Source organism: Pseudomonas oryzihabitans, from assembly GCF_001518815.1.
Lineage (GTDB): Bacteria > Pseudomonadota > Gammaproteobacteria > Pseudomonadales > Pseudomonadaceae > Chryseomonas > Chryseomonas oryzihabitans_E.
In genome coordinates, this window is the sequence record NZ_CP013987.1 from 225906 (window position 1) to 282389 (window position 56484).

At 65.9% G+C, this 56484-nt stretch carries 52 protein-coding genes (2 of these 52 running past the window's edge); 25 read left to right on the forward strand and 27 right to left on the reverse strand.

All coding sequences use genetic code 11. The annotated features are described in order from the left end of the window. A protein-coding gene (phoR, locus tag APT59_RS01030) for a phosphate regulon sensor histidine kinase PhoR (RefSeq protein WP_059313160.1) crosses the window boundary here: on the reverse strand, positions 1–358 show its 5' portion. The gene continues 956 nt to the left of window position 1, outside the view; 358 of the gene's 1314 nt are visible here — the first part of the coding sequence; its start codon is at positions 356–358; its stop codon lies beyond the left edge, outside the window. Positions 359–376: 18 nt separating this feature from the next. Continuing rightward, positions 377–1066 carry a phosphate regulon transcriptional regulator PhoB gene (phoB, locus tag APT59_RS01035; protein ID WP_007159925.1) on the reverse strand — a complete coding sequence of 230 codons (690 nt, stop codon included), beginning with the start codon at positions 1064–1066 and terminating at the stop codon, positions 377–379. A gap of 159 nt (positions 1067–1225) precedes the next feature. On the opposite strand from phoB, the gene APT59_RS01040 reads away from it, so the two are divergent. The 7 genes from APT59_RS01040 (at position 1226) to APT59_RS01070 (ending at position 9229) form a co-directional block, all read left to right on the forward strand. Continuing rightward, positions 1226–2020 (forward strand): IclR family transcriptional regulator, encoded by a 795-nt coding sequence (locus APT59_RS01040; protein ID WP_059313161.1) that lies wholly within the window; start codon positions 1226–1228, stop codon positions 2018–2020. Continuing rightward, a complete protein-coding gene (locus tag APT59_RS01045) occupies positions 2017–2970 on the forward strand; it encodes a 2-dehydro-3-deoxygalactonokinase (protein WP_059313162.1) in 954 nt (317 codons plus the stop codon). The genes APT59_RS01040 and APT59_RS01045 overlap by 4 nt, the downstream gene beginning before the upstream one ends. Continuing rightward, positions 2963–3583: a 2-dehydro-3-deoxy-6-phosphogalactonate aldolase gene (locus APT59_RS01050; protein ID WP_059313163.1), complete on the forward strand. Its 621-nt coding sequence runs from the start codon at positions 2963–2965 to the stop codon at positions 3581–3583. Before APT59_RS01045 ends, APT59_RS01050 begins: the two co-directional genes overlap by 8 nt. A gap of 114 nt (positions 3584–3697) precedes the next feature. Next, complete coding sequence (gene dgoD / locus APT59_RS01055; RefSeq protein ID WP_017642356.1) at positions 3698–4846, forward strand: galactonate dehydratase; 1149 nt, start codon at positions 3698–3700, stop codon at positions 4844–4846. Between the two features lie 401 nt (positions 4847–5247). After that, the gene (locus APT59_RS01060) at positions 5248–6573 is read left to right on the forward strand and encodes an MFS transporter (RefSeq protein WP_059313164.1); all 1326 of its coding nucleotides are present in this window, start codon (positions 5248–5250) and stop codon (positions 6571–6573) included. Positions 6574–6666: 93 nt separating this feature from the next. Beyond that, positions 6667–7719, forward strand: coding sequence for an SMP-30/gluconolactonase/LRE family protein (locus tag APT59_RS01065; protein WP_059313165.1), 1053 nt, complete (start codon positions 6667–6669; stop codon positions 7717–7719). Positions 7720–7828: 109 nt separating this feature from the next. Next, a complete protein-coding gene (locus APT59_RS01070; protein WP_059313166.1) occupies positions 7829–9229 on the forward strand; it encodes a sugar porter family MFS transporter in 1401 nt (466 codons plus the stop codon). Between the two features lie 44 nt (positions 9230–9273). Here the strand turns inward: APT59_RS01070 and APT59_RS01075 are convergent, their stop codons facing one another. Then, entirely contained in the window at positions 9274–9711 is a 438-nt protein-coding gene (locus tag APT59_RS01075) for a hypothetical protein (protein WP_059313167.1), read from the reverse strand. A gap of 232 nt (positions 9712–9943) precedes the next feature. Between APT59_RS01075 and APT59_RS01080 the strand changes: the two genes are divergently transcribed. Next, positions 9944–11152, forward strand: coding sequence for an aldose 1-epimerase family protein (locus APT59_RS01080; protein WP_059313168.1), 1209 nt, complete (start codon positions 9944–9946; stop codon positions 11150–11152). A gap of 18 nt (positions 11153–11170) precedes the next feature. Here APT59_RS01080 and APT59_RS01085 read toward each other — a convergent pair whose 3' ends face one another. Beyond that, on the reverse strand, positions 11171–11572 hold the full coding sequence (locus tag APT59_RS01085) for an acyl-CoA thioesterase (protein ID WP_026083995.1): 402 nt from the start codon (positions 11570–11572) through the stop codon (positions 11171–11173). Between the two features lie 482 nt (positions 11573–12054). Here APT59_RS01085 and APT59_RS01090 point away from each other — a divergent pair, with 482 nt between their 5' ends. The 5 genes from APT59_RS01090 to gltP all read left to right on the forward strand — a co-directional run bounded on the left by APT59_RS01090 (position 12055) and on the right by gltP (position 17799). Next, on the forward strand, positions 12055–13368 hold the full coding sequence (locus APT59_RS01090; RefSeq protein WP_059313169.1) for an MFS transporter: 1314 nt from the start codon (positions 12055–12057) through the stop codon (positions 13366–13368). A gap of 167 nt (positions 13369–13535) precedes the next feature. Next, entirely contained in the window at positions 13536–14735 is a 1200-nt protein-coding gene (gene fdhA, locus APT59_RS01095; protein ID WP_059313170.1) for a formaldehyde dehydrogenase, glutathione-independent, read from the forward strand. A gap of 144 nt (positions 14736–14879) precedes the next feature. Next, positions 14880–15242, forward strand: a complete 363-nt coding sequence (locus tag APT59_RS01100; protein ID WP_059313171.1) for a hypothetical protein — start codon at positions 14880–14882, stop codon at positions 15240–15242. Between the two features lie 65 nt (positions 15243–15307). Continuing rightward, positions 15308–16138, forward strand: a complete 831-nt coding sequence (locus APT59_RS01105; RefSeq protein WP_059313172.1) for an aldo/keto reductase — start codon at positions 15308–15310, stop codon at positions 16136–16138. Positions 16139–16449: 311 nt separating this feature from the next. Next, positions 16450–17799: a glutamate/aspartate:proton symporter GltP gene (gltP, locus tag APT59_RS01110; RefSeq protein WP_059313173.1), complete on the forward strand. Its 1350-nt coding sequence runs from the start codon at positions 16450–16452 to the stop codon at positions 17797–17799. Between the two features lie 51 nt (positions 17800–17850). Here gltP and APT59_RS01115 read toward each other — a convergent pair whose 3' ends face one another. After that, a complete protein-coding gene (locus APT59_RS01115) occupies positions 17851–18696 on the reverse strand; it encodes an NAD-dependent epimerase/dehydratase family protein (protein ID WP_059313174.1) in 846 nt (281 codons plus the stop codon). A 151-nt stretch (positions 18697–18847) separates the two neighbouring features. Between APT59_RS01115 and APT59_RS01120 the strand changes: the two genes are divergently transcribed. From APT59_RS01120 to APT59_RS01130, 3 genes are all read left to right on the forward strand, one after another. After that, on the forward strand, positions 18848–19780 hold the full coding sequence (locus tag APT59_RS01120; RefSeq protein WP_059313175.1) for a hydrogen peroxide-inducible genes activator: 933 nt from the start codon (positions 18848–18850) through the stop codon (positions 19778–19780). Continuing rightward, the gene (gene recG, locus APT59_RS01125) at positions 19777–21852 is read left to right on the forward strand and encodes an ATP-dependent DNA helicase RecG (RefSeq protein ID WP_059313176.1); all 2076 of its coding nucleotides are present in this window, start codon (positions 19777–19779) and stop codon (positions 21850–21852) included. The genes APT59_RS01120 and recG overlap by 4 nt, the downstream gene beginning before the upstream one ends. A 75-nt stretch (positions 21853–21927) precedes the next feature. Further along, complete coding sequence (locus APT59_RS01130; RefSeq protein WP_059313177.1) at positions 21928–23322, forward strand: aminoacyl-tRNA deacylase and HDOD domain-containing protein; 1395 nt, start codon at positions 21928–21930, stop codon at positions 23320–23322. 98 nt (positions 23323–23420) lie between these two features. Here APT59_RS01130 and rpmG read toward each other — a convergent pair whose 3' ends face one another. Further along, entirely contained in the window at positions 23421–23576 is a 156-nt protein-coding gene (rpmG, locus tag APT59_RS01135) for a 50S ribosomal protein L33 (protein WP_007159904.1), read from the reverse strand. An 11-nt stretch (positions 23577–23587) separates the two neighbouring features. Then, positions 23588–23824: a 50S ribosomal protein L28 gene (gene rpmB, locus APT59_RS01140; protein ID WP_007159903.1), complete on the reverse strand. Its 237-nt coding sequence runs from the start codon at positions 23822–23824 to the stop codon at positions 23588–23590. A 391-nt stretch (positions 23825–24215) separates the two neighbouring features. Between rpmB and APT59_RS01145 the strand changes: the two genes are divergently transcribed. Then, complete coding sequence (locus APT59_RS01145; protein WP_059313178.1) at positions 24216–25793, forward strand: ABC transporter substrate-binding protein; 1578 nt, start codon at positions 24216–24218, stop codon at positions 25791–25793. Between the two features lie 50 nt (positions 25794–25843). Here the strand turns inward: APT59_RS01145 and APT59_RS01150 are convergent, their stop codons facing one another. From APT59_RS01150 to APT59_RS01200, 10 genes are all read right to left on the reverse strand, one after another. Further along, entirely contained in the window at positions 25844–26173 is a 330-nt protein-coding gene (locus APT59_RS01150; RefSeq protein ID WP_017642340.1) for a Na+/H+ antiporter subunit G, read from the reverse strand. A gap of 15 nt (positions 26174–26188) precedes the next feature. Further along, the gene (locus tag APT59_RS01155; protein ID WP_059313179.1) at positions 26189–26458 is read right to left on the reverse strand and encodes a K+/H+ antiporter subunit F; all 270 of its coding nucleotides are present in this window, start codon (positions 26456–26458) and stop codon (positions 26189–26191) included. Further along, positions 26443–26940: a Na+/H+ antiporter subunit E gene (locus tag APT59_RS01160; protein WP_059313180.1), complete on the reverse strand. Its 498-nt coding sequence runs from the start codon at positions 26938–26940 to the stop codon at positions 26443–26445. The genes APT59_RS01155 and APT59_RS01160 overlap by 16 nt, the downstream gene beginning before the upstream one ends. Beyond that, on the reverse strand, positions 26937–28436 hold the full coding sequence (locus APT59_RS01165) for a monovalent cation/H+ antiporter subunit D (RefSeq protein ID WP_059313181.1): 1500 nt from the start codon (positions 28434–28436) through the stop codon (positions 26937–26939). Before APT59_RS01165 ends, APT59_RS01160 begins: the two co-directional genes overlap by 4 nt. Next, positions 28433–28762 (reverse strand): Na+/H+ antiporter subunit C, encoded by a 330-nt coding sequence (locus APT59_RS01170; RefSeq protein ID WP_058791729.1) that lies wholly within the window; start codon positions 28760–28762, stop codon positions 28433–28435. The genes APT59_RS01165 and APT59_RS01170 overlap by 4 nt, the downstream gene beginning before the upstream one ends. Before the next feature lies 1 nt (position 28763). After that, positions 28764–31571 carry a monovalent cation/H+ antiporter subunit A gene (locus APT59_RS01175; protein WP_059313182.1) on the reverse strand — a complete coding sequence of 936 codons (2808 nt, stop codon included), beginning with the start codon at positions 31569–31571 and terminating at the stop codon, positions 28764–28766. Positions 31572–32002: 431 nt separating this feature from the next. Beyond that, a complete protein-coding gene (locus tag APT59_RS01180) occupies positions 32003–33436 on the reverse strand; it encodes an efflux transporter outer membrane subunit (protein ID WP_059313183.1) in 1434 nt (477 codons plus the stop codon). Then, complete coding sequence (locus APT59_RS01185; protein ID WP_059313184.1) at positions 33433–36609, reverse strand: efflux RND transporter permease subunit; 3177 nt, start codon at positions 36607–36609, stop codon at positions 33433–33435. Before APT59_RS01185 ends, APT59_RS01180 begins: the two co-directional genes overlap by 4 nt. Positions 36610–36768: 159 nt before the next feature. Then, positions 36769–37986: an efflux RND transporter periplasmic adaptor subunit gene (locus tag APT59_RS01190; RefSeq protein WP_059313185.1), complete on the reverse strand. Its 1218-nt coding sequence runs from the start codon at positions 37984–37986 to the stop codon at positions 36769–36771. 597 nt (positions 37987–38583) lie between these two features. Beyond that, the gene (locus APT59_RS01200; protein WP_059313187.1) at positions 38584–39504 is read right to left on the reverse strand and encodes a LysR family transcriptional regulator; all 921 of its coding nucleotides are present in this window, start codon (positions 39502–39504) and stop codon (positions 38584–38586) included. Between the two features lie 149 nt (positions 39505–39653). On the opposite strand from APT59_RS01200, the gene APT59_RS01205 reads away from it, so the two are divergent. After that, positions 39654–40673 (forward strand): zinc-dependent alcohol dehydrogenase family protein, encoded by a 1020-nt coding sequence (locus APT59_RS01205; RefSeq protein ID WP_059313188.1) that lies wholly within the window; start codon positions 39654–39656, stop codon positions 40671–40673. A gap of 57 nt (positions 40674–40730) precedes the next feature. On the opposite strand, the gene APT59_RS01210 is transcribed toward APT59_RS01205, so the two are convergent. Next, the gene (locus tag APT59_RS01210; protein WP_059313189.1) at positions 40731–41792 is read right to left on the reverse strand and encodes an acyltransferase family protein; all 1062 of its coding nucleotides are present in this window, start codon (positions 41790–41792) and stop codon (positions 40731–40733) included. Between the two features lie 300 nt (positions 41793–42092). Beyond that, positions 42093–42389 carry a YciI family protein gene (locus tag APT59_RS01215; protein WP_027600646.1) on the reverse strand — a complete coding sequence of 99 codons (297 nt, stop codon included), beginning with the start codon at positions 42387–42389 and terminating at the stop codon, positions 42093–42095. Between the two features lie 198 nt (positions 42390–42587). Here APT59_RS01215 and APT59_RS01220 point away from each other — a divergent pair, with 198 nt between their 5' ends. Further along, the gene (locus APT59_RS01220; RefSeq protein WP_059313190.1) at positions 42588–43541 is read left to right on the forward strand and encodes an aliphatic sulfonate ABC transporter substrate-binding protein; all 954 of its coding nucleotides are present in this window, start codon (positions 42588–42590) and stop codon (positions 43539–43541) included. A gap of 17 nt (positions 43542–43558) precedes the next feature. On the opposite strand, the gene znuB is transcribed toward APT59_RS01220, so the two are convergent. The 3 genes from znuB to APT59_RS01235 are packed head-to-tail and all read right to left on the reverse strand — an operon-like array spanning position 43559 to position 45589. Next, on the reverse strand, positions 43559–44344 hold the full coding sequence (znuB, locus tag APT59_RS01225; RefSeq protein ID WP_059313191.1) for a zinc ABC transporter permease subunit ZnuB: 786 nt from the start codon (positions 44342–44344) through the stop codon (positions 43559–43561). Beyond that, positions 44337–45107, reverse strand: a complete 771-nt coding sequence (gene znuC, locus APT59_RS01230; protein WP_059316798.1) for a zinc ABC transporter ATP-binding protein ZnuC — start codon at positions 45105–45107, stop codon at positions 44337–44339. The genes znuB and znuC overlap by 8 nt, the downstream gene beginning before the upstream one ends. After that, a complete protein-coding gene (locus APT59_RS01235) occupies positions 45104–45589 on the reverse strand; it encodes a Fur family transcriptional regulator (protein ID WP_059313192.1) in 486 nt (161 codons plus the stop codon). Before APT59_RS01235 ends, znuC begins: the two co-directional genes overlap by 4 nt. Before the next feature lie 65 nt (positions 45590–45654). Here APT59_RS01235 and znuA point away from each other — a divergent pair, with 65 nt between their 5' ends. The 4 genes from znuA to APT59_RS01255 all read left to right on the forward strand — a co-directional run bounded on the left by znuA (position 45655) and on the right by APT59_RS01255 (position 49756). Continuing rightward, positions 45655–46656, forward strand: coding sequence for a zinc ABC transporter substrate-binding protein ZnuA (znuA, locus tag APT59_RS01240; RefSeq protein ID WP_059313193.1), 1002 nt, complete (start codon positions 45655–45657; stop codon positions 46654–46656). 517 nt (positions 46657–47173) lie between these two features. After that, positions 47174–47851 carry a response regulator transcription factor gene (locus APT59_RS01245; protein ID WP_007159882.1) on the forward strand — a complete coding sequence of 226 codons (678 nt, stop codon included), beginning with the start codon at positions 47174–47176 and terminating at the stop codon, positions 47849–47851. Next, on the forward strand, positions 47848–49242 hold the full coding sequence (locus APT59_RS01250; protein WP_059313194.1) for an ATP-binding protein: 1395 nt from the start codon (positions 47848–47850) through the stop codon (positions 49240–49242). Before APT59_RS01245 ends, APT59_RS01250 begins: the two co-directional genes overlap by 4 nt. Positions 49243–49303: 61 nt before the next feature. Further along, entirely contained in the window at positions 49304–49756 is a 453-nt protein-coding gene (locus tag APT59_RS01255) for a thioesterase domain-containing protein (RefSeq protein ID WP_017642321.1), read from the forward strand. Between the two features lie 252 nt (positions 49757–50008). On the opposite strand, the gene APT59_RS01260 is transcribed toward APT59_RS01255, so the two are convergent. Next, positions 50009–51712 carry a peptidoglycan D,D-transpeptidase FtsI family protein gene (locus APT59_RS01260; RefSeq protein WP_059313195.1) on the reverse strand — a complete coding sequence of 568 codons (1704 nt, stop codon included), beginning with the start codon at positions 51710–51712 and terminating at the stop codon, positions 50009–50011. Positions 51713–51841: 129 nt separating this feature from the next. Between APT59_RS01260 and APT59_RS01265 the strand changes: the two genes are divergently transcribed. Next, entirely contained in the window at positions 51842–52156 is a 315-nt protein-coding gene (locus APT59_RS01265; RefSeq protein WP_059313196.1) for a YkgJ family cysteine cluster protein, read from the forward strand. 337 nt (positions 52157–52493) lie between these two features. Here APT59_RS01265 and APT59_RS01270 read toward each other — a convergent pair whose 3' ends face one another. Together APT59_RS01270 and APT59_RS01275 are read right to left on the reverse strand one after the other, a co-directional pair. Further along, a complete protein-coding gene (locus APT59_RS01270; RefSeq protein WP_059313197.1) occupies positions 52494–52898 on the reverse strand; it encodes a YkgJ family cysteine cluster protein in 405 nt (134 codons plus the stop codon). A 3-nt stretch (positions 52899–52901) separates the two neighbouring features. Further along, positions 52902–53474 carry a xanthine phosphoribosyltransferase gene (locus APT59_RS01275; protein ID WP_059313198.1) on the reverse strand — a complete coding sequence of 191 codons (573 nt, stop codon included), beginning with the start codon at positions 53472–53474 and terminating at the stop codon, positions 52902–52904. A 180-nt stretch (positions 53475–53654) separates the two neighbouring features. Between APT59_RS01275 and APT59_RS01280 the strand changes: the two genes are divergently transcribed. Beyond that, the gene (locus APT59_RS01280) at positions 53655–55712 is read left to right on the forward strand and encodes a methyl-accepting chemotaxis protein (RefSeq protein WP_059313199.1); all 2058 of its coding nucleotides are present in this window, start codon (positions 53655–53657) and stop codon (positions 55710–55712) included. 52 nt (positions 55713–55764) lie between these two features. On the opposite strand, the gene APT59_RS01285 is transcribed toward APT59_RS01280, so the two are convergent. After that, complete coding sequence (locus tag APT59_RS01285) at positions 55765–56031, reverse strand: hypothetical protein (protein ID WP_059313200.1); 267 nt, start codon at positions 56029–56031, stop codon at positions 55765–55767. Between the two features lie 89 nt (positions 56032–56120). Next, on the reverse strand, positions 56121–56484 hold the 3' portion of the coding sequence (locus tag APT59_RS01290; RefSeq protein ID WP_059313201.1) for a curlin. It continues 749 nt past the right edge of the window; 364 of the gene's 1113 nt are visible here — the last part of the coding sequence; its start codon lies off the right edge, out of view; it ends in the stop codon at positions 56121–56123.

A 56484-nucleotide genomic window follows, 5' to 3' on the forward strand; every position in this document is an offset into this window, starting at 1 on the left:
CCAGGTTGCCATAGCGGTCCACCAGGATGATGGCGTCGCGCAGGGCCTCGGTGGAGGCCTGGGCGCGGCCGATGACGGCGAGCAGTTCTTCACGCTGGCGCTGCTCGTGGCGCTGGCGGCGATAGAGCCGGTCCAGCACATCGCCCCACAGCCCTTCGGCCTCGGGCGGTGCGCCTGGGGCATCGCTCAGCAGCCAGGCATGCAGCCGCAGCAGGTGTTTCAGGGTGACCGCCAGATAGACCGCCAGTCCCAGAGCCACCGCCAGCCCGACATGGCCGAAGGGCCAGCCGGCCAGGGCGCAGCCGCCGACCACGGTCGACAGCTGGGTGGCCAGACGGGAGCGCCAGTTGATGTTCACGGCGGCGGTGATCCCGCGTCAGAGTTTGGTGGAAAAGCGATACCCGGTGCCGCGCACCGTCTGTACCAGGTTCTCGTAGGTCTCGCCGAGGGCCTTGCGCAGGCGACGGATGTGCACGTCCACGGTGCGCTCCTCGACATAGACGTTGCCGCCCCAGACCTGGTCGAGCAACTGGCCGCGGGTGTAGGCGCGCTCCTGGTGGGTCATGAAGAACTGCAGCAGGCGGTACTCGGTGGGCCCCATCTCGGCGGGAGCACCATCGATGGTCACCCGGTGGCTGATCGGATCCAGGATCAGGCCGTTGACCTCCAGCGGACCGTCGTTCTCCAGGTGGCCGGTACGGCGCAGCACGGCTTTCAGGCGCGCCACCAGCTCGCGGGGCGAGAAGGGCTTGGTGATGTAGTCGTCGGCACCGGTTTCCAGGCCCTGGACCTTGTTGTCCTCGTCACCCTTGGCGGTGAGCATGATGATGGGAATGGCGTCGGTCAGCTCGTCGCGCTTGAGGCGCCGAGCCAGCTCCAGGCCGGAGGTGCCGGGCAGCATCCAGTCGAGCAGGATGAGATCGGGCTTGCGATCGACGATCAGGGCGTGGGCGTCCTTGCTGTTGTCCGCCTCCAGGCATTCATAGCCCGCCATTTCCAGGGCCACGGCGATCATTTCGCGAATGGGGGCCTCATCGTCGACGATCAGGATGGATTTACCCGTCATGGAGCGCTCTGCCTCTCGAGTCCTTGCAATGTGCCGTGCATTAGATAGCGCCAATATTGCAGCTATGTGACAAGGCTGTCATATCTAACTTCAATCCCACAATATGGGATGACGTATCACATATTGAGATTTGCCGGCGAGGCTTCTAGAGTGAAGGCCATGAACGACAACAATTCCAACAAGGGCGAAGCGCCCAGTGGGGCCCAGGCGCTGTTTCGCGGCCTGGCCGTGCTCGAAGCCGTGGCCGCCGGGGCCGACAACCTGGCCCAGGTAGGCGCTGCCATCGGCTGCACCCGCAGCACCACCCACCGCCTGGTCGCCGCCCTGACCCAGGCCGGCTACCTGCGCAGCGACGGGGGGCGGTTGATCCTGGGCAGCCACCTCATCGCCCTCGGCTACCAGGCTCGTGAACAGCTGCCGCTGACCGGCGTGGCCCGGCCCCATCTGCAACGCCTGTCCCAGCACTGCGGCGACACCGTGCACCTCGGTGTGCGCGAGGGTGGCGATGTCCTCTATCTGGACAAGCTGCCCGGCAGCCGGGGCCTGGAGATGAGATCCCGAGTCGGCCTGCGCATGCCGCTGGCGCTGACCGGCGTCGGCAAGGCGCTGATGCTGGATCTCCCTGAAGAGGAATGGGAATCCCTCTATGGCGAAGGCGTGGCCCGGCGTACCGGGCAGCCCGGCCTGCGCGAGGACTTCCTGCCCTGGGCCGACTATCGCGCGCGGCTGCGCCGCCATGCCGCCGAAGGCTATGCCCTGGATCTGGAAGAGAACGAACTGGGCATCCGCTGCGTGGCCGCGCCCATCCGCGGCGCCGACGGCGTCATCGTCGCGGCCCTGAGTGTCGCCAGTGCTATCCCCTACATGCCCGAGGCGCGGCTGCACGAATTGCAGCCCGAGGTCACTGCCTGCGCCCGGGCCATTTCCCGCGAACTTGGCTGGAGCCCCGCATGACCGCCACCCCGCACCTTATCGGCCTCGACTGGGGCACCTCGTCCCTGCGGGCCCAGCTGTTCGACGCCCAGGGCGCCGTGCTGGAAACCCGCAGCCGCCCCTGGGGCATCATGCATGTGCCGGATGGCGACTTCGCCGCGGCCTATCGCACCCTGGTGGGCGACTGGCGCGAGGCCCAGCCGGACCTGCCCGCCATCGCCTGTGGCATGGTCGGCAGCCGCGGCGCCTGGCGCGAGGTGCCCTATGCCGACTGCCCGGCAGACGTCCACAGCCTGGCCGCCGGCCTGCTGCGCCTGGACACGGGTTGCGGCGAGCTTCATCTGGTCCCCGGGGTGATGCAGCGCGGCGCCTTGCCCAACGTCCTGCGCGGCGAGGAAACCCAGGTGTTCGGCGCCCTCGAACTGGAGCCGGACCTGGCCGCCGAAGCGCTGCTGGTATTGCCCGGTACCCACAGCAAGTGGGTGCGGGTGCGTGACGGTCGCCTGACCGACTTCGCCACCTACATGACCGGCGAGCTGTTCGCCGTCCTGCGCGAGCATTCCATCCTCGGGCGTCCGGCTGCCGAAGCCGGTCCCGAGGCCAGCGCCGAAGCCTTCCGCCTGGGCCTGGTCACCGCCCGTGATGCCGGGGCCGAGGGCCTGTTCGGCCGCCTCTTCACCGCTCGCAGCCGGGTGCTGGCCGGCGAACTGGGCGCGGCGCACAGCCTCGACTACCTCTCCGGCCTGCTGATCGGCGAAGAATTGCGCAGCCAGATCGCCGCCCTCGCGGGCTCGGCCTGCCCGCCCCTGGTGCTGATCGGCGACGCCGCGCTCTGCCAGCGCTATCGCGACGCCCTGGCCCTGTTCGATATCCACCAGGTTCGCCTGCTGGAGCAGGCCACCCGGGCCGGGCTCTGGCGCCTGGCCCAGGCCGCCGGCCTGCTCCCCACCTCTGGAGGCTCCCATGCTTGATACCTACCTCAAGGACCTGCCGCTGATCGCCATCCTGCGAGGCGTCACCCCGGACGAGATCGTCCCGGTCGGTCGTGCCCTGTACGACGCCGGCTTTCGCGTCATCGAGATCCCGCTCAACTCGCCGCAGCCCTTCGAGAGCATCCGCCGGCTGACCGCTGAGTTGGGTGAAAGCTGCCTGATCGGCGCTGGCACCGTGCTCACCGAGGCCCAGGTGGCCGAAGTGGACGCCGCGGGCGGCCGGCTGATCGTCTCGCCCAATGCCAACCTGGCGGTGATCCGTGCCAGCAAGGCCGCCGGCCTGGTCAGCGCCCCAGGCGTCGCCACCCCGTCGGAAGGCTTCGCCGCCCTCGACGCCGGGGCCGACAGCCTCAAGCTGTTTCCGGCCGAGCAACTCGGCCCGGCCGTGGTCAAGGCCTGGCGCGCGGTCTTCCCCAGGGAGCTGGCGCTCCTGCCGGTGGGTGGCATCACCCCGGACAACATGGGCCCCTACGTCGCGGCCGGCGCCAACGGTTTCGGCCTCGGCTCGGCGCTGTACAAACCGGGCCTCACGGCGGCCCAGGTGAGTGCCAACGCCCAGGCCTTCGCGGCCGGATGGCGAGCTATTTCCTGATCTGATCGCGGTCATGGCGGTTCCCCGCTGCGACTGCTCCTACGGTGCTTCTGTAGGAGCGGTCCATGACCGCGATCCCCTCGATCCAACAATTAAAATCGAGATGTGCACACCATGAAAATCACCAAACTCACCACCTACGTCGTCCCGCCGCGCTGGTGCTTTCTCAAGATCGAGACCGACGAGGGCATCCACGGCTGGGGCGAACCCGTGCTGGAAGGGCGCGCCCACAGCGTGGCGGCTGCGGTCGAGGAACTGGCCGACTACCTGATCGGCAAGGACCCGCGCAACATCGAGGACCACTGGACGGTGCTCTATCGTGGCGGCTTCTATCGCGGCGGCGGCATCCACATGAGCGCCCTGGCCGGCATCGACCAGGCCCTATGGGACATCAAGGGCAAGGCCCTGGGCGTACCGGTGCACGAGCTGCTGGGCGGCCAGGTACGCGACAGCATTCGCGTCTATTCCTGGATCGGCGGCGATCGCCCGGCGGAGACCGCGGCCCAGGCCCTGGAGCGCCAGGCCAAGGGCTTCACCGCGATCAAGATGAACGCCAGCGAAGAGATGCAGTTCGTCGACACCTACGACAAGGTCGACCAGGTGATCGCCAACGTCGCCGCCATCCGTGACGCCTGTGGTCCGCACTTCGGCATCGGCGTGGACTTCCACGGCCGGGTACACAAGCCCATGGCCAAGGTGCTGGTCAAGGAACTGGAGCAGTTCCGCCTGATGTTCATCGAGGAGCCGGTGCTCAGCGAGCACCATGAAGCGCTCAAGGAAATCGCCCTGATGAGCAACACGCCCATCGCCCTGGGCGAGCGGCTCTACTCGCGCTGGGACTTCAAGCGCATCCTCCAGGAAGGCTACGTTGACATCCTGCAGCCCGATCCGTCCCACGCTGGCGGCATCACCGAAACACGCAAGATCGCCAACATGGCCGAGGCCTATGACGTGGCGATCGCCCTGCATTGCCCCCTCGGCCCGATCGCCCTGGCGGTCAACCTGCAGCTGGACGCCAACTGCTACAACGCCTTCATCCAGGAGCAGAGCCTGGGCATCCACTACAACCAGGGCAACGACCTGCTGGACTACATCAAGAATCCCGAGGTGTTCGACTACGCGGATGGCCACGTGAAGATTCCTCAGGGGCCGGGGCTTGGCGTCGAGGTCAACGAGGAATTCGTCAAGGAACAAGCCGCCATTGGCCATCGCTGGCGCAACCCGATCTGGCGGCACAAGGACGGCAGTTTCGCGGAATGGTGAGAGACGCCCTCACCCCAGCCCTCTCCCCAAGGGAGAGGGGGCAAGAGCGGGAGCTCCGGCCCCGACGCTCACACTGACCGTGCCCTCTCCCTCTGGGAGAGGGCCAGGGTGAGGGAAAAGCGGCGTCACCGTTAATGGCCAGGCACACCGCTGACCCCTCACCCCAACCCTCTCCCCAGGGGAGAGGGGGCAAGGGCAGGGGAGCGGGGCTCGACTACCGCACCGACCATCTCCTCTTCCTTTGGGAGAGGGGGCAAAAGCAGCAACCGGAGCGCTGATCTCGACCTCCGCACCGACCATCCCTCTCCCTCTGGGAGAGGGCCAGGGTGAGGGCCGCCGCGGCGCCCTGACCCTTAGACATCGACAACGCTCGCCACAACGTCAATTACAGGACCCGAGCCATGCCCACTCCCACCCAGGCCTCTCCGGCGACGGCTGCGGCCGCCCCGACTCTGGCCAAGCCCAGCCGGGCGCGCTTCTTCATCATGACGCTGCTGTTCGTTACCGTGGTGATCAACTACCTCGACCGCAGCAACCTCTCCATCGCCGCCCCGCATCTGGCCCAGGACCTGGGCATCGAACCGGTGCACATGGGGCTGATCCTCTCGGCCTTCGGCTGGACCTACGCCGCCATGCAGATCCCCGGCGGCTGGCTGGTGGACAAGGTCGCCCCGCGCATCCTCTATCCCGTGGCCATCGCGCTCTGGTCGCTGGCCACCATCGGCCTGGGTTTCGTCGGCAGCTTCATCGGCCTGATCATCCTGCGGCTCGCCGTGGGCGCCCTGGAGGCACCGGCCTATCCGATCAACAACCGGGTGGTCACCACCTGGTTTCCCGAGCGTGAGCGGGCCACCGCCATTGGCTTCTACACCTCCGGCCAGTTCGTCGGCCTGGCCTTTCTCACCCCGGTGCTGATCTACCTGCAGCAGACCTTTGGCTGGCACATGGTCTTTGTCGTCACTGGCGGTGTCGGAATCCTCTGGGCGGCCGTCTGGTACCTCGTCTATCGCGAGCCCAAGGATTTCCGCGGCGCCAACGCCGCCGAGGTCGCGCTGATCCAGGAAGGTGGCGGTCTGGTCGATCTGGAGCAGAAGAATCGCAGCCGCGCCGCCTTCCAGTGGCGTGACCTCTGGAGCGTGCTCAACAAGCGCAAGCTCTGGGGCATCTACATCGGGCAGTTCTGCCTTAACTCCACCCTCTGGTTCTTCCTTACCTGGTTCCCCACCTACCTGGTGAAATACCGCGGCATGGACTTCATCAAGGCCGGCTTCCTTGCCTCGCTGCCGTTCCTGGCCGCCTTCCTCGGCGTGATCTGCTCGGGCCTGCTGTCGGACTGGCTGGTCCGCCGCGGCGCCTCCGTGGGTCTGGCGCGCAAGCTGCCGATCATTGGCGGCCTGCTGATCTCCACCAGCATCGTCGGCGCCAACTTCGTCGACTCCCCGGCGCTGATCATCGCCTGCCTGGCACTGGCCTTCTTTGGTAACGGCCTGGCTTCCATCACCTGGTCGATGGTCTCGGCCATGGCGCCGGAGCGGCTGATCGGCCTCACCGGCGGGATGTTCAACTTCATCGGCAACCTCTCGGCCATCTGCGTGCCCATCGTCATCGGCTTCCTGGTCAAGGACGGCAGCTTCGCCCCGGCTATTGCCTTCATCGGCGTGACCGCGCTGGTCGGTGCGCTCTGCTATGGCCTGGTGGTGGGCAAGGTGGAACGTCTGCCCGAATAAGGGCGACTAAGGAAGCGCTGCGTGCCTGTCCTGGCACGCGGTGCTCTGCCACCGGCCTTGCCGGACCTATAACGACAACAAAGGAGTTTCCTCATGCCTCTCGCCCGTCGCACCTTTCTTGGCGTGTCCCTGGCCGCTTCGGCCGGTCTGGTCGCCAGTCGCGCCCTCGCCGACGACAAGTTCGGCCTTACCCGCAACTGGGAGGGCAAGCCGCCCATCGTCATGCCCGATCCGGCCTGGGAGATCCACGACCAGGCCTTCAAGGGCCGCCTGGGCAACGCCTTCGTCGAGCGCCTCTGGTCCGGTGGTCTCTGGACCGAAGGGCCGGTGTGGATGGCCGACTGGCGCTGCCTGCTGTTCAGTGATATCCCCAATGCCCGGGTGATGCGCTGGAGCGCCGATGACGGCCACATCAGCGTCTATGACGACCAGTCCCACAACGCCAATGGCCACACCCGTGACCGCGAGGGTCGGCTGATCAGCTGCGAGCACGACAGCCGCCGCGTCACCCGGCGCGAGTTGAACGGCAGCGTCACGGTGCTGCTCGACCGCTTCGACGGCAAGCCGCTGAACGCCCCCAACGACGTGGTGGTCGGGGCCGATGGTGCCATCTGGTTCACCGATCCCGGCTACGGCATCCTCGGCGCCTACGAGGGCCACAAGGCCGAATTCGAGCTGCCCACCAACGTCTATCGCATCGACCCCCAGGGCAAGGCCACGGTGGCGGCGGGCGACTTCGGCCGGCCCAACGGCCTGGCCTTCGCCCCCGATGGCAAGCGGCTCTACATCAGCGACACCGCTGGCGGCGGCAATCCCGGCAAGCCCAACCACCTGCGTGCCTTCACCCTTAAGGACGACGGCACCCTGGGCGGCGGCGAGGTGCTGATCGATGCCAAGGACCAGGGCGTGATCGACGGCTTCCGCGTCGACAGCGACGGCAACCTCTGGTGCAGCTGGGCCGGTTCCGCCGAGCAGAACAGCGTGCGCGTGTTCAATCCGAGCGGCCAGCCGCTGGCCACCCTACATTTGCCGGAAACCGTCTCCAATGTCGAATTCGGCGGTCTCAAGGGTAATCGCCTGTTCATCACTGGCGGTGGTTCGCTCTATGCCACCTATGTGAACGCCCAGCCCGCGCGGCTCTGGTAAGGGCCTCTTACCGGCCGAACCAAGGGTCGTTAGACAGGTCTGTAACAAGCGGATACGGAACGACCCGCGACAACAAGATCGCCCACAAGGCGAGCGAGGAGCCTCAGTCATGAGCAACACCACAACCAACGCCGACGGTCACGTCACCGAAAAGGCCCAGCCCAAGGCGATCTTCGCCTGCCTGATGGCCGCCCTGGCCGGTCTGATGTTCGGCCTCGACATCGGCGTCATTTCCGGCGCCACCAAATTCATCCAGCAGGAATTCCAGATCTCCGATCAGATGATCGAGTGGATCGTCTCCAGCATGATGGCCGGCGCTGCCCTGGGTGCCCTGGGCGCAGGCTCGCTGTCGGCCAAGCTGGGCCGCAAGAAGTCGCTGATGCTGGGCGCCGTGCTGTTCGTCGTGGGCTCGGTGCTCTGTGGCCTGGCCACCTCGCCGACCATGCTGATCTTTGCCCGCTTCCTGCTCGGCCTGGCCATCGGTATCGCCTCCTTTACCGCGCCGCTATACCTGGCCGAAGTCGCTCCGGAAAACATCCGCGGCTCGATGATCTCGCTGTACCAGCTGATGATCACCGCCGGCATCCTGCTCGCCTTCCTGTCCAACACCGCCTTCAGCTACTACGAGGCCTGGCGCTGGATGCTCGGCATCATCGCCATTCCCGGCGTACTGTTCCTGATCGGCGTCTTCGCGCTGCCCGACAGTCCGCGCTGGCTGATCATGGCGGGTCGCCGGGAGGAGGCCATCAAGGTCCTGCACAAGCTGCGCGGTGACGAAAAGGTCATCCAGCAGGAAGTCGCTGAAATCGAAGAGCAGCTCAAGGTGCCGCAGAAGGGCTGGTCGCTGTTCAAGGAAAACGCCAACTTCCGCCGCTCGGTGGGCCTGGGCGTGCTCCTGCAGGTGGTGCAGCAGTTCACCGGCATGAACGTGGTGATGTACTACGCGCCGCGCATCTTCGAAGGCATGGGCTACGATACCGCCGCCCAGATGTGGTTTACCGCCGCGGTCGGCTTGACCAACGTGCTGGCCACCTTCATCGCCATCTTCCTGGTCGACAAGTGGGGCCGCAAACCCATCCTCTACACCGGTTTCGTGGTCATGGCCGTGGGCCTGGGCGTGGTCGGCAGCATGCTGGGCGCTGGCAATCTGAGCCATGGCCAGCAGACCTTCACCGTGGTCATGCTGCTGATCTTCATTGTCGGCTTCGCCATGTCGGCCGGTCCGCTGATCTGGACCCTGTGCTCGGAAGTGCAGCCGCTCAAGGGCCGCGACTTCGGCATCGGCTGCTCCACCTTCACCAACTGGATCGCCAACATGATCGTCGGCGCCACCTTCCTGACCATGCTGGGCACCCTGGGGCAGGGCACCACCTTCTGGATCTATGCTGGTCTGAACGTGGTGTTCATCTTCCTGGTGTTCCTGCTGGTGCCGGAAACCAAGGGCGTTACCCTGGAGCGCATCGAGCGTAACCTGATGCAGGGCAAGCGCCTGCGCGACCTCGGCCAGTAGCCTCTAGCGCAAAAGAAAACGCCCGGCACTGCCGGGCGTTTTCATTAGCGGTGCCAATGCTTGTGTCTGTGCTTGGCGTGCTTCCAGCCCTTGCCGGGATGGTCGCGATAGCGACGGTCGTCGCGATCGCTGTCACCCAGGTTATTACCCAGGGCACTGCCGGCACCGCCACCCAGGGCCGCGCCGACCAGGCCCCCGGTGCTGCCACCGACCCGATTGCCGATCACGTTGCCGCCGGCAGCGCCCAGGCCACCGCCGATGGCGGCCTCGGTACGATTGCGACGGTCCGCGCCCAGTACACCACCTGCTGCACCACCCACGCCGGCACCGATGGCCGCACCGGTACTGCCGCCGACCTGCTGGCCGACCAGGGTACCAAGCACACCACCCACGGCGCCGCCGAGTCCGGCTTCGGTATTGCCCGCATAGACCGGGGCAACGCCCGCCAGGGCAAGCAACAAGAACAGGGCTGAAGGTTTCATGGAGTCCACTCCGTGGTAGAGACGAGTCGATCCTCGGTAAAAATCGCTGCCCTGGCAAGTACCGAACAGATGTTTGAATGGTAAAGGTTGTCTTTACCCATTCCTTTGATTTCGCTGAACAAACCTATACAGGGCAAGCCGGTCTCAGCCTCTTGGCCGGCGCGGAAGCAGGGTCTGCAACCCGGCGCACGGTGGTCTAGACTCAAGTAGACCGCGATGCCTAGGGCACTCCATGATCCACGCTCGTCTGTTGTCTGGCTGTCTCCTGTTCCTTGCAAGTGCCAGTGCCTCGGCCTGGGAATACACCCTTATCGCCCCCGACAAGCCGGTGCAGAACTGGAGCATCAGCAGTGATCGCCTGGGCCTGCGCGATGGACTGGCCTTCGCGGTCGGCGTGCATCACCTGAGTGGCGGTCGCCAGGAGGGCTCGGTGCTGATCGAGATCGATACCGGCGCCCTGCAGCTCACCGTGGTGGCTACCCGCGGTATGAATGTCCTGCGCGCCCAGGCCGGCACCCTGCGGCTGGGCTGGGATTCACCGGTGCGCGAGGTGGTCAATCCGGCTTTCGTCAACCTGGAGAGCCGCAATGGACTCGGCTGGCTGGAGGGCTTCAACGAACTGGTGGCCCGCGCCGGCTTCGAGTGGGTCGGCCATCCGGGGATGGACAAGGGGCAACTCCTGACCTTGCACGGGCGGGCCAGCTACTTGCCGGCCAGCCAGGTGGTACTGACCATCGACGAACAGCCGCCGCACCGCATCAGCCTCAAGGGCGTGCTGCACGAAGAGGCCTTCAAGCAGGCCAACTTTCGCATCGACACCGAGCTGGTCACCCATGCCGGGGCTACCGGCTTCACCCTGCATGACCGCCTGACCAATCAGGGGGCGCACGCCGCCGAGTACCAGGCGCTCTATCACAGCAATTTCGGTCCGCCGCTGCTCGGCGAGGGCACAGGATTCGCCGCTCCAGTGCGCGAAGTGTCACCCTTCGATGCGCGTGCACGGCAGGAACTGGGCGAGTGGCAGACCTATCGCGCGCCCACGCCAGGCTATGGCGAGACGGTCTACAACCTCTATCCCTGGGGCGACGATCAGGGGCGTAGCTTGGCGGTGCTGCACGATCGCAGTGCTCATCAGGGGGTGGCGCTGGCATTCAACGTGCGGGAACTGCCGGTCTTTACCCTGTGGAAGAACACCGATGCCAAGGCCCAGGGCTATGTCACCGGGCTGGAGCCGGGTACCAGCTTTTCCTACAACCGCGGCCAGCAGCGAGCGCTGGGGCTGGTGCCGCGCATCGAGGCGGGCGGCACACGCGATTTCACCCTCGAATACCGCTTGCTGGCCACCGCTGCCGAGGTCCGGCAGGCACTGGAGCAGGTCGAGGGTATCCGGCACGGGCGGCCGACCCAGGTGCGCGAGACGCCGCTCGCCCAGGATCCGTAGCGGTCCGGCAAGCGGCCTCTAGCGCCGCGCCGGCAACGGGCGGGTGCGGCCGCTGCCGTCGATGGCGACAAAGACGAACACCGCCTCGGTCACCTTGCTCCACTCGCTGGACAGCGGATCGTCGCTCCAGACCTCGATGAGGATCTGGATGGAGCTGCGGCCGACTTCCAGGGTGTTGGTATAGAAGGAGAGCTGTGCGCCCACGGGCACCGGGGTCATGAAGGCCATGCGGTCGATGGCCACCGTGGCGACGCGTCCGGCGGCCAGGCGACTGGCCATGGCGCTGCCGGCCAGGTCCATCTGGGCCACCAGCCAGCCGCCGTAGATGTCGCCAAACCCGTTGGTTTCACGGGGCAGGGCAGTGATCTGCATGGCCAGGTCGCCCTGGGGGATGGGATCTTCTTGTTCGAGCTCTTCGATCATGACAGGGCCCTCGGGAGCCCGGATAGGTAGGTAACGTTCAGCATCCGCATGCAAGAATGCTGCCAATCTCTTTGAGGAGATCGTTAGGGGGCTACAGTATAACGCTTGGGGCAGAGCGCCTCGACCGCTTTCGCACCAGAAAGGCATAGCCATGGCTCGTCAGATAGCCGCTGAATACAGCCTGAATGAATAGCGGAAATTCCTTGCAGATTTGCTATCGTGGGCACCGTGCGTGGCCAGGCAATCCAGAGGGTCGCGTACGTCCGATGATCAGGTAATGATCGGTAGACCTGCTGCCGCCGTGCTCCACAAGAGCGCAGGTGGCGCGGTGCAGGTCCGGCGCCCATCCGGCGATCCGCCCGATCCCTGCCAGCCGCCCCAAGGCGGAGGGTCACTCGGGGCCGCGTCTTGTCCGCTACACCCGGAAGGATGCCAGAGGCCGAATTTCCTTTGCGCTCCTCTCTTGTCCGGGATCATCGATGAAACTGCAATCCGCCTCCGCGCCGCTCACGTCGCGCCCTCTGGGCCGCAACGACTACAAGACCCTCTCGCTGTCCGCCCTGGGTGGCGCGCTGGAGTTCTACGACTTCGTCATCTTCGTCTTCTTCGCCGCGGTGGTGGGGAAGCTGTTCTTTCCCGTCGACATGCCCGACTGGCTGCGGCAGATGCAGACCTTCGGCATCTTCGCCGCGGGCTACCTGGCGCGACCGCTGGGCGGCATCATCATGGCCCACTTCGGCGACCTGCTCGGGCGCAAGAAGATGTTCACCCTGAGCATCTTCATGATGGCGCTGCCCACCCTGGGCATGGGCCTGATGCCCACCTACGCCCAGATCGGCGTGGCCGCGCCCATCCTGCTGCTGGTGCTGCGCATCATCCAGGGGGCGGCCATCGGTGGCGAGGTGCCCGGCGCCTGGGTGTTCGTCTCCGAGCATGTCCCCGGCAAGCACGTCGGCTATGCCTGCGGCACCCTGACCGCCGGCCTCACCTTCGGCATCCTGCTCGGGTCGCTGATGGCGACCTTGATCAATACCGTCTTCACCCCGGTGGAAGTGGCCGACTACGCCTGGCGTTTCCCCTTCATCATCGGCGGTGTCTTCGGCCTGTTCTCGGTCTACCTGCGCCGTTGGCTGCACGAGACGCCGGTGTTCGCCGAACTGGCGATCCACAAGTCGCTGGCCGAGGAAGTACCGCTCAAGGCGGTGCTGCGCGACCATCGCAGCAGTGTGATCCTGTCCATGTTGCTGACCTGGATGCTCACCGCCGGCATCGTGGTGGTCATCCTCATGACCCCGACCCTGCTGCAGACCCAGTACGGTTTCTCCGCCGCCCTGGCGCTCAAGGCCAACAGCCTGGCCATCGTCTTCCTGACCCTGGGCTGCATCCTCTCCGGCGCCCTGTCCGATCGCTTCGGCAGCGGCCCGGTGTTCATCGTCGGCGGCCTGATCCTGGCGGTGGCCAGCTGGGCGCTCTATGCCGGTCTGAAGGTCCATCCGGAGTGGCTGTTCCCTCTCTATGCGCTGGCCGGCGCAGCGGTCGGTGTCATCGGCGGCGTGCCGCGGGTGATGGTGCTGGCCTTCCCGCCCAAGGTGCGCTTCTCGGGCCTGTCCTTCTCCTACAACGTCGCCTACGCCATCTTTGGCGGCCTGACGCCCATGGTAGTCACCCTGATGCTCAAGGAGCATCCGCTGGGTCCGGCCTGGTACGTCATGGGGCTGGCACTGCTGGGGGTAGGCATCGGTTTCTACCTGCTCAGCCGCGAGCGCCGCGCCGCCGCACTCGCGCCCGCCTGACCCCGGCCGTTCACGCCGTCCGCTCCGGCGGCGTGAACGGGTTCGCCAAGACGACCTGTCAGGGCGACCTCGGCATGGTCAAAAACGCCATCCCCACAGACGCCGCGCTTCGCGAGGACTAGGCTCGAACCCCTAGAGCCAGTCCAACAACAACAGCGAGGTGCAACATGTCCGGTAATCGTGGCGTCGTCTATCTGGGCGCGGGCAAGGTCGAGGTGCAGACCATCCCCTATCCGAAGATGGAAACCCCGCAGGGCAAGCGTATCGACCACGGCGTGATCCTGCGCGTGGTATCCACCAACATCTGTGGTTCCGACCAGCACATGGTGCGCGGCCGGACCACCGCACCTGAAGGCCTGGTGCTCGGCCACGAGATCACCGGCGAAGTCATCGAAGCGGGCCGTGACGTCGAAACCCTCAAGGTCGGCGACCTGGTCTCGGTGCCCTTCAACGTCGCGTGCGGCCGCTGCCGCACCTGTAAGGAGCAGGACACCGGGGTCTGCCTGACCGTCAACCCGTCGCGCGCCGGTGGCGCCTATGGCTACGTCGACATGGGCGGCTGGGTCGGTGGCCAGGCCGAATACGTGCTGGTCCCCTACGCCGACTTCAACCTGCTCAGATTGCCGAATCGCGATGCGGCCATGGAAAAGATCCGTGACCTCACCTGCCTGTCCGACATCCTGCCTACCGGCTACCACGGCGCCGTCACCGCCGGCGTCGGCCCGGGCACCAGCGTCTATGTTGCTGGTGCCGGCCCCGTGGGTCTGGCGGCTGCCGCCTCGGCCCGCTTGCTGGGCGCCGCGGTGGTCATCGTCGGCGACGTCAACCCGGTGCGCCTGGCCCATGCCAAGGCCCAGGGCTTCGAGATCGCCGACCTGTCCCAGGACACCCCGCTGCACGAGCAGATCGCTGCGTTGCTGGGTACGCCGGAAGTGGATTGCGCCGTCGATGCCGTAGGCTTCGAGGCCCGTGGCCATGGTCACGAAGGCGCCAAGAGCGAGGCCCCGGCCACGGTGCTGAACTCGCTGATGGGCGTCGTGCGCGTAGCCGGCAAGATCGGCATCCCCGGCCTGTACGTGACCGACGACCCGGGTGCGGTGGATTCCGCGGCCAAGGAGGGTGCCCTGAGCATCCGCTTCGGTCTGGGCTGGGCCAAGTCCCACAGCTTCCATACCGGCCAGACCCCGGTGATGAAGTACAACCGCCAGCTGATGCAGGCGATCATGTGGGATCGCATCAAGATCGCCGACATCGTCGGCGTGCAGGTGATCACCCTGGACGAGGCACCCCGCGGCTACAGCGAATTCGATTCGGGCGTACCGAAGAAATTCGTCATCGATCCGCACAAGCTGTTCAGCGCGGCCTGAGCATCGCGCTAAGGGTTTTGTCCGGGAATGCTGGCCATTTGGCATTCCTGGGCAAACCCTGCAGTCGTTTGCCACACCAAGGGGTCTACCCTCGCAGCGTCCGGTTCGGGCGCTGTTTTTTTTGGTGCTACAGACGAGGCCAGCATGACCCCGAATGTCCTTTCGACCCTTCGCCGTATCGTTCCCGCGCTGCTCGTGGCGTCCTTGCTGCTGCTCGGCAGTACCGCCGCTCGCGCCGAGGGCGGCGTGTCCTTTCGCTTCGCCGAAGAGGGACAGGGCTGGCTGCTGCGCGGCCCGGTCGATGTCCTCAAGTGGCCCTTCGTTTACGACCGCAGTCGTGAGCGCGCGCGCAACACCCTCGTCCGTCTCTCCGGTGATACCCAAGTGCGGGTGATCGAGACCCGTTCCTTCCAGCGCTGGAAGCGCATCGAGCTGCAGCAGGATGGCCATACCGTGCTGGGCTGGGTGGAAAGCTACAGCGTGCCCGAGGCCATGCGCCTCGACTGATCGGGAGCAAAAGGCCACCGCCACCAGTCACACCTCTGACACCATCCATTCCAGAGGAGCGACGCATGTCCGCGATCACCCGTCTTCAGCTCAACGACGGTCACCATATCCCGCAGTTCGGCCTGGGAGTCTGGCAGACCCCGGCCGACGAGACCGCCCAGGTGGTCAAGACGGCCCTCGACCTGGGCTATCGCCACATCGATACCGCCGCCATCTACGGCAACGAGGAGGGCGTCGGCCAAGCCATCGCCCAGGCTGGTCTGCCGCGCGATGAGCTGTTCATCACCACCAAGCTGTGGAATGCCGACCAGGGCTACGACAGCGCTCTGCGTGCTTTCGACACAAGCCTCGCCAAGCTGGGGCTGGAGCATGTCGACCTCTACCTGATCCACTGGCCGCTGCCGGAAAAGGGCCTGTTCCTCGACAGCTGGAAGGCCTTGATCGAATTGCGCAACCAGGGCCGGGTGAAGTCCATTGGCGTCTCCAACTTCCGCCAGGCCGACATCGAGACCCTGCTGACCGAGACCGGCGTGGTGCCGGTGGTCAACCAGATCGAGTGCCATCCGCTGCTGCAACAGCAGGAGCTGCGCGACTTCAACACCTACAAGGGCATCGCCACCGAAGCCTGGAGTCCGCTGGCCCAGGGCGGCGAGCTGCTGGGCAGCCCGATCCTGCAACAGCTGGCGGCCAAGCACGGCAAGACGCCAGCCCAGGTGGTGCTGCGTTGGCACATCCAGCTCGGCAATATCATCTTCCCCAAATCCAAGACGCCCAAGCGCATCGAAGAAAACATGCAGATCTTCGACTTCGCCCTGGACGACGAGGACCTGCGGCAGATCGCCGGGCTGAATCAGGACAAGCGTCTGGGTCCGGATCCTTCCACCTTCAACGGCTGATCCCCAGGAGGCGCCGCGATGAGCGGCGCCTCCGTATGCCTGGCGTGCAAGGCGCCAGTGCCTGTATGCTGCGCGGCCCTTTCGGGACGCCTCATGCCGGAACGGCATAGGGCAGGCGACAGCGGCATTAGACATACCCCGTTACCCTCTGGCAAAAGTGTGACGCCTTGGTGCTCCTCGTCCTTTTCGAGCACCGTTTCCGCAGCCTGAACGCACCCTCCACGTTGGCGTTGCATGCGCATTGCGCATCACGACCCGGCACGGTGACGTTCGTCCCGAACTCCATCCAAATAGAACAAAGGTGTCGGTACATGACCAAGCCCAAGCTCAGCCTCGCGTGGCAGATCCTCATCGGCCTCGTGCTGGGGATCGCCGTCGGCGCACTGCTCAACCACTTCAGCGCCGAGAAGGCCTGGTGGATCTCGAACGTCCTCAAGCCGGCCGGCGACATCTTCATCCGGCTGATCAAGATGATCGTGGTGCCCATCGTCATCGCCACCCTGGTGGTTGGCATCGCCGGCGTCGGCGACTCCAAGAAGCTCGGTCGTATCGGCCTCAAGACCATCCTCTATTTCGAGATCGTCACCACCCTGGCCATCGTCGTCGGCCTGTTTTTCGCCGACAGTGTGCAGCCTGGCGCCGGCATCGACATGAGCACCCTGGGCACCACCGACATCTCCCAGTACCAGAAGACCACCGCGGAAGTGCAGCATGACCACGCCTTCATCGCGACCATCCTCAACCTGATCCCGTCCAACGTCTTCGCCGCCGTCGCCCGCGGCGAGATGCTGCCGATCATCTTCTTCGCCGTGATGTTCGGTCTGGGCCTGGGCGCTCTGCCGGAAGCCACCCGCGAGCCGGTGGTACGCGTCTTCCAGGGCATTTCCGAGGCCATGTTCAAGGTCACCCACATGATCATGAACTACGCCCCCATCGGCGTCTTCGCCCTGATCGCGGTGACCGTGGCCAACTTCGGCTTCGCTTCCCTGCTGCCGCTGGCCAAGCTGGTGGTGCTGGTCTACGTGGCCATCGGCTTCTTCGCCCTTGGCGTGCTGGGCCTGGTGGCCAAGCTGTTCGGCTTCTCGATCTTCCGCATCATCCGCATCCTCAAGGACGAGCTGATCCTGGCCTATTCCACCGCCAGCTCGGAAACCGTGCTGCCGCGCATCATCGAGAAGATGGAGGCCTATGGCGCGCCCAAGGCCATCACCAGCTTCGTGGTACCCACCGGCTACTCCTTCAACCTCGACGGCTCCACCCTCTACCAGAGCATCGCGGCGCTGTTCATCGCCCAGCTCTATGGCATCGACCTGTCGCTGAGCCAGCAGCTGCTGCTGGTGCTGACCCTGATGGTCACCTCCAAGGGTATCGCTGGCGTGCCGGGGGTCTCCTTCGTGGTGCTGCTGGCCACCCTGGGCAGCGTCGGCATTCCGCTGGAAGGGCTGGCCTTCATCGCCGGCGTGGACCGCATCATGGACATGGCGCGCACCGCCCTGAACGTGATCGGCAACGCCCTGGCCGCCCTGGTCATCGCCAAGTGGGAAGGCCTCTACGATGCCGAGAAGGGCGCCGCCTACTGGGCCGCCCTGCCGCACCTGAAGAGCACCGCCAAGGTCGAGGAGCGTCCTCAGGCCACGCGTGGTCAAGCCCTGCGTGACTGAGTGGCTAGCTAGCTGAGAACGGAGCCCGGCCTTGTGTCGGGCTCTGTCGTTTCAGCGGTCGAGAATGGCCGCATAGCCTTCGCGATAGCTGGGGTAGCGGGGCGTCCAGCCCAGCGCCCTGGCGCGGGCATTGCTGCATCTCTTGCTGCCGGCGCGGCGCAGCTGAGCGTCGTCCGACCAGGTGGTGATGCCCAGGCGGGCGCGTAGCCAGTCGACCACCTCGTCCAGCGGCGCCGGATCGTCGTCCACGCCCAGGTAGAGATCATCCAGGGCGACCCCTTCACGATCACGCTGCAACAGCAACGCCAGCAGGCCGGCGGCGTCCTCGACATGGATGCGATTGCCATACAGCGGCGGCTCGCGGGTCACCCGGGAGCCCTCGCGGACCTGCCGCAGCAGCGCTTCGCGTCCCGGGCCATAGATGCCCGTCAAGCGCACCACGCTGGCAGGGATGCCACTGCCGAGCGCCACCTCTTCCGCCTCGCGCAGGAGGCGTCCGGAAAAACGCTCGGGTTCGGCGGGGGCGGTCTCGTCGACCCAGGCGCCGTCCTGCTGGGCGTAGACCCCGCTGCTGGAGACGAACAACAGGCGCCGTGGGCGTTGGCCGCAGGCGGCCAGCCAGCCCAGCAGGTGGCGCAGGCCATCGACATAGGCGGCGCGGTAGCCGGCTTCGTCATGGTGGGTCGCGGCGGTGGCATAGACCACCTGATCCAGGGGCTCGCGGGGCCAGTCCGCGGGTGGCTGGACCTCGGCCAGGTCGCCCGCCACGGGCAGCAGGGTGGCGGGCAGGGCGGCGACATTGCGCCTGAGACCGAAGACGCGGTGACCCTGGGCCACCAGTTGCAGGCCAAGGCGGCTGCCGACATCGCCACAACCGGCGATCAGGATGGTGCTCATCGGTGTTTCCTTCTGCAAAGGCCTGGACAGACGGCCAGGGTAGCCTGAGCCTGGGCGAGGTCCAACCGGATAGGCCGGGCACCTGCCCGTCTTGGGTGGCCGTTGATAGAGACAGCCGCTAAGATTGACCGGCAACCCATGGAATTTGACTATGACCCTGACTGAACTGCGCTATATCGTCACGCTCGCCCAGGAACAGCACTTTGGCCGAGCCGCCGAGCGTTGCCACGTCAGCCAGCCGACGCTGTCGGTCGGCGTCAAGAAGCTCGAGGACGAGCTGGGCATTCTGATCTTCGAGCGCAGCAAGAGTGCCGTGCGCCTCACCCCCACCGGCGAGGGCATCGTCGCCCAGGCGCAAAAGGTGCTGGAGCAGGCGCAGGGTATCCGCGAGCTGGCCCAGGCCGGCAAGAACCAGCTCACGGCGCCGCTGAAGATCGGCGCCATCTATACCATCGGGCCCTATCTCTTTCCGCATCTCATTCCGCAACTCAACCGGGTGGCGCCGGAGATGCCGTTGTACATCGAAGAAAACTTCACTCATATACTGCGCGACAAGCTGCGCACCGGTGAACTGGACGCCATCATCCTCGCCCTGCCGTTCAACGAGCCGGACGTCCTGACCCTGCCGCTGTATGACGAGCCCTTCTACGTGATGATGCCGGCGCGTCACCCCTGGACCAAGCTCAAGACCATCCCGCAGAACCAGCTCAGCGACAAGAGCCTGCTGCTGCTGGGTGAAGGTCACTGCTTCCGCGACCAGGTTCTCGAAGCCTGTCCGACGGTGCGCAAGCACGAGGAAAACAAGAATTCCACGGTGGAGTCCTCGTCCCTGGAAACCATCCGCCACATGGTGGCCTCGGGCCTGGGCGTCTCGGTACTGCCGTTCTCGGCGGTGGAAAGTCACCACTATGCGCCTGGGATCATCGAGGTGCGGCCCTTCGAGCGGCCGGTGCCCTATCGCACCGTGGCCATCGCCTGGCGTGCCAGTTTCCCACGGCCCAAGGCCATCGAGGTGCTGGCCGATTCGGTGCGGCTGTGTTCCGTGGCCCGGCCCGAAGCCAAGGGCATCGTGCAGCCCGCATGAGCGAACTGGCCGCGACGCCGGTCACCGCGCTCAAGGGGGTAGGCGCGGCCCTGCAGGAAAAGCTCGCACGGGTGGGCCTGGAAACCCTGCAGGACGTGCTCTTCCACCTGCCGCTGCGCTATCAGGACCGTACCCGCATCGTACCCATCGGCGCCCTGCGGCCTGGCCAGGACGCCGTGGTGGAAGGCATGGTCGCCTCCGCTGAAGTGCTCATGGGGCGGCGGCGCAGCCTGCTGGTGCGGCTGCAGGACGGCAGCGGTACGCTCTCGCTGAGATTCTTCCACTTCAGCCAGGCGCAAAAGGATGGCATGGCCCGCGGCACCCTGCTGCGCTGCTATGGCGAGGTGCGTCCCGGTGCCTCCGGCCTGGAGATCTACCACCCCGAATACCGCGCCCAGGACGAAAGCGCGCCCGCCCCGGTCGAGCAGACGCTGACACCCATCTACCCGACCACCGAAGGCCTCACCCAGCTGCGCCTGCGCCAGCTCAGCGCCCAGGCTCTGGAGCGGCTGGGGCCCGAGTCCCTGCCGGACTGGCTGCCGCCGGAGATGGCCGAGCACTATCGCCTGGGGCCGCTGGCCGATGCCTTGCGCTATCTGCACCGGCCGCCGCCGGATGCGGATCTGGAAGAGCTGGCCGAGGGCCGTCACTGGGCCCAGGAGCGGCTGGTCTTCGAGGAATTGCTGACCCATCAGCTGTCGTTGCAGCGACTGCGCGAAACCCTGCGAGCCCAGCGCGCGGTGCCCTTGCCAGCCGCCCGCCGGCTACCGCAGCTGTATCTGGATAACCTTGGTTTCACACCTACCGGTGCCCAGCAGCGCGTCGGGCGCGAGATCGCCTACGACCTGGCCCAGGCCGAACCCATGCTGCGGCTGGTGCAGGGCGATGTGGGCGCGGGCAAGACGGTAGTGGCGGCCCTGGCCGCCTTGCAGGCCATCGAGGCCGGCTATCAGGTGGCCCTGATGGCGCCCACCGAGATCCTCGCCGAGCAGCACTTCCTCAACTTCCAGCGCTGGTTCGCCGCCCTGGACATCGAGGTGGCCTGGCTGGCCGGCAAGCTCAAGGGCAAGGCCCGCGTCAGCTCGCTGGAACGCATCGCCGCCGGTGCGCCCATGGTAGTGGGCACCCATGCGCTGTTCCAGGAGGAGGTGCGCTTCGCTCGGCTGGCGCTGGTGGTGATCGACGAACAGCACCGCTTCGGCGTGCAGCAGCGTCTGGCGCTGCGCCAGAAGGGTGTCGATGGCCGCCTGGCGCCGCACCAGCTGATCATGACCGCCACGCCCATCCCGCGGACCCTGGCCATGAGCGCCTATGCCGATCTGGATACCTCGGTGCTCGACGAATTGCCACCCGGGCGGACGCCGGTCAACACCGTGAGCGTGACCGACAGCCGTCGCGAGGAAGTGGTGGAGCGGGTCCGCGCCGCCTGCCATGAGGGGCGCCAGGCCTACTGGGTCTGCACCCTGATCGAGGAATCCGAGGAGCTCACCTGCCAGGCGGCCGAGACCACCTACGAGGAATTGCAGCTGGCCCTGGCCGAACTGCACGTGGGGTTGATCCACGGGCGCATGAAGCCGGCGGAAAAGGCCGCGGTGATGGCCGAGTTCAAGGCCGGCAATCTGCAGCTGCTGGTGGCTACCACGGTGATCGAGGTGGGCGTGGACGTGCCCAACGCCAGCCTGATGATCATCGAGAATCCCGAGCGCCTAGGCCTGGCCCAGCTGCACCAGTTGCGTGGCCGGGTCGGGCGGGGCAGTGCGGTCAGCCATTGCGTGCTGCTGTTCCATCCCCCGCTGTCGCAAATCGGTCGCGAACGCCTGGCCATCATGCGCGAGACCAACGACGGCTTCATCATTGCCGAGAAGGACCTGGAATTGCGTGGCCCTGGCGAGATGCTCGGCACCCGCCAGACCGGCCTGTTGCAATTCAAGGTGGCCGATCTGATGCGCGATGCCCACTGGCTGCCGGCGGTGCGCGATGCGGCTCAGGAACTGCTCGCGCGCTGGCCGAGTCATGCCGGTCCACTACTAGAGCGCTGGTTGCGCCACGGACAGCAATACGGGCAGGTTTGACAAAGCCTATACAGACGACGCTACCTACGGAGCCGAATGGTTATACTCCAGGGCGTACGTGAGGATGAATATGCCATGACCGATGTAGCGCTCGCTTCGCCCCTTCCCGAAGTCCCCTCTTCGATCCAGCAACTGCTCGCCCAATTGAGCCTGGCCTATCGGCCGGTGTCGGCGACGGCGCGTCAGCCGCAGGCGAACCGGGTGCACACGGTGCTGCTCAGCGACAGCGTCGGCATGTTGCTGGTGCTCCTGCCCGAGGATCAGCTGCTGGATCTGCGCCGGCTGGTGGAGTTCACCGGTCGCCAGCTGACGGTGGTGGCACCGGATCGTCTGGCGCGCACCCTGGAGCGTTATGAGCTGGATGTCCTGCCAGGGCTGCCGTCTCTGACCAATTCCCCCTGCCTGTATGACGAGCGTCTGCTGGAGGCGCCGCGTCTGCTGCTGGAGTCCGGTGAGCACTCGTTGCTGCTCGAAGTGGAAACGTCTGACTATCGCCGTCTGCTGAGCCAGGCGACCGCGGGCAGCTTCGGTATTCCGGCCGCCGGCATCCAGCCGAACCTGCGCCAGCCGGAACGCGACCAGGCGGAAATCCTCCATGCGGCCACCGCCTTTACCGCGCGGCGTATCCGCCAGCGCCTGGACGAGACCCTGGAAATCCCGCCGCTGTCCAAGACCGCGGAAAAGGTCATCAAGCTGCGGGTCGATCCCGATGCCACGGTGGACGACCTGGCCAACGTGGTGGAGACCGATCCGGCCCTGGCCGCCCAGGTGATCAGCTGGGCGGCATCGCCCTACTATGCCGCGCCCGGCAAGATCCGCTCGGTGGAGGACGCCATCGTACGGGTGCTGGGCTTCGATCTGGTGATCAACCTGGCTCTCGGCCTGGCCCTGGGCAAGACCCTGAGCCTGCCCAGCGATCAGGCCGAGCAGGAAACCCCTTACTGGAAGCAGGCCATCTACACCGCCGCCCTGATCGAGGGCCTGGCGCGCGCCATGCCGCGAGCGGAGCGGCCGGAAATGGGCCTGGCCTATCTGGGCGGGCTGCTGCACAACTTCGGCTACCTGGTGTTGGCCCACGTCTTTCCGCCGCACTTCACGCTGATCTGCCGCCATCTGGAGGCCAACCGCCAGCTGGATCACCAGGTGATCGAGCATCACCTGCTGGGCATCACCCGTGAGCAGATCGGCGCCGCCCTGATGCGCTGCTGGGAGATGCCCGAAGAGGTGGTCACTGCGCTGCGCTTCCAGGGTGATCCCGAGTATCGCGGCGAGCAGGCGGTCTATCCCAACCTGATCTTTCTCGCGGTGCAGCTGCTGCGTGGCGAAGGCATCGGCAACGGCCCGGCCCAGGCCATTCCCGACGATCTCTATACGCGGCTGAACATAGATCCGACCAAGGCGCGGGAGTGCATGCAGAAGATCCTCGGTGCCGAAGCCGCCCTGCGCGAGCTGACCGGTCAGTTCAAGTGACCGTCTGACTGGCCTCTGGCGCTCCCGGCGCCGGAGCCGCCAAACGCCAGGCAACAAAAAACCCGCCGAGGCGGGTTTCTTGTTCAAGGGGCGATCAATTACTTGATCTTGCCTTCCTTGTACATGACATGCTTGCGCACGACCGGATCGAATTTCTTGATTTCGATCTTTTCGGGCTTGGTGCGCTTGTTCTTGTCAGTGGTGTAGAAGTGACCGGTACCGGCACTGGAAATCAAACGGATCAATTCACGCATGACGAATCCCCTTAGAATTTTTCGCCGCGGCTACGCAGCTCGGACAGGACGGTTTCGATACCGCGCTTGTCGATGATACGCATGCCCTTGGCAGAAACGCGCAGACGCACGAAGCGCTTCTCGGATTCTACCCAGAAACGGTGATGCTGCAGGTTCGGCAGGAAACGACGACGGGTTTTGTTGTTAGCGTGGGAAACGTTGTTCCCAGTAATCGGACCCTTACCGGTTACTTGGCAAACTCTCGACATGGCTCAGCCCTCATAAACCTCATGCCAAACCCGGCATGGGTTGGCCGCTTGTAACTGTATTGATTCCTGTTTTGACGGGGAGAGCCGGCAAATGCCGGGGACCTGAAGCGGCCATACCCCGAAAAAAGAGCGCTGTTTTATACCAGAAGCACCCTGGGATAACAAGGTGGGACGACGGATGAAATGCCTGCGAACCCCGCACCGTGTGGGCCTGGCCGGAATGTCAACCGTTCGTCGGTCAGAAGCATTGTGACGGACGGACGGGTGGTCTAGTTTAGAACGAACGACACAAGCCATCCACGTCCGCCAGACGACCGCCCGCAGCGCTCCTTTGGCCGCTGTCAGCCAGGCGCTTACCGTCTGCCCACCTCGGATCTACAAGGAATCGTCCATGCGTTTCGCCGCCTTGCCTCTGCTCTTCGCGCCCCTGCTGGCTCAGGCCGCCACGCTCAGCGTCTGCACCGAAGCCAGTCCGGATGGATTCGACGTGGTGCAATACAACTCCCTGACCACCACCAACGCCTCGGCCGATGTGCTGATGAATCGGCTGGTGGAGTACGACGCTGGCGAAGGCAAGCTGGTACCGAGCCTGGCGCAAAGCTGGACGGTGTCCAACGACGGCCTGACCTACGACTTCGCCCTACGCCCGGACGTGAAGTTTCACCACACCGACTACTTCACCCCCAGCCGCGACCTGACGGCCGATGACGTGGTGTTCAGCTTCCAGCGCATGCTGGACAAGGATCATCCCTGGCATGCGGTGGCCAAGAGCGGTTACCCCCATGCTCAGTCGATGCAGTGGCCAAAGCTGATCAAGAGCGTGGAAAAGACCAGCGATCTCGGCGTGCGCATCGTGCTCAACAGCCCGGACGCCACCTTCCTGCCGACCTTGAGCATGGGCTTCGCCTCCATCTACTCCGCCGAATACGCCGACCAGTTGCTCAAGGCCGGCAAGACCGCTCAGCTCAACGACGAGCCCATCGGTACCGGGCCCTTCGTCTTCAAGCGCTACCAGAAGGACGCCGTGGTGCGCTATGCCGCCAATCCGGACTATTTCGCCGGCAAGCCCAAGCTGGATGGCCTGATCTACGCCATCACTCCGGACTCGGCGGTACGGCTGCAGCGGCTCAAGCGTGGCGAGTGCCAGGTCGCCCTGTCGCCCAAGCCCCAGGATCTGCAGAGCGCCCGGGAAGACAAGAGCCTGCAGGTGCTGCAGACGCCGGCCTTCATGACCGCCTTCGTCGGCATCAACACCACCCATCCGCCGCTGGACAACATAAAGGTGCGCCAGGCCATCAACCTGGCCTTCGACAAGCAGAGCTATCTCAAGGCGGTGTTCCAGGACACCGCGGTGGCCGCCGACAACATCTATCCGCCCACCACCTGGGGCTACGCCAAGGATGTGCCGGCCTATCCCTATGATCCGGCCAAGGCCAAGGCCCTGCTGGCCCAGGCGGGTGTCAAGGATGGCTTCAAGACCACCATCTGGACGCGACCCAGCGGCAGCCTGCTCAATCCCAATCCGCAACTGGGCGCCCAGATGCTGCAGGCCGACCTGAAGAAGATTGGTGTCGATGCACAGATCCAGGTGATCGAGTGGGGCGAGCTAATCCGCCGCGCCAAGACCGGCGAGCACGATCTGCTGTTCATGGGCTGGGCCGGGGACAACGGTGATCCGGACAACTACCTGACGCCGCAATTCTCCTGCGCCTCGGTGCAATCGGGGCTGAATTTCGCGCGCTATTGCGACAAGACCCTGGATGGTGCCATCAGCAAGGGCAAGACCCTGGCCGACCAGATGGCCCGGGCCACGGTGTACCACCAGGCGCAGCGCATCATCCACGATCAGGCGCTGTGGCTGCCGTTGGCCCATCCGACGGTGACGGTACTGGCCAAGACCACTGTCGAGGGCTATCAGCCCAATCCCTTCGGTCGCCAGGACTTCAGCAAGGTCAGCGGCGGTCGCTAGGACCGCCAAGCGGCTCGCCAGCACCACGCTGGCGAGTTGTCGAGCCTAGCTTAGCGCCACGGCTGGCCGTCGGTGCGCTCTACCTGCTTGACCTTCTGCTGGATGGCGGCGCGTGCGAGCATGTGGGCGCTCACCGGTGCGGTGATGAAGATGAACAGGGCGATCAGCAGTTCGTGCAGGCTCAGGCCCTCGCCCTGGACGCTGAAGAACAGCATGGAGGCGATGATGGTGCTGCCCACGCCCAGGGTGGTGGCCTTGGTCGGGCCATGCAGGCGCATGAAGAAGTCCGGCAGCCGGTAAAGGCCGATGGCGCCGATGAGGGCGAAGCTGCTGCCGATGAGCAGCAGGGCGCAGATCAGGAGTTCGAGCCAGAAGGGCATGGGGTAGCTCCTACGTCAGTCGATGATTTCGCCATGGAGCATATGCTTGCCCAGCGCCACGGTGCCGACGAAGCCGGTCACGGCGATGAGCAGCGCCGCTTCGAAGAAGACGTCGGTGGCCAGCCAGATCCCGAACAGGATGATGATCGCCAGGACGTTGATATAGAGCGTATCCAGCGCCAGCACCCGATCAGGCATGTCGGGTCCCTTGACCAGCCGATAGACGTTGAGCACGGCGGCTATGCCCATCATCCCCAGGCACAGCAGGGTCACGTAGGTGAGCATTCGAAGATCTCCTTGAGCGGGGCTTCATAGCGGGTCTTGACCTGGAGGATCATCGCCTCCTTGTCCTCGACGTCCAGCCCGTGCAGCAGCAGGGTCTTGCGATCGCCGCTGAGGCCTGAGGACACGGTGCCGGGGGTAAGGGAAACCACGCAGGCCAGCAAGGTGAGGAGGAACTCGTCCTCGATGTCGATGGGTACCTCGATGAAGGCCGGCCGGAGCGCCTCGGGGCGGCCCAGCACCAGGCGGGCGACGTGCAGGTTGGCGACGACGATGTCGTATACCACCATCAGCATGTAGCGCAGCAGCAGACCAGGACGCCGCAGGCGCGGGGCGCTGAGCAGGAAGTCCCGGCAGAGCAGCGGGATCCCCCAGCCTAACAGCAGGCCCAGCAGCAACTGGCCCAGGCTCAGGCTGTTGTTGAGCAGCAGCCAGGTCAGGGTCAGCAGCCCGGTGAGCAGTGGGTGCGGTAGCCAGCGTTTCATGGGCCAACCTCCCGGACGATGTCGAAGTAGGCGGAGACATCCAGCAGTTGCCGGGCGGTTTCCAGGGCGTAGCCATGCAGCGGAGCCGCCGCAGCCATCAGCAGGGGGCTGCCCAGCAGCAGGCCGAGGGTCGCGGCGAGCTGGATGCGATCGAGGCGCACCTCCAGGGCCACGTTGTTGGCGCGCCAGAACAGCGTCGTGCCGGCGCGGGACAGGGCGATGATCATGCCCAGCCCACCCAGCAGCACCACCGGCCAGATGATCAGCGCCGGCCAGGCGGTACCGGTGGCCTGCAGGAGCATCACCTTGCCGAGAAAGCCGGGGAAGGGCGGCAGCCCGGCGACGGAGACCGCGCCGAGAAAGAACAACCCGCCCAATAGACGCGGATGACGCAGCTCGGGTCCGCTTTTGAGGATGTCGCCCTGGAGGCCGCGCTGCTGAGCGATGAGGTCGGCCAGCAGGAACAGGGCGCCGGCGATCCAGGTGCTGTGCACCAGGTAGAAGAAGGCAGCGGCCAGGCCCGCGACGCTGCCCAGGGCGACGCCGGTAAGTAGCATGCCGACCGAGATGACCACCAGATAGCCAAGCAGCGCCTTGAGGTGATGGGCGGCCAGGGCGCCGAACACCCCGGCGGCCAGGGTGACCGCCGCCAGCGGCCAGAGCCAGGGCAGCACATAGTGCGCAAGCGGCCCAGCCGCGGCGCCGAACACCAGTAGGAAGACGCGGACGATGGCGTAGAGTCCGACCTTGGTCATGATGGCGAACAGCGCGGCGACTGGCGCGCTGGCCGTGGAATAGGCGCTGGGCAGCCAGAAGTACAGCGGCAGGATGGCGCCCTTGAGGCCAAAGACCACCAGCAGCAGGAAGCCCGCAGCGGCCAACAGGGGCGCGCGCTCGGGGTCGGCGCTAGCTACCTTCAGGCCCAGGTCGGCCATGTTCAGGGTGCCGAGCAGGCCGTAGAGCAGGCCGATGCCGATCAGGAACAGCGCCGAGCCCACCAGGTTGAGCACCACGTAGTGCAGGCCGGCGCGTATCCGGTCCGGTCCGGCGCCGTGCACCAGCAGGGCATAGGAGGCGATCAGCAGGATCTCGAAGAAGACGAAGAGATTGAACAGGTCGCCGGTGAGGAAGGCGCCGTTGATGCCCAGCAGCTGAAACTGGAACAGCGCATGGAAGTCCGGGCCGCGAGCATCGTCGCCGCGGCAGGCGTAGAGCACCGCGCCAGCGGCCAGCACCGCCACGGTGAGCAGCATCAGCGCGGCCAGGCGATCCAGCAGCAGGACGATGCCGAAGGGCGCCGCCCAGTCGCCCAGGGCGTAGACCTCCAGCTGACCGCTACTGGCCCGCTGCAGGAGCAGCACCGCCAGCGGCAGCAGGGCCCAGGTGGCGAGCAGCGACAGCCCGCGCGAGGCCCTGGCGGATAGCCGTGGGCGCATCAGCAGGAAGCCGCCGGTAAACAAGGGGACGAGGATGGGCAGGATGATCAGGTGGTTCATCGGCGTGGCTCCTCGCCATCCACGTGGTCGGTGCGCAATTCGCCCAGGGCGCGCAGCGACAGGGCCACCACGAAGGCGGTCATGGCAAAGCCGATGACGATGGCGGTCAGCACCAGCGCCTGGGGCACCGGATCGGCATGCTCGGCGGCCTTGCCGATCACCGCCGGCACGCCGGTGCGCAACCGACCCATGGCGAACAGGAAGAGATTGACCGCATAGGAGAGCAGGGTGAGGCCCAGCACCACCGGATAGAGGCGTGCTCTGAGCAGCAGGTAGACGCCGGTGGCGACGAGGACCCCGAGGGTCGTGCAGAACAGGATCTCCATGTCAGAGCACCTCCTGGCTGGATCCGTCGGTGTCCGTCTCGTCGCGGCTGACGTGGCCCAGGTTGGAAAGGATCAGCAGCGTGGCGCCGACTACCGCCAGATAGACGCCAAGGTCGAAGATCAGGGCGGTGGCCAGTTCGGTCTTGCCGATCAGCGGAATGGCGAAGTAGTCGAAGGCGGTGGTGAGGAAGGGTCGACCAAAGACCAGCGAACCCAGGCCGGTGAGGGCGGCGATCAATACCCCGACACCGCAGATGGTGTGGTAGCTGATCGGCAGGCGGCGCTGGGTCCAGGCCACGCCATGGGCCACGTACTGCAGGATCAGGGCGATGGCGGTGACCAGGCCGGCGATGAAACCGCCACCGGGCAGGTTGTGCCCGCGTACGAAGATGAAGGCCGACACCAGCAGGGCCAGGGGCAGCAGCACCCGCGCCACGTTGTTGAGGATCATCGGGTGACTGTCGCGCGACCAGGGGGTGCCCTTGGGGTCGACCAGCGGATGCGGCAGGTGCAGGTGCTTGAGCAGACCGTAGATCCCGGCGGCGGCGATGGCCAGCACGGTCACCTCGCCGAGGGTATCGAAGCCGCGGAAGTCCACCAGGATGACGTTGACCACGTTGTAGCCACCGCCGCCGGACACCGAGTTGGCCAGGAAGAAGTCGCCGATGTGCTCATAGGGGCGGGTCAGCACGGCATAGGCCAGCAGCGCCACCATCAGCCCCAGGCCACTGGCCAGCAGCACGTCGCGCAGGCCGCGCAGGCTGCTGGACTCGATGGGCGTGCGATCCGGCATGAAGAACAGCGCCAGCACCAGCAGGATGACGGTCACCACTTCCACCGACAGCTGCGTCAGTGCCAGGTCCGGTGCCGAATAGCGGGCGAACAGCAGGGCGACGATCAGGCCCACGGTGCTCAGGGCCATGAGTGCCTTGAGCCGGTTGCGGTGGAAATACACCGTCAGCACCGCGGTCAGCATCAGGATGCCCAGGCCCAGGGCGGTGAGCGGATCGAAGGGCGCCAGGGCCACGGGGCCGGTGAGGCTGTCCAGGCCCGACAGCGCCGCCACCAGCAGCACGAGCGTCGCCAGCAGCATCAGGGTGATGTAGCGCTGCAGCGACCCGCTTTCCAGGCAGAGGGTCAGGCGCTGGGCGAAGCCGACCAGACGATTCATGGCGTGCTCGAAGACCTGGCGGGCGTCGATGTCGGGCAGGCCCTCTTGCCAGCGGAACAGCGGCTGGCGGAAGGCGTAGACCAGCACCCCGCCGATCATCGCCAGGATGCTCATCTTCAGGGCGGTATTGAAGCCGTGCCAGATGGCCAGGCTGTACTCTGGCAGGCTGCCGCCCAGGGCGGCGCTGGCGCTGGCGGCCAGCAGCGGCGCCACGGTATAGCCCGGCACCACGCCTACCAGCAGGCACAGCAACACCAGGATCTCCACCGGGATCTTCATGTAGCGCGGTGGCTCATGGGGCGGATAGTGGGGCAGGTCGCGCGGCTCGCCATTGAAGAAGACGTCGTGGATGAAGCGCAGTGAGTAGGCGACCGAGAAGACGCCATAGAGCACCGCCACCGCCGGCACGATCCAGCTGAAGCTGCCGAACAGGCCGTGATGAAGGGTCTCGTTGAAGAACATCTCCTTGCTCAGGAAGCCGTTGAGCAGCGGCACGCCGCCCATGGCGGCGGCGGCGACCATGGCCAGCGCCGCCGTATGCGGCATGTAGCGACCGAGCCCGGCGAGGCGGCGCATGTCGCGGCTGCCGGTTTCGTGGTCGATGATGCCGGCAGCCATGAACAGCGAGGCCTTGAAGGTCGCGTGGTTGAGGATGTGGAACACCGCCGCCACGGTGGACAGCTGGGTGTCGAGGCCGAACAGCAGGGTGATCAGGCCCAGGTGACTGATCGTGGAATAGGCCAGCAGGCCTTTGAGGTCATGCTGGAACAGCGCCAGGATGGCGCCCACCACCAGGGTGGTGAGCCCGGTGAGGGTGACGATGTAGAACCACCACTCCGAATCGGCCAGCGCCGGATAGAGGCGCGCCAGGAGAAAGACCCCGGCCTTGACCATGGTCGCCGAGTGCAGATAGGCCGAGACCGGCGTCGGCGCGGCCATGGCCTGGGGTAGCCAGAAGTGGAAGGGAAATTGGGCGGACTTGGTGAAGACACCCAGCAGCACCAGGATCAGCGCCAGTGGATAGAGGGCATGGCCGGTGATCAGCGGGCCGGCGGCGAGCACGTCGGTCAACTCGAAGCTGCCGACGATATGGCCGATCAGCAGGACGCCGGCGAGCAGCGCGAGACCGCCGCCGCCTGTGACGGTCAGGGCCATGCGCGCGCCCTGGCGGGCTTCCTTGCTGTGGCTCCAGAAGCCGATCAGCAGAAAGGACGACAGGCTGGTCAGCTCCCAGAACACCATCAGTAGCAGCAGGTTTTCCGCCAGTACCACGCCCAGCATGGCGCCCATGAACAGCAGCAGGTAGGCGAAGAAGCGGCCGACCGACTCGTCCTTGCCCAGGTAATAGGTGGCATAGAGGATCACCAGCAGGCCCATGACCAGGATCATCAGGGCGAACATCAGGCCCAGGCCGTCCAGGCGCAGGCTGAGGTTCAGGCCCAGGGCCGGCAGCCAGTCCAGTCGCTGCAGCAGCACGGCGCCGTCGAGCACGGCCGGCAATTGCGTGGCCAGCAGGGCCAGGGCCACGGCAGGCGCTATGGCGGTACCCAGGGCACAGGCACGCCGCCCGAAGCGATCAGTCGCCAGCGACAGCAGTGTTCCTAGAAAGGGCAACGCGATGATCAGCGCCAATACCATGCCTGCATCCTTTAGCTGAGCGCCTCACGGCGGTGGATAGATGGGGCTCCCTCGAGACCTCGAGCGGCATTCGATCCGTCCACGCAGAGATCGCCAAGACGGCGAGAGGTGGAGGAATCGATCTTCGAGTTTCGTACAAGAACCGAAGGTTTAATAACCTAAGGTGATAATAAAAGAGAGACCACAAAATCCTAGCCCTGTCTCCCTTACAAAATATTAGGAAACAGGCCGGCAGCGTCCAGCAGAGGATTCAACCACCTGGCAACCGCCGTTCGGGTCTCACTGAGACCTCTGGAACGGGCTTTTGCTCAGGTTGGCAAGGAGAGGACGTACCCGGCGCTTCGGTGGGACAAAGCGCCGGAACAGGGAAGAAAAAACCCGACACGCCAAAGGAGCAAGAGAACACGCGTGCCGGGGGTAAGCGCCAGCGGTCAGAGCGCCGGCGCGGGGGAAGCTTGGCCTTGGGCGAGGCGGGCCGGTTGGACCTCCCAGCCACCCCCCAGGGCCTTGTAGAGGGCGACGATGCCGCGATAGAGCTCGATCTCGCCTTGAGCCTGCTGGTCCTCGGCGGCCAGGCGTTCGCGCTGGGCATCGAGCAGCACCAGGAAGTCGGTGCCGCCTTCGCGGTAGCGGATCTCGGCCTGGTCGGCGGCGGCGCGACTGGCCACCGACTGGCGGATCAGCGCCTGCAGGCGCTCCTGGCGTCGCCCGTAGTCGCTGAAGGCATTGGCGCTCTCTTCCAGGGCGGTCAGCACCTGCTGCTCGTAGTTGGCCAGGGCCTCGTCGGAGCCGGCACGGGCGCCGCGCAAGCGGGCGCGCACGCTGCCCAGGTCGAAGGCCGCCCAGCTGATGCTCGGTCCCAGACCCCAGGCGCGGGCGGCACTGCTGCCGATCTGCGAGCCACGCCCGGCGGTGAAGCCGAGAAAGCCGGAGAGACTGACCCGCGGGAAGAGGTCGGCGGTGGCCACCCCGACGTCGGCGGTGGCGGCAGCCAGGCGGCGTTCGGCGGCGGCCACGTCCGGGCGCCGGCGTAGCAGGGCACCGGGATCGCCGATGGGCAGACGCTTGGCGATGGCCGGCAGGGCCTTGGGTGAGAGGTCCACGCTCAGGGCATCCGGGCGTTGGCCGAGCAGGGTGGCGATGCGGTTGCGCGCACGGCTGGCCTGGGCCTGGAATTCCGGCAGGCTGGCTTCGGTGGCGGCCAGGCGCGCTTCGCTGCGCTGCACGTCCAGGTCGCTGCCCATGCCCTCGTCTCTGAGGGTCACGGTCAGGCGGCGCGCCTCGCGCTGGTTGCCCAGGTTGTCGCGGGCGATGCGTTCGCGCAGCTGGGCGCCGCGCAGGTCGCCATAGGCGTCCACCAGTTCGGCGATCAGGCTGACCTGCAGTCCGGCAAGATCCGAGGCTGCGGCTTCCGCGCGGGCATCGCTGGCTTCCAGGGTATGGCGGACGCGACCGAACAGGTCCAGCTCCCAGGCCATGTCCAGGCCCAGGTCATAGCGCTCGCTGTTGACTCGCTGCTCGGTCAGCCCGGGCTGCTGGGCCTTGCCCAGCTGGCTGCTGGCGCGACTGGTGACCGTCGGATAGAGGTCGTTGGCATCGTCGTCCCGCAAGGCGCGGGCCGCGCGTAGCCGGGCGAAGGCGGCGCGCAACTGGCGGTTGCCGTCCAGGCTGCTGGCGACCAGAGCGTTGAGGGTCGGGTCCTCGAACTGGCGCCACCAGAGCCCCTCGAAACGACCCTGGTCGTAGACGCTGGGCTGCTGGCTCGCCTTGAGTTGCGCAGGTGCGGGTGCGGGCGCCTGGTAGTGCGGGCCGACGGCGCAGGCGGAAACCGCCAGCGCCAGCAGCAGGGGAGCGAAGACCTTCATGCCTGGGCCTCCTGAGCAAGGGCGGATCGGGCCTGGCGACGCTCCACGAAGGCGCGTACCAGGACATAGAAGAGCGGCGTGAGCAGCAGCCCGAAGAAGGTCACCCCGAGCATCCCGGAGAACACCGCGACACCCATGGCATGGCGCATCTCGGCACCGGCGCCGGTGGAGGTCACCAGGGGCACCACGCCCATGATGAAGGCGAAGCTGGTCATCAGGATGGGTCTCAGGCGCAGGCGGCAGGCCTCCAGCACCGCGGCGACGCGGTCCTTGCCGGTGGCCTGCTGGTCCTTGGCGAACTCGACGATGAGGATGGCGTTCTTGCACGCCAGGCCCACCAGCACGATCAGCCCGATCTGGGTGAAGATGTTGTTGTCGCTACCGGCCAGGAGCACCCCGGTAATGGCCGAAAGCAGGGTCATGGGCACGATCAGGATCACTGCCAGCGGCAGGCTCCAGCTCTCGTACTGGGCGGCCAGCACTAGGAAGGCCAAGAGCACGCAGAGCGGGAACACCAGCAGGGCGGTATTGCCGGAAAGGATCTGCTGGTAGGTCAGCTCGGTCCACTCGAAGGTCATGCCATTGGGCAGCTCCTGCTTGAGCAGCCGCTCGATGGCCGCCTGGGCCTGGCCGGAGCTGTAGCCCGGGGCCGGCGCGCCGTTGATCTCGGCGGTGAGGAAGCCGTTGTAGTGCATCACCCGGTCGGGGCCGGCGGTATCGCTGATCTTGACGAAGGTGGACAGGGGCACCATCTCGCCGCGGTCGTTGCGCACCTTGAGCTGGCCGATCTGCTCGGGTTCCAGGCGGAAGCGCTGGTCAGCCTGGACGTTGACCTGGAAGGTACGACCGAAACGGTTGAAGTCGTTGGCGTAGACCGAGCCCAGGTAGGCCTGCAGGGTGTCGAAGATGGCGTCGATGGGCACCCCGAGGGTCTTGGCCTTCTCGCGATCGATGTGGGCATCGATCTGCGGCACGTTGACCTGGTAGCTGGTGAACAGCGACTCCGGGGCCAGTTCCGGCAGCTGCCGGGCTTTGGCCAGCACGCTCTGGGTCTGGGCGTAGAGCTCCTCGTAACCCAGGTTGCCGCGGTCTTCCACCTGCAGGCGGAAGCCGCCGATGCTGCCCAGTCCCTGCACTGGCGGTGGCGGGAAGATGGCGATGATGGATTCCTGGATGGCGGCGAATTCGCCGTTCAGCTGGGCGGCGATGGCGCCGGCCGACAGCGAGGGATCACGGCGCTCCTCGAAGGGCTTCAGGGTCACGAAGACGATGCCGCTGTTGGGGCTGTTGGTGAAGCCGTTAATGGACAGGCCCGGGAACGCCACGGTGCTTTCCACGCCGGGGTGCTTGAGGGCGATGGCCGACATGCGGCGGATGACCTCTTCGCTGCGATCCAGGGTGGCGGCGTCGGGCAACTGGGCGAAGGCCACCAGGTACTGCTTGTCCTGGGGTGGCACGAAGCCGGTCGGCGTCTTCACCAGGCCCAGACCGGTCAGGCCCAGCAGCACCACATAGAGCACCAGCACGATGGAGCTACCGCGCAGCACCCGGCGCACGGCGCCGACGTAGCCGTGGCTGGCCTTTTCGAAGAAGCGGTTGAAGGGGGCGAACAGCCAGCCGCCGAACAACCGGTCGAGCAGCCGCGAGAAACGGTCCTTGGGCGCGTCGTGGGCCTTAAGCAGCACCGCGGCCAAGGCCGGCGACAGGGTCAGGGAGTTGAAGGCCGAGATCACCGTGGAAATGGCGATGGTCAGGGCGAATTGCCGATAGAACTGCCCGGTGAGGCCCGAGATGAAGGCGGTCGGCACGAACACCGCGCAGAGCACCAGGGCGGTGGCGATGATGGGCCCGGTCACTTCACTCATGGCGCGCCGGGTGGCCGCCACCGGTTCCAGACCCAGGCCGATGTTTCGCTCGACGTTTTCCACCACCACGATGGCGTCATCCACCACGATGCCGATGGCCAGCACCAGCCCGAACAGCGACAGCGCATTGAGCGAGAAGCCAAAGGCGTGCATCACCGCGAAGGTGCCGATCAGTGACACCGGCACTGCCACCAGGGGAATGATGGAGGCGCGCCAGGTCTGCAGGAACAGGATCACCACCAGCACCACCAGGATGATGGCTTCGAACAGGGTGTGCACCACGGCCTCGATGGAGCCGCGCACGAAGATGGTCGGGTCGTAGACGATCTCGTAGTCCATGCCCTGGGGGAAGCTCTGCTTGAGCTCGGCCATCTTGGCGCGTACCTGGTTGGACAGGTCGATGGCGTTGCTGCCGGGGCGCTGGAAGATCGGGATGGCCACCGCCGGCTGATTGTTCAGCAAGGATCTCAGGGCGTACTGGTTGGAGCCCAGTTCGATGCGGGCGATGTCGCGCAGCCGGGTGATCTGGCCGTCGCTGCCGGCGCGCACGATGATGTTGGCGAATTCTTCCTCATCCACCAGGCGACCCTGGGTGTTGATGGCCAGCTGGAAACTGGTGCTGCCCGGCGCGGGTGGCGCGCCGAGGGCGCCCGCCGCCACCTGACGGTTCTGCTCGCGAATGGCGGCGACCACGTCGCTGGCGGTCAGGCCGCGCGAGGCGACCTTGTCCGGATCGAGCCAGACGCGCAGGGAATAGTCGCCCATGCCGAACAGCTGGACGTCGCCCACGCCGTCCAGCCGCGCCAGCTCGTCCTTGACGTTGATCAGGGCGTAGTTGGACAGATAGAGCATGTCGTAGCGCTGGTCCGGCGAGGTCAGGTGCACCACCATCGCCAGATCCGGCGAGGCCTTGTCAGCGGTCACGCCGAGACGCTGCACCTCTTCCGGCAGCTTGGGCAGGGTACGGGTGACACGGTTCTGCACCTGCACCTGGGCGGTATCCAGGTTGGTGCCCAGGGCAAAGGTGATGGTCAGGGTCAGCTTGCCGTCGGCGGTGGACTGGGACGACAGGTAGAGCATGTGCTCCACGCCGTTCATGGCCTGCTCCAGGGGCGCGGCCACGGTCTCGCCGATCACCTTGGGGTTGGCGCCGGGGAAGGTGGCGCGCACCACCACGGTGGGCGGCACCACCTCGGGGTATTCGCTGATCGGCAGCTGGAACAGCGAGATGGCCCCGCCGATCAGGATGATCAGCGAGAGCACGGCGGCGAAGATCGGCCGGCGGATGAAGAACTGGGAGAAGTTCATCGGAGCAGTCCTTGAGCGAAAGGCGTGCAGAGGCGCAGCCATCGCGGCCATGGGCCGCTCCTACCGGCGCGGAAGCCACCGTAGGAGCGGTCCATGACCGCGATACCGCGATGCCTGGACGGGAGAAAGTCTGAAACGGGACGGGGTGGAGCCTGGGGTCTAGCGACTACCCACCTTGAGTGGCTGGGTGGGCGCCGGCAGGCTGGCCAAAACCGCATCGCGCTGGCGCTTGAGGGCGGCCAGGGTGGTGGCATCGGCCATGGGTACCGACTGGACGTCGACGGTCATGCCCGGACGCACCCGTTGCAGGCCGTTGACCACGATGCGATCGCCGGCTTCCAGCCCCTTGCGCACGATGCGCAGGCCTTCCAGGCGCGGACCCAGTTCGATGGTGCGATAGGCGGCCTTGTTCTGGCCGTCCACCACCAGCACGAATTTCTTGCCCAGGTCGGTGCCCACGGCGGCGTCCTGGATCAGGGTGCCTTCGTAGGTACCGCTGCCCACCAGGCGCAGCCGGGCATAGAGCCCCGGGGTGAAGCGGCCGTCGGCGTTGTCGAACACGGCGCGGCCGTGGATGGTGCCGGTGCGCGGATCGAGCTGGTTGTCCATGAAGTCCATGTGGCCTTCGTGGGAGAAGTCGTTCTCGTCGGACAGCGCCATGTAGACCGGGCTGGCGGCACCGCGCTGACCCTGGCGGGCGAGGGTCTGCTGCTTGAGGAAGACGCGCTCGTCGGCGTCGAAGTAGGCATAGACCTTGTCGGTGGAGACCAGGGTGGTGAGGCGGGTATCACCGGCGTTGACCAGGTTGCCGGCCGTCACCTCGGCACGTCCGACGCGACCGTCGATGGCAGCGCGTACCTCGGTGAAGCCCAGATTCAGGCGCGCGGCGTCCAGTTGCGCCTGGGCAGCGGCGACGCTGGCCTTGGCTTCCTGGGCAGCGCTGCGACGGGCCTCGACGATTTCCGCGGAGATGGCGTTGCTGCTGCGCAGGCGCTCGCCCCGGGCGGCTTCGTCGGCGGTGCGGCTGGCGCTGGCACGGGCCTGTTGCAGTTCGGCTTCGAGGCGCTTGACCTCGGCCTGGAAGGGCCGCGGGTCGATCTGCAGCAAGAGATCGCCGCGCTTGACCCGGGTCCCCTCGTGGAAGAAGACGCGGTCGACATAGCCCGACACGCGGGGGCGGACCACCACGGATTCCGGGGCTTCCAGCCGGCCAGTCACCTCGTCCCACTCCACCACCGGCTGGCGTAGCACCTCGGCGGCGCTCACCTTGGGCGCGGGCGGCGCGGCGCTGGCCTGGGGATGGGAATCGCCACAGGCGGCGAGCAGTAGCGTGGAGGTCAGGGCCAGGGGGCCGAGGGTTTTCGCGAAGAGGTCCATGTTCGAGTCCGCCCGAGGTGGAAAGAGGTCAGGGAGGCGAGTCTGCCGCCGGGCAAGGTCGGCGACGAATCGAAGGGCTCGAACTTATTTATCGATGGCGGTGATGGTTTTGCCGTAGGTATCGCTGGCGGTGATGGCGGTCGGCGCAAAGCCGCGTTCTTGAGCGCTTCAATTTGGCATTCGTCCTGAGCTAGATTGGCAAGACTCCAGGTCCTGTCTTTTCCATGCGAACAGCGGCGGTCTCGATGCTCCAGCCGAGATCTGCTGCAGGAGGATGAAGATGTCTCGATCCATCCATGGGCTGGTGGTGGCCGCTGCTCTGCTGGCCAGCGCTGCGGTCGCCGCCCAGCCGGTTATGCCCGAATTCTCGCTCCCGCGATCTGAACACCTGTTAGTGGCCGGTAACGGCGGTGCTGGCGGCGCGGGTGGAGCAGGCGGTAGCGGCGTGATACCGGGCAAGGGTGGTAGCGGTGGTCAGGGCGGTGCCGCCGGGCCCGGCGGCGTTCAGGGCGCCAGGGGTAGGGACGGTGCCGAGGGAACTATCATTCCCAGTCGCCCGGCTAACCAGGGTAGCCAGAGACGCGGTGCTGACCAGACCTAGAGACTGTCCGGGTCGCCAATGAACATCTGGATGCGTGACCTCAGCCAGCGTTCGCCGAGGTCGTGATCCTGGGCGCCGCTCCAGGCCATGGGCAGTTCATGGCCGCCGTCGCGCAGCTCCTCGGGTGGGTCCTCGTAGCGGAGGCCGCCGGTGCTGGCCAGCAGGCGCGCGGTGTAGTCCGGCACCATCACCAGCAGGTCGGTTTCCGCCAGCAGCGATCCCAGGCCGTTGAACTGGGGTACCGCCAGCACCACCCGGCGCTGGCGGCCAAGTTTGTCCAGCAACTCGTCGACATAGCCGGTGAGGTCGCCCGCGTAGGACACCAGGGCATGGGGGCGGGCGCAGTATTCGTCCAGGGTCAGGCGGCCGGGCTTGCTGTCGGCGCGCAGGACCTTGAAGCCGAAGCGACGCACCGGGCGGCGTTTGGCATTGGCCGGCAGTTCCTCGGTGTAGCCCACCGCCACGGTGATCTCGCCGGAGGCCAGCATGCCAGCCGCGGTCAGGTAGTTCATGCGCCGCACCACCAGGGTCGTCCCCGGCGCTTCGATGCGGATTCTTCTGAGCAGCGGTGGGAGCAGGGCGAATTCGACATCGTCGGACAGGCCGACGCGAAACACCCGGTCGGCGCTGGCCGGCTCGAAACTCTGGGTCCGGCTCACCGCGCTGGAGATCTGGTCCAGGGCCGGCGACAGCAGGGCGGCGATCTCCTGCGCGCGCGGCGTGGGTTCCATGCTGCGCCCGGTACGCACGAACAGCGGATCGTCGAACAGCGTACGTAGCCGCGCCAGGGCGGCGCTGATGGCCGGCTGGCCGAGAAACAGCTTTTCCGCGGCACGAGTGACGCTGCGTTCGAGCATCAGGGTCTCGAACACGATGAGCAGGTTGAGGTCGACGCGGCGCAGATCGGTACGGTTCATTCGGGCCCCGATAGGGAGTGGATCGATACCCCCGATGTCCATTATCGATGGGGATGCATAGAATCCTAAGGTAAGGCTGGTTAGAGTCCTAGTCATAGCAGTCCGCCTCGGCAACCGTTCCGGGGTCGGCATCAACGCGAGGTAGTGCCATGTCCCGCCTGATCCAGTTCACCGAATTCGGCCCGCCGGAGGTGCTCACCTGCATCGACCGGCCCAGGCCTGTGGCCGGGCCTGGCGAGGTGCTGGTGCGGGTCCAGGCCATCGGTGTGAGCTGGTACGACGTGCTCTGGCGGCAGAATCTAGCTCCCGAGCAGGCGATACCGCCGGCGGGTCTTGGCTGCGAACTGGCCGGGGTAGTGACCGCCCTGGGCGAGGGTGTCGCCGATCTGGCGATAGGTGATCCGGTGGCCAGCTTTCTCGGCCACGACATCAATCGCTATCCGGCCTATGGCGACGAGCTGGTCTATCCGGCCACCTCCCTGGTGCGCTATCCGGACAATGTGCTTTCGCCCGCGGAGGCCGCGGTGCACTACAACCCGCTGCTCACCATCTATACCGGTCTGGTGCACCAAGCGCGTCTGCAAGCCGGCGAATGGGTACTGATTACCGATGCCAGCCGCTGCTGCGGACCGGCGTCCATCCAGCTGGCCAAGGCCCTGGGCGGCCGCGTCATCGCCAGTACCCATGACGCGGCGGACCGTGACTATCTGCGTGAGTTGGGCGCGGAACGGGTCATCGCTGCCGAGGAAGAGGATCTGGTCAGCCGCATCGCCAGCATCACCGATAGCGTTGGCGTGCATGTGGCCCTGGATGCCCTGGGCGGTCCGCAATTGGCGCTGCTTGGCGAAGCCATGGCGCCCCGCGGTCGGCTGCTGCTCTACGGCCTCAACGGTGGCAACCAGACCCCGCTGCCGGCCTGCGCGGCTTTCAAGAAGAAATTCAAGCTCTACATCCACTGCGTGCAGGACTTCACCGGCCAGCCGGAGATGGGCCTGGAGGCCGATTGCGCCGCGGTGCGCGAAGCCCTGCAGCACATCGACCAGCTGACCCGCGATCGGCTGCTCAAGGCGCAGATCAAGCAGGTCTTTCCCTTCGAGCAGTTCGTCGAGGCCCACCGCTGCATGGAGCAGTGCCCTACCAGGGGCCGCGTCGTCCTCAGCGTCGACTGATGTGCCAGGAAATAAAAAACCCACGCCAAGGCGTGGGTTTTTTCATGGCCGGTCGCCTCAGGCGGTGGCTTTCTTCTGCAGCGGCGGGGTGGCGCGATTGACGCGTGTCTTGGCGCCAAAGAAGGCGACACTGAGGAAGTGCAGCGGGCTGATCCGCTCCAGCACTACCTTGAGCGCCACCGGCAGGAACAGCCCCAGGATCATGCTGACGGTAAAGACCACCCAGATGTCATGTACCTGCAGCTTGTTCAGCACGATGCGGGCACCCGCGGTGCCGAACACGTGGAACAGGTAGATCTCGAAGGAGAAGTAGCCCAGCCAGGCCAGCGGCTTGAAGTAGAAGCGGCGGGCGATCAGCAGGCTGATGGCGGCAAGGCCCAGGGCAGTGCCCACCACGGCCATGTCGCCTTCGTCGAGGTCGACCAGTTCGAACAGATAGGCCTGGTCGATCGCCACCAGGATCACCAGGGCTACCGCCATCGTCATGATATTGCGACGAGTGATGAGCTGCTCGCTGAAGCGGTAGAGACCCAGGCCCAACAGGAAGAAGGGGAACAACTGCACCGCCTTGTAGAGGCTGAACAGGTCCGGGAAGCTCTCCCAGGCGAAGGACGCCGCCAGGGCGACGGCGAACACCAGCCCAAAGTTGCGCAGGGTCAGCAGCAGGCCGGCCTTCTCCAGCAGGGCGATCACCACGAAGATGCAGAAGATCGACTGCAGGAACCAGAAGTGCGCGTAGCTGAAGAAGTAGATGCTGAAGATGTCGGTCAGCTGCGGCTTGTAGTTGGTGTTGGGGACGGCCATCTGCAAGGCGAAGAACAGCGTCGAGACCACCAGCAGGGGAATGCCGATGCGTTTGAACTTGCCCTGGTAGAAGCGCGACAGGTCGCTGCCGGTGTTGACCGGACGCAAGGCGTAGACATAGCCGGAAATAGCGGTGAACAGCGGCATCCGGACGTAAACGAGAGAATCGTAGAGATAGCGCAGCACGGATTCGTCGGGCACCTTCAGGCCCAGGGTGGACGAACTACCGATGACATGGCCCGCTACCATCAGAAACAGCGCCAGTCCGCGGATCGTCTCTATGCGCAGATCCTTTTCAGGCGTGGTCTTGGTCATGCTGAGTCCTCTGTACTAGCTAAGCGAGACAGCGTTTCCACAGGAGTAGGGAAAGGATGTCGGCGCATCAGATCATCTGAGCCCGGTGAGCTTAGGCTAGTTCGTTAGCTTCCTTGCGGTAAGGACGGGAAAAGCCCGGCTTTTCTTGCGCTGCATCACTTTTCTGTGAAGCGATTCTTGAAAGTGTGAACTTGCAACGTCAGCGAACGGCATTGATCGAGATGGCATTGTGCCAGTTTTAAGGCTTTCTTAAGCCAGATGGCGTAAGCACGGCGGCCGTATCGGCCGCCGGTTCGATCTTCAGACGAATGCCTTGCCGTCCAGAATCGCCTTGCGCCAGCGGGTGATACGCACCTCGCCCGGCAGGCCGGCGGAAGTGAAGGGATCACGGGCGATAAAGGCTTCGGCCTCGGCGCGGGTTTCCACATCGACGATGTAGACACTGCCCGTGGCGGTTTCGCCGTCGTCGCTGAGCTTGGCGCCGCAGGCCAGCAGGGCGGCGGCATTCTCGCGCAGGAAGTCCAGATGGGCCGGGCGATGCTGCTGGCGCAGGGCCAAGCTGTCCGGCTTGTCGAAGGTCTCGATCAGAAAAGGCATGGCAGGCTCCCATAGGGGCGGCGGCCCCGGTGGCCGCCGCTGGCGCAGGGTGGCGCGATCCTGGGGGCAGCGTCAATCGGACCTTGGCCGGCTACCTTCCCTGCAGACCGGGCATAGGCATAGCAGTGAAACGTATTAAACATTTGGATCTAAACGGTGCAGGCTGACCTTTCTCAATGGAATATAAGGAAAGGTCCCATGTCGCTCCTGCCTCTCCCACGCCTCGCGCCTTTGCTCATGACCCTGCTGATGACGCTCAGCGTATGGGTGCCCGTGCAGGCCGCCGACCAAGCCCTGCGCGTCGGCTATCAAAAGGGCGGCGGCCTGTTGGCCGTGCTCAAGGCCCAGGGCACCCTGGAACGGGCCTTCGCCGCCCAGGGCTATCACCTGAGCTGGCGTGAATTCCAGGCCGGCCCTCAGCTGCTGGAGGCCCTCAACGCCGGCAGCATCGATGTCGGCTATACCGGCTCGCCGCCGCCGATCTTCGCTCAGGCCGCTGGAATCGATCTGGTCTATCTGGGCGCCGAGCCGGCCAGTGAGGCGGTCGAGGCCATCCTGGTGCCGGACGCCTCGCCGATCCACGACGTGGCCGGGCTCAAGGGCAGGAAGGTGGCGGTACAGAAGGGGTCGAGCGCCAACTTCCTGCTGGTCGCGGCCCTGGAAAAGGCCGGACTCGGCTTCAAGGACATCCAGCCGGTCTATCTGCCGCCGGCCGATGCCCGCGCTGCCTTTGCCAGTGGTTCGGTGGATGCCTGGGTGGTCTGGGATCCCTACCTGGCCGCCATCCAGCAGAGCCAGCCGGTGCGGGTGCTCGCCGACTATAAAGGCCTGCTGCACGCCAACAGCTTCTATGAGGGCTCGCGCCGCTTCGCCAACGCTCATCCCGCGGCGATCCAGCTACTGCTCGCGGAACTGGCCAAGGCCGGTGCCTGGGCCAATGCCCACAAGCCGGAGGTGAGTCGCATCCTGGCCGCACAGATCGGTCTGCCAGAGGCAGTGATCGCTACCTGGCAGGCGCGCACCCGCTACGGCGCGACGGCGCTGACGCCGGAGATCATCGCCGTCCAGCAACAGACCGCCGACATCTTCCATGCCCAGGGGCTGATCCCCCGACCGGTGGATGTCAGCCAGGCGGTCTGGCAGGCGCCCTAGCAGACTTTGAGCGGTCTCTAGGCGCGGCGGGGTAAGAGGTAGCCCAGCAGAAACATCCCGGCGGCGGCCACCACGACCGAGGGTCCGGCCGGGGTGTCCTGGTACCAGGACAGGGTCAACCCCAGGCACACGGCGGCCATGCCCAGCAGGCTGGCGCCGCAGGCCATCTGCTCGGGACTGCGAGCGTGGCGCTGGGCCGTGGCGGCGGGGATGATCAGCAGCGAGGTGATCAGCAGCACCCCGACGATCTTCATGGCCACGGCGATGACGATGGCCACCAGCAGCATCAGTGCCAGGCGGATCCAGGTCACCGGCAGGCCTTCGACCTGGGCCAGTTCCTCGTGCACGGTGATGGCCAGCAGCGGTCGCCACAGCCAGACCAGGGCCGCCAGCACCAGGGCGCTGCCGCCAAGGATCCAGCGCAGATCACTGGGTCCCACGGCCAGCAGATCACCGAACAGATAGCTCATCAGGTCGATCCGCACCTCGTGCATGAACGACAGCGCCACCAGACCCAGGGACAGGGTGCTGTGGGCGAGGATGCCCAGCAGGGTATCGGCGGCCAGGCCCCGGCGGCGCTGCAGCACCACCAGTACCACGGCCAGCGCCAGGCAGCCGACGGTGACGGTCAGGGTCGGGCTGACATCCAGCAGAAAGCCCACGGCCACCCCGAGCAGGGCGGCATGGGACAGGGTGTCGCCGAAGTAGGCCATGCGCCGCCAGACCACGAAGGAGCCCAGGGGACCGGCGACGAGGGCAAGGGCGAGACCGGCGAGCAGGGCATACAGCAGGAAATCAGCCATGCTTGCAGTGGGCTCCATGGACATGCGGGGTCTTGACCACGCCGCCGTGCAGGTCGTGAGCGTGATCGTGGTGATGGTGGTAGACGGCGAGATTGCGCGCGCTCTGGCCAAACAGCGCCTGGTAGGCCGGATCGCCGCTGACCTGCTCGGGGTGGCCGGAGCAGCAGACGTGGCGATTCAGGCAGATCACCTGGTCGGTGGCGCCCATCACCAGATGCAGGTCGTGGGAGACCATCAGCACGCCGCAGCCATGACGCTCGCGCAGCTGGCCGATCAGCCGATACAGCTCGCTCTGGCCGCTGATGTCGACGCCCTGCACGGGTTCGTCGAGGACCAGCAGCTCGGGTTGGCGAAGCAGGGCGCGCGCCAGCAGCACCCGTTGCAGCTCGCCGCCGGAGACGCTCTGCAGGGGGCTGTCGATGACCCCTTCGGCGCCCACTTCACCCAGGGCGGCGAGGGCACTGGCGCGGGTGACGCCTGGCACCAGGCGCAGGAAGCGCAGCACCGACAGCGGCAGGGTGGCATCCACCTGCAGTTTCTGCGGCATGTAGCCGATGCGCAGGCGCGGCCGGCGCCAGACACTGCCGCGATCCGGGGTGAGCAGCCCGAGCACGCTGCGCACCAGGGTGGTCTTGCCGGCCCCGTTGGGGCCGATGAGGGTGACGATGCGGCCGGGATCCAGGCTCAGGCTGACCTGGTCGAGCACCGGCTGGCCGCCAAAGGTCACGCTGACATCCTGCAGCCGGATCAGCGCCTCGCTCATGCTCGCTTCCGGCAGGCGGCGCATTGGCCGACCACTTCCACGGTCTGGCCTTCCACCTGAAAGCCCACGGCCTTGGCGCCGTCGAGAATCGCCTGGTGGACCGCCGGCTGTTCCAGTTCGATGCTCATCTGGCAGGTGCGGCAGATCAGGAACTGGCCCTGGTGGGCTTCGCCGGGGTGGTTGCAGCCGACGAAGGCGTTGAGCGAGGCGATACGGTGCACCAGGCCGTTTTCCACCAGGAAATCCAGCGCCCGGTAGACGGTGGGCGGCGCCGCGCGGCGGCCGTCCTGCTCGCTGAGCACGGCCAGGATGTCGTAGGCGCCGAGCGGTTTGTGGCTTTGCCAGACCAGCTCCAGCACCCGCTTGCGCAGGTCGGTGAGGCGCACGCCGGCGCGACTGCAGAGGTCATCGGCCTCGGCCAGGGCGTGGGCGACGCAGCGCGAATGATCATGGGGCCGAAAGGCCAGGGGGGCGTCGGACATGGAACGATACCTTGAGAGCCAGAACGTTATTATATTGCACCTCTCTTAAGAATCGGGATTTTCACGTGCCACGCCTCCTACCCCTCGTCGCCTCCCTACTGCTCACCGCAACCCTGCTGCCCGCCCAGGCCGAAGTGAAGGTCCTCACCAGCATCAAGCCCCTGCAACTGATCGCCGCGGCCATTCAGGACGGCACCGGCCAGCCTGCCGTGCTCCTGCCGCCAGGCGCCTCTCCCCATCACTACGCCTTGCGGCCCTCGGACCTGCGCCAGGTGCGCGAGGCCAACCTGGTCTACTGGATCGGCCCGGATCTGGAAACCTTCCTGCCGGCGGTGCTCAAGGAGCGCCAGGGCCCCAGCGTGGCGGTGCAGGAACTGCCCGGTCTGCACCTGCGCCGCTTCGGTGCCGAGCATGCCCATGAGCATGGCGAGGACGCTCACGACGAGGCGCATGCCCACGGTGATGAACATGAACATGAACATGAACATGAACATGAACAGGGTGCCGCGCCCGAATACGCCCATGACCACGATCATCGCCCGGGTAGCCTTGATGCGCATCTCTGGCTGGCCCCGGCCAATGCTCGGGTGATCGCCGCCCGTCTGGCCGCCGACCTAAGTCAGGCCGATCCGGCCAATGCGTCGCGCTACGCCGCCAACCTCAAGACCTTCGACGCCGCCCTGGCCACCAAGGACCAGGCCGTGCGCGCCCAGCTGGCGCCGCTGGCGAGCAAGCCCTACTTCGTCTTCCACGAAGCCTTCGACTATTTCGAGGAAGCCTATGGCCTGAGCCATCGCGGCGTCTTCGCCCTCGGCGCCGATGTCCAGCCCGGTGCCCGCCACGTGGCCGCCATGCGTGAAGAACTCAAGGCCGCAGGGCCGACCTGTGTCTTCACCGAGCCGCCCTTGCAGCCCAAGATCGCCACCACCCTGAGCAGTGGCCTGCCGGTAACCCTGGTAGAGCTCGATCCCCTGGGCGCCCGCATCCCGGCCAATGCCGGCGGTTATGCCCAGCTGCTGCAGAACGTGACCGACACGCTCAGCGGCTGCCTGAGCAAGCTGCCCTGAGGCCCTGGGGTGACGGCCAGGCTGACGCTACCGTCCGTCGCCCTTGACCTGCCCTGGTGATCGTTCAGCTGGCGTTCAGGACGAGTTCAGGCAGCGTTCAGGGCCATTGGCCTAATCTGCAACTGTCAGATCAGCAACGCCGAGGTCGCCCGGATATGTTCACCCTAGCGCAGCTCCCGCTAAGGCAGATCGTCCGGACACTTCGACCCGACCTGGCGATGTTCATCCTTGTAACTCCACTGCAGGGTCACCAAGTCAGCTCTGGTCCTCTGTAGCCGTCTCACGACGGAGCCGTCCCCCAACGGCAGTTTCCGATCCCCATGAAGTGCTCCTTACCTCTCCAACTGGAGAGGTTTTTTTTGCCTGGAATAAAGTAAGTGTTCCCATCCATTCGCTCCCCGCTCTCGCCGCCAGCCCGCTCCAGGCGCCATAATCGACGTCAGGACGTAGCTGCGCGAAGCCAACGACAGGCGCAGTCGCGGCCGGAGAGTGCCTCTTTAGCTGTTCAGGAGTCTGCATGAAGATCCTCGTCGTCGAAGACGAAAACCTGCTGCGCCACCACCTCAAGGTGCGTCTGGGTGAAGCGGGTCATGTCGTCAATGCCGTGGCCGATGCGGAAGAAGCGCTCTACAGCGCCCGCGAATTCCATCACGACCTCGCCATCATCGATCTGGGCCTGCCCGGCATGAGCGGACTCGATCTGATCCGCCAGCTGCGTAACCAGGGCGCCACCCTGCCGATCCTCATCCTCACCGCCCGCGGCAGCTGGCAGGACAAGGTCGAGGGCCTGGGTGCCGGGGCGGACGATTACGTGGTCAAGCCCTTCCAGTTCGAAGAACTGGAGGCTCGCCTGAATGTGTTGCTGCGGCGCTCGGCGGGTTTCGTCCAGCCGAGCATCCGGGCCGGTTCGCTCAAGCTGGACCTGGGTCGCCAGCAGGCCTTCAACGAAGAACAGCCGCTGCAGCTCACCGCCTACGAGTACCGCCTGCTGGAATACCTGATGCGCAACCATCAGCAGGTGATCACCAAGGAGCGGCTCATGGAGCAGCTCTACGACGATGACGGCGAGCACGACAGCAACGTCATCGAGGTGCTGGTGGGCCGCCTGAGGCGCAAGCTGGAAGCCAGCTGCCAGATGCAACCCATAGAAACGGTCCGTGGCCGCGGCTATCTGTTCACCGAGCGCTGCCAGTGATTCGTTCCTTTCGCGTGCGGCTGCTGCTCAGCGCGGCCCTGCTGGTGATCGTCTGCCTGGCGCTGATCGTGCCGGCGATCCGCAATGCCTTCGACCGCACCGTGGAAAACTTCGTCGCCGCCCGCCTGGAGGCCAACGCCAACACCCTGATCGGCGCGGCGCGGGCCATCGACGGGCGTCTGGCGATGCCGGAGATGATCGCCGAAGAGGTCTTCGACCGTCCCGGGTCGCCCATCCTGGGCTATGTCTACGACCAGAATGGCCGTCTGCTCTGGCGTTCGCGCTCGGCGATCAAGGAGCGACCGAACTATCGACCGACCTTTGACGGCGGTGGGGTCAAGCTGGTCAAGGCCACCGACGATCAGGGCCAGGGTTTCTTCGTCTTCGATCGCGAGGTGTTGCTGGGCAATCCACCGGTCGCGGGCTTCAGCGTGGTCACCATGCAGCCGGCCGAGGAATACGAGCGACTGCGCGCGACCTTCGTCCACCAGGTGATCCTCTGGCTGGTCGGGGTGCTGGGTGCCCTGCTGGTGCTGTTGGCCCTGGTCATGCAGTGGAGCCTGAGACCGCTGCGCCGCCTCAGTCAGCAGCTGGACGCGGTGGAAACCGACCAGCGCGAGCTGCTCGACGAAAAGAACGTGCCCAGCGAGATCAGTCGCCTGATCCGTTCGCTCAACCGCCTGCTCGACCATGAGCGTCTGCAGCGCGAGCGCTACCGCGATACCCTCGGCGATCTCGCCCACAGCCTGAAGACGCCGCTGGCGGTGCTGCAGGGCGTGACCGAGGAATTGCGCCGCCGACCGCAGCTGGACCAGGAGGTCGGCACCCTGCAGACCCAGATCGAGCGGATGAACCAGCAGGTGATGTACCAGCTGCAGAGGGCCACGCGCCAGGGCGGTGCGGTGCTCAGCCGGCCGCTGGAGCTGGCGCCGCTGGTGGAGTCGCTGTTCAGTACCCTGGACAAGGTCTATGCCGAGAAGCGCGTCCAGACCGAACTCGACCTGCCGCTCAACCTGCGGGTGCAGGCCGAAGAGGCCGCCATGCTGGAGGTCTTCGGCAATCTGTTGGAAAACGCCTATCGCCTCTGCCTGACCCAGGTGCGGGTCAGCGCCTGGCGCCATACCGAGCACTGGATCGTCGACATCGAGGACGATGGCCCCGGCATCCCCGCCGAGCGCCGCGAAAGCGTGCTGCGCCGCGGCATGCGCATGGACAGCCGACACCCCGGGCAGGGCATCGGCCTGGCGGTGGTGCAGGACATCCTCGAAGGCTATCGCAGCAGCCTGACCATCGATGAATCGAGCCTGGGTGGTGCCCGTTTCCGCTTTCGCCTGCCGGCGGCGATTTCCCCGGAGCGGCCTTCCTTGGTGCACAATGGCGCCAGGACGTGACCCATGGGTCATGGCTTGCGTCTGCTCCTGATAGTGAAATTCTGTCTGTAAGGACCCCGGCATGAGCCGCGACTGCCGTCACCTCGAATCCCTGCTCCACCACGATATTCCCATCACCAAGGCCCTGGGCCTGGAAGTCCGCGACTGGAGCGAGCAGCGCCTGCAGCTGCACGCGCCGCTGGATGCCAACATCAACCACGCCAGCACCATGTTCGGCGGCAGCCTCTACTGCGTGGCCGTGCTGGCCGGCTGGGGCTGGCTGTACCTGCGCCTGCGCGAAGCGGGGATCGAGGAAGGCCACATCCTCATCCAGGAAGGCCAGATCAGCTATCCGCGGCCCATCACCGCCGATGCCCTGGCCTATGGCGAGCCGCCCGAGGCACGGGCCTGGGAGCGCTTCGAGACCACCTTCCGCCGCCGCGGCCGCGCCCGCATCACCCTGCAATCGCGCATCGTCACCGAGAGCGGCGAGGATGGGGTGCGCTTTACCGGTCAGTACGTGCTGCATCGCTGAAAGCTTGTCCAAAGTCTGCTGCGCGTCGGCCAAACTGCGTTGAAAAGACCCTGGGCCGCCAGCCCGGTCGGAATGCTCATTTACCATTCGTAAACTCGCGCGCGAGTCCGATCCGCTTCCTCAGGTCTTTTCGCGGGGCCGCCCAGGCCTTGCCTGGCTCTAGCTCGCGAGCCTTTGAACAAGCTTTGGCCAGGTAGCACAGCATGGAAAAGGGCGACCCTGGGGTCGCCCTTTTCCATGTTCGGTCCACGGCTAGCCGTGGGAGTGAGACTCGCCCTTCCCCTGCTGGGCGGTGTCGGTCTCGGGCAGGTTGTCGGGCGGCACCGCCAGGGCGCGTAGCGCGCCGGACATGATCTCGCTGAATGTCGGCGCCGAGACCAGGCCGCCGAAGTAGCCTTCCTTGGTCGGGCTGTCGAGCATGACCGCCAGCACCAGCTTGGGATCCGCCGCTGGCGCCATGCCGACGAACAGCGAGCGATAGGCGTGCTCGGTGTAGCTGCCGGAACCTGCCTTGCGCGCGGTACCCGACTTGCCGGCCACGTGATAACCGGGCACCCGGGCGCGATACACGCCGCCTTCGTCTTCCACCACGTGGTTGAGCATGCCGCGGATGCGCCGGGCGATGTTCGGGTCCATGGCCTGGATGCTCTGCTGCTTCTGGTCCTTGAGCAGGGTCAGGGGCGTGAGCTTGCCATCGTTGGCGATCACCGAGTAGGCCTGGGCCAGCTCAGCGACGTTCACCGCCAGGCTGTAACCAAAGGACATACTGGCCGTGGCGATCTGCGACCACTTGGTATGCCCGGGCAGATAACCTGCGTTCTCGCCAGGAAAGCCCAGCGACATGGGGTTGCCGAAGCCGACTCGGCTGAGTTGCTCGTAGATGGGCAGCGGGCCGATCTGCAAGGCCACCTTGCTCATGCCGATGTTGGAGGAGTTGAGCAGCACGCCAGTCATGGTCAGGACGCCGCGCCGGGCCACGTCGTGGATGGTATGACCGTCGATGGTCATCCAGCCCGGCGCCACGTCCACGGTGCTGTTCTCGTTGAATTTGCCCGAGGCCAGCGCCGCCGACATGCTGAACGGCTTGATCACCGAGCCGGGCTCGAAGGCGTCGGTCAGGGTGCGGTTGCGCATGTTGGGGATCTGCAGGGTGGCGCGGTTGTTGGGGTTGTAGGAGGGGAAGTTGGTCATCGCCAGGATCTGTCCGGTCTTGGGGTCGACCAGCACCGCGGACCCGGACTGGGCGCCGAACTTCTCCACGGCTGTCTGCAGCGCGCGGTAGGCGATGAACTGCAGGCGCAGGTCGAGGGACAGGGCCACCTCCCGACTCGGCTGCGGCTGGCGCACCACGCGGATGTTCTTGACCACCGAGCCGCGCGGATTGATCAGCACCTCGCGTACGCCGCTCCGGCCCGCCAGCCAGTCCTCGAAGCCCAGTTCCAGGCCTTCCTGGCCGTGTCCATCAATGTTGACCATGCCGATCACCTGGGCCACCAGGTCGGAGCTCGGGTAGTAGCGCTTGTATTCCTTGATCTGGCGAACGCCAGGCACGCCGAGGGCCATGATGTTCTCGCCATCGATGGGCGACAGGGCGCGGGCCAGATAGAGGAAGTGCTTTTCCGGATGCCCGAGGATCAGGTTGCGCAGCTCGGCCTCGGGCTTGTGGATGGCCTGGGCCAGGCGCCCCAGCTGGTCGGCGCTGTCCTGCATTTCCGCCGGATTGCACCAGATGGTCACCACCTCGGTGGAAACCGCCAGGGGCGCACCGTTGCGATCGGTGATCATGCCGCGGGTGACCGGGATGGGAATGTGGCGCACCGAGCGACGGTCGCCCTGATCGCCGAGGAATTCGGCGTCGAACAGCTTGAGGTAGGTGATGCGTCCGGCGACCACGCAGGTCAACAGGACCAGCACGGCGACCACGACATAGAAGCGATAGCGGGGTGCGGCCGTCATGGCGGCTCCTGCGCGAGAAGAGGGCTTGGACATGGTCACAACTGGTTACAACCATCGGGGACGCGCATGGTAACTGCTCCAGCCATCGGCCGGAAACCGCTGAGCGGTCGAGGGCGGTACACTGCACCCATGAGCGACATCCCCCTGCACGATCTTTCCACCCCTGCCGTGACCTGCGAGAGCTGTCAGGCCTGGTGCTGCCGCCAGGAAGTCCTGCTGTTCGACGATGCCGGCGTGCCCGCGCGCTTCATCGAGGAAGACTGGACCGGTACCCGCATGAGGCGTCTCGACGACGGCTGGTGCGCCGCCCTGGATCGCGAGCAGATGAACTGCAGCATCTATGAGGTAAGGCCCTGGGTCTGCCGGATCTTCGACATGGCCGGTCCCGAATGCCTGGAAGAACGTGCGGACATGAAGCGGGCGATGGAAAGCGGCGAGTTCTGAGGCATTCGCCTGAAAGGTGCACCGTCCGGGTGGTCCCATCGCGGCCATGGGCCGCTCCTACGGAGCCATCGACCGCTGTAGGAGCGGCCCATGGCCGCGAACAGCTACGTAGGGTGGCTAACGGCGCCAGCCTTGTCCACCTTGCAATGGCGCGGCCCTGTGGAAAACGCTGCGCGGTTTTCCAGGCTACAGGGGCGCTAGCGTCCTGTCGCGGCCTGGAACGCGATAGACCGTAGGTTGGGTTAAGACGGCTCTCTCGTCGAAGCCCAACGCGCGGGACCGAGCCCGCCCCGTTGGGCTTCGCTGGCGCTCAACCCAACCTACGCCGGCCCTTTGTCTAGCGCAGCTTCTGCGGCTTGTAGGCGCAATAGCCGGGTCGCGGGCCGACGCGCGGGTGGTTGCGGCAGGTGTCCGGGCGCTGGTCGTAGATGGTGCACAGCCGCGTCTTGGGATGCAGGTAGAGGCAGTCGTTGTTGGACAGCCGCACCAGGGTGAACAGCCCGGTCTTGGCGTTGAGGCGTTCGACGACGCCGTCCTTCTTGAGCCGCTTGGCGATGTCCTTGAGCGGCTCGCCCTTCTCGAATTCGTCCACTACGCCCATGCGGATCAGATCGGACAGGCGGGCTTCCACCGGCAGGGTGCAGCAACTGGACGCGCAGTCCAGGCACATGGCCTTGTCGTAGCGGATCCAGGTTTCGGTGCGATCGAGGTCGGCACCGAGAATGCGCAGTATCTGAGCCATGACTTACTCGGCGAAGGTGACCTGACCGTCGGCCAGGGAGGCGACGCGGGCCAGGGATTCGACGCGATAGCCCTGGGCGTCGAGTTCGGCGCGACCGACCTGGAAGGACTTCTCGATGACGATGCCGAGACCCATGACCTGGGCACCGGCCTGACCGATGATGGAGATCAGCGCCTTGGCCGCCTTACCGTTGGCGAGGAAGTCGTCAATGATAAGCACCCGGTCGTCGGACGACAGATGCATGGTCGAGACGGCTATGGTGCTCTCGGTCTGCTTGGTAAAGGAATAGACACTCGCGACCAGTAGATTGTCGGTAAGCGTCAGTGACTGATGCTTGCGCGCGAAGATCACCGGTACGCCCAGCTCCAGACCGGTCATCACCGCCGGGGCGATGCCCGAGGCTTCGATGGTCACGATCTTGGTGATGCCGGCATTGGCGAAGCGGCGGGCGAACTCCTGACCGATGTCCCGCATCAGCGCCGGGTCGATCTGGTGGTTGAGGAAGGCATCGACCTTGAGCACCTGCTCGGAGAGTACTTGGCCTTCGGTGCGAATCTTGGCTTTGAGGCGTTCCACGCGGACGATCCTTTAACGGCAACGCCCGGGCCTGAGTGCAGGACCGGGTCTGGGAATACGGGAGGGCGGCGATTGTGCCCTATCTTTCAAGAAAGTCGTTAGTTTGCCGACAAATCGCCTTATAGATACCCGCAACGGGTAGCGGCGTTTGCCAGCGGAAGGGCAGAGGAGCGGTCATCGATGGACGTTTTGTTGTCACCAGGGATTCGCGTGCTGAGCCGCTTCGGCTTCGCGCGCAAGTTTGCACTGCTCCTCGTGCTGTTCATTCTGCCACTCACGGTCAGCCTCTGGCTGCTCGGTGCGGATTTCCAGGCCAAGCTGGCGACGGTCAGTGGCGAACGCAGTGGTGTCCGGCTCTTGCAACGCCTGGATGTGCTGGAGGCCGAACTCAACGCCCAGCGCAACCTCACCGCACGCTGGAAGGCGATCGACACCGCTCGGCAGCCGACCCCGGCGGTGCAGGCCGCCATCGCCGCCTTGGAGGGCCGCAGTGACAGCGGGCGCGCGAGCCTCGCAGCGCTGCAGCAGCAACTGACGGCCGAGACCCTGGGCAGTGGCGTGCAGCAACGCTTCCAGGAGCTCCAGCAGGCCGTGGCCGGCCTTGACGTCAAGGATCTGCGCAACCTGGGCTGGTGGCCGGACGGCTACGACAGATTCACCGCGGCCCTGGGGGCCGTCCAGGCGTTGCGTGAGGAGATCGCCCTCGACAGCGGCCTGATCCTCGATCCCTGGCTGGAAACCTATCTGCTGATGCAGATCAGCACCACCCAGTCGGTCGAGCTGTACGAGCGACTCGGACGCCTGGCCAGTGTCGGTCAGGCCAGCGTGGTGTCCGGTCAGTTCAGCCTGCAGAGCCGACTGCAGTTGCGCGACCTGCGCGCGCGCGTTGGCGACTCCCACGAGAGCCTGACCAAGGTCGGCGCCCTGCTCAGCAGCAAGCTACCCGCCGACCTGGCCGGCTGGAAGGACGACTACCAAAAGGTCAACAGCCAGCTGGAGGCCAGCCTCAAGACCCTCGACCAGGGCATCTTCAGTGGCGAGATCACCCTCAAGCCGGAGCAGTTCGAAACCACCCTGGACGGCGTCCTGCAAGGGCTGCAGGCCTTCCGCCAGCAGACCCTCAAAAGTCTGGATCAGCGGCTGCAGTTCTATCGCGCCGATGCCGTCCACCGTTTCGGCTTCATCGTCGCCGGCTTCGGGCTGCTGCTGGTGGTGACCTGTTATCTGCTGCTGTGCATGCAGGCGGCCATCCGCGGCAGCGCGCGGGGCATCACTACCCTGGCCGAAGGCTTGCGTGACGGCGATCTGACCCGCACGGCCCAGGTGAACGGACGCGACGAGCTGGCGGAAATCGGGCGGGCACTGGACCTGGCCGTGGTGCAGCTGCGGGCCAGCCTGCAGACGGTCGATCGGGAGAGTCGCCAGGTGGGCATGGCGTCGGGTGAACTGGGACAGCAGGCCGAGGCGGCGCTGGGCGCGGTGGAAGCCCAGCGCCAGCAGATTACCCAGATCGCTACTGCGGCGACCGAGCTGGCGGCCACTGCCCAGGGCGTGGCCCGGAGTTGCGAAGAGGCCGCCGGGCGCGCCGAGCAGATGCGCGGCATCGCTCAGGTCAGCCAGCGCGATAGTCGCCAGACCACCGCCAGCATCCAGCGCCTCAATCAGCGGTTGGACGAGACCGCGGCGGCCATGGCCCAGGTCAACACCCAGGCCGGGGAGATCCAGCAGGTGGTGGACGTCATCCGTGGCATCGCCGAGCAGACCAATCTGCTGGCCCTCAACGCTGCCATCGAGGCGGCACGCGCCGGTGATCAGGGCCGAGGGTTCGCCGTGGTCGCCGACGAGGTACGTTCATTGTCGCAGCGCACCCAGGCCTCCACGGCACAGATCGCCGGCACCGTCGGCAGTCTGAGCAGCACCGTGGCCCAGGCCGTGTCGCTGATGCAGGAGGCCTGTGGTCAGGCGGCCAGCGACGCCCAGTCGGTCACCGGCCTGGGGCAGCGTCTGGAAGAGATCGCCGAATCAGTGCAGGGGGTGTCCGATACCCTGGTGCAGATCGCCACGGCGGCTGAACAGCAGGCGGTCACCGCCGATCAGGTCAGCGGCAATATCCAGCAGATCGATGGCGCCGCCGCCGAGCTGCTCGGCAATGCGCGCACGGTGCAGAGCACGGCGGTCGGCCTGGAGGCGGGCAGCCGCACCCTGGCGGCCAACACCACGCGTTTCCGCCTGGGCTAGAACGCAGAAGGGGCGCCGGTCAGGGCGCCCCTTCCACTCAAAGAACCGCTGATCAGGCCCGGGTATCGAGCAGCCGGCCCAGGATTTCCTGAGAGGCCTGCATGACCTTGGTACCGGCCAGCGCCTGGTACTTGCCGACATCCAGATTGACCAGTTGGCTCGCCATGTCAGCCTGGCTGTTGGTGGTCGCGCCCAGGGCTTGCTGCTCGTTGCGCGCGGTCTGGGAGGCGAGGGCGACACCGGCCTTTTCGACCGTGCGGCTGCCGTTCTGGTAGGCCTGCACCCCTGCGTAGAGGGTATTGCTTGAAGTCACGTTCATGGACAGCGTCCTCGACGGTGATGTCAAAGGGCTATTGAAGCAGCTTTGACGTCAAAGAACCAGCATGCCGTGTCACCGCTTGTGTCCTGCTACTGTTGAATCGTCGCCCGGTTGCCCTGACCGCTCTGGCTCAGGTTGACGGCGTTGCCAGCGCTCGCCTGGCTGACTGAGGCATATTGGCTAGCGCCCTGCTGGCTGGCGCTGACCTGGGCGTCGCTGCCCAGGCCTGCATGGAAGGAATGACCATCGCCCAGCTGCTCGATGCCGAGCTCGACGTTGTCGCCGATCCAGATCGCGCTGAACTCGTTGTCGTTGCCCTGGGAGACCAGGGTCAGACGGGAGTCGTCCCCGCCGATCAGGACGCCGGCGCTGTTGCGATTGCCCACTTGTTGCAGATCGAGGTGGTTGCCATCGCCCGTCAGGATCACCTGGGCGGCATTGTCGTCGCCAAGC

Excerpts from the sequence above, each read along its gene's own strand:
- APT59_RS01090 (WP_059313169.1), top strand. The coding sequence starts at position 12,055 with ATGAAACTGCAATCCGCCTCCGCGCCGCTCACGTCGCGCCCTCTGGGC.
- APT59_RS01160 (WP_059313180.1), bottom strand. The coding sequence starts at position 26,940 with ATGAAACGCTGGCTACCGCACCCACTGCTCACCGGGCTGCTGACCCTG.
- APT59_RS01060 (WP_059313164.1), top strand. The coding sequence starts at position 5,248 with ATGCCCACTCCCACCCAGGCCTCTCCGGCGACGGCTGCGGCCGCCCCG.
- APT59_RS01155 (WP_059313179.1), bottom strand. The coding sequence starts at position 26,458 with ATGCTCACCTACGTGACCCTGCTGTGCCTGGGGATGATGGGCATAGCC.
- rpmB (WP_007159903.1), bottom strand. The coding sequence starts at position 23,824 with ATGTCGAGAGTTTGCCAAGTAACCGGTAAGGGTCCGATTACTGGGAAC.
- znuB (WP_059313191.1), bottom strand. The coding sequence starts at position 44,344 with ATGGCTGATTTCCTGCTGTATGCCCTGCTCGCCGGTCTCGCCCTTGCC.
- rpmG (WP_007159904.1), bottom strand. The coding sequence starts at position 23,576 with ATGCGTGAATTGATCCGTTTGATTTCCAGTGCCGGTACCGGTCACTTC.
- APT59_RS01215 (WP_027600646.1), bottom strand. The coding sequence starts at position 42,389 with ATGCCTTTTCTGATCGAGACCTTCGACAAGCCGGACAGCTTGGCCCTG.
- APT59_RS01270 (WP_059313197.1), bottom strand. The coding sequence starts at position 52,898 with ATGGCTCAGATACTGCGCATTCTCGGTGCCGACCTCGATCGCACCGAA.
- APT59_RS01165 (WP_059313181.1), bottom strand. The coding sequence starts at position 28,436 with ATGAACCACCTGATCATCCTGCCCATCCTCGTCCCCTTGTTTACCGGC.
- dgoD (WP_017642356.1), top strand. The coding sequence starts at position 3,698 with ATGAAAATCACCAAACTCACCACCTACGTCGTCCCGCCGCGCTGGTGC.
- APT59_RS01180 (WP_059313183.1), bottom strand. The coding sequence starts at position 33,436 with ATGAAGGTCTTCGCTCCCCTGCTGCTGGCGCTGGCGGTTTCCGCCTGC.
- recG (WP_059313176.1), top strand. The coding sequence starts at position 19,777 with ATGAGCGAACTGGCCGCGACGCCGGTCACCGCGCTCAAGGGGGTAGGC.
- APT59_RS01235 (WP_059313192.1), bottom strand. The coding sequence starts at position 45,589 with ATGTCCGACGCCCCCCTGGCCTTTCGGCCCCATGATCATTCGCGCTGC.
- znuC (WP_059316798.1), bottom strand. The coding sequence starts at position 45,107 with ATGAGCGAGGCGCTGATCCGGCTGCAGGATGTCAGCGTGACCTTTGGC.
- APT59_RS01070 (WP_059313166.1), top strand. The coding sequence starts at position 7,829 with ATGAGCAACACCACAACCAACGCCGACGGTCACGTCACCGAAAAGGCC.
- APT59_RS01150 (WP_017642340.1), bottom strand. The coding sequence starts at position 26,173 with ATGCCCTTCTGGCTCGAACTCCTGATCTGCGCCCTGCTGCTCATCGGC.
- APT59_RS01280 (WP_059313199.1), top strand. The coding sequence starts at position 53,655 with ATGGACGTTTTGTTGTCACCAGGGATTCGCGTGCTGAGCCGCTTCGGC.
- APT59_RS01220 (WP_059313190.1), top strand. The coding sequence starts at position 42,588 with ATGTCGCTCCTGCCTCTCCCACGCCTCGCGCCTTTGCTCATGACCCTG.
- APT59_RS01040 (WP_059313161.1), top strand. The coding sequence starts at position 1,226 with ATGAACGACAACAATTCCAACAAGGGCGAAGCGCCCAGTGGGGCCCAG.
- APT59_RS01100 (WP_059313171.1), top strand. The coding sequence starts at position 14,880 with ATGACCCCGAATGTCCTTTCGACCCTTCGCCGTATCGTTCCCGCGCTG.
- APT59_RS01115 (WP_059313174.1), bottom strand. The coding sequence starts at position 18,696 with ATGAGCACCATCCTGATCGCCGGTTGTGGCGATGTCGGCAGCCGCCTT.
- APT59_RS01285 (WP_059313200.1), bottom strand. The coding sequence starts at position 56,031 with ATGAACGTGACTTCAAGCAATACCCTCTACGCAGGGGTGCAGGCCTAC.
- APT59_RS01065 (WP_059313165.1), top strand. The coding sequence starts at position 6,667 with ATGCCTCTCGCCCGTCGCACCTTTCTTGGCGTGTCCCTGGCCGCTTCG.
- gltP (WP_059313173.1), top strand. The coding sequence starts at position 16,450 with ATGACCAAGCCCAAGCTCAGCCTCGCGTGGCAGATCCTCATCGGCCTC.
- phoB (WP_007159925.1), bottom strand. The coding sequence starts at position 1,066 with ATGACGGGTAAATCCATCCTGATCGTCGACGATGAGGCCCCCATTCGC.
- APT59_RS01210 (WP_059313189.1), bottom strand. The coding sequence starts at position 41,792 with ATGACCAAGACCACGCCTGAAAAGGATCTGCGCATAGAGACGATCCGC.
- APT59_RS01245 (WP_007159882.1), top strand. The coding sequence starts at position 47,174 with ATGAAGATCCTCGTCGTCGAAGACGAAAACCTGCTGCGCCACCACCTC.
- APT59_RS01265 (WP_059313196.1), top strand. The coding sequence starts at position 51,842 with ATGAGCGACATCCCCCTGCACGATCTTTCCACCCCTGCCGTGACCTGC.
- fdhA (WP_059313170.1), top strand. The coding sequence starts at position 13,536 with ATGTCCGGTAATCGTGGCGTCGTCTATCTGGGCGCGGGCAAGGTCGAG.
- APT59_RS01130 (WP_059313177.1), top strand. The coding sequence starts at position 21,928 with ATGACCGATGTAGCGCTCGCTTCGCCCCTTCCCGAAGTCCCCTCTTCG.
- APT59_RS01080 (WP_059313168.1), top strand. The coding sequence starts at position 9,944 with ATGATCCACGCTCGTCTGTTGTCTGGCTGTCTCCTGTTCCTTGCAAGT.
- APT59_RS01190 (WP_059313185.1), bottom strand. The coding sequence starts at position 37,986 with ATGGACCTCTTCGCGAAAACCCTCGGCCCCCTGGCCCTGACCTCCACG.
- APT59_RS01170 (WP_058791729.1), bottom strand. The coding sequence starts at position 28,762 with ATGGAGATCCTGTTCTGCACGACCCTCGGGGTCCTCGTCGCCACCGGC.
- APT59_RS01120 (WP_059313175.1), top strand. The coding sequence starts at position 18,848 with ATGACCCTGACTGAACTGCGCTATATCGTCACGCTCGCCCAGGAACAG.
- APT59_RS01260 (WP_059313195.1), bottom strand. The coding sequence starts at position 51,712 with ATGACGGCCGCACCCCGCTATCGCTTCTATGTCGTGGTCGCCGTGCTG.
- APT59_RS01105 (WP_059313172.1), top strand. The coding sequence starts at position 15,308 with ATGTCCGCGATCACCCGTCTTCAGCTCAACGACGGTCACCATATCCCG.
- APT59_RS01175 (WP_059313182.1), bottom strand. The coding sequence starts at position 31,571 with ATGGTATTGGCGCTGATCATCGCGTTGCCCTTTCTAGGAACACTGCTG.
- APT59_RS01205 (WP_059313188.1), top strand. The coding sequence starts at position 39,654 with ATGTCCCGCCTGATCCAGTTCACCGAATTCGGCCCGCCGGAGGTGCTC.
- APT59_RS01045 (WP_059313162.1), top strand. The coding sequence starts at position 2,017 with ATGACCGCCACCCCGCACCTTATCGGCCTCGACTGGGGCACCTCGTCC.
- APT59_RS01075 (WP_059313167.1), bottom strand. The coding sequence starts at position 9,711 with ATGAAACCTTCAGCCCTGTTCTTGTTGCTTGCCCTGGCGGGCGTTGCC.
- APT59_RS01200 (WP_059313187.1), bottom strand. The coding sequence starts at position 39,504 with ATGAACCGTACCGATCTGCGCCGCGTCGACCTCAACCTGCTCATCGTG.
- APT59_RS01050 (WP_059313163.1), top strand. The coding sequence starts at position 2,963 with ATGCTTGATACCTACCTCAAGGACCTGCCGCTGATCGCCATCCTGCGA.
- APT59_RS01185 (WP_059313184.1), bottom strand. The coding sequence starts at position 36,609 with ATGAACTTCTCCCAGTTCTTCATCCGCCGGCCGATCTTCGCCGCCGTG.
- APT59_RS01255 (WP_017642321.1), top strand. The coding sequence starts at position 49,304 with ATGAGCCGCGACTGCCGTCACCTCGAATCCCTGCTCCACCACGATATT.
- APT59_RS01145 (WP_059313178.1), top strand. The coding sequence starts at position 24,216 with ATGCGTTTCGCCGCCTTGCCTCTGCTCTTCGCGCCCCTGCTGGCTCAG.